The organism is Nigerium sp., from assembly GCF_039811905.1.
In the GTDB taxonomy this organism is placed as follows: Bacteria; Actinomycetota; Actinomycetes; order Propionibacteriales; family Propionibacteriaceae; genus Propioniciclava.
Genome location: NZ_JBDHZL010000016.1, coordinates 1 through 45,147 on the forward strand (window position 1 = coordinate 1; position 45,147 = coordinate 45,147).

Annotated in this window: 45 protein-coding genes and 2 tRNA genes; 16 read left to right on the forward strand and 31 right to left on the reverse strand. The window is 71.2% G+C overall.

Translation table 11 applies throughout. The annotated features are described in order from the left end of the window. Positions 1-488, forward strand: a 488-nt coding sequence (locus tag WMJ97_RS05020) for a hypothetical protein (protein WP_347347876.1), incomplete at its 5' end; no start/stop codon positions are given. A gap of 24 nt (positions 489-512) precedes the next feature. Here WMJ97_RS05020 and WMJ97_RS05025 read toward each other — a convergent pair. After that, positions 513-1,355 (reverse strand): hypothetical protein, encoded by an 843-nt coding sequence (locus WMJ97_RS05025; RefSeq protein WP_347347877.1) that lies wholly within the window; start codon positions 1,353-1,355, stop codon positions 513-515. 72 nt (positions 1,356-1,427) lie between these two features. On the opposite strand from WMJ97_RS05025, the gene WMJ97_RS05030 reads away from it, so the two are divergent. After that, positions 1,428-2,147 carry a VC0807 family protein gene (locus WMJ97_RS05030; protein ID WP_347347878.1) on the forward strand — a complete coding sequence of 240 codons (720 nt, stop codon included), beginning with the start codon at positions 1,428-1,430 and terminating at the stop codon, positions 2,145-2,147. A 141-nt stretch (positions 2,148-2,288) separates the two neighbouring features. Here WMJ97_RS05030 and WMJ97_RS05035 read toward each other — a convergent pair whose 3' ends face one another. After that, positions 2,289-2,669 carry a DUF1304 domain-containing protein gene (locus tag WMJ97_RS05035; RefSeq protein ID WP_347347879.1) on the reverse strand — a complete coding sequence of 127 codons (381 nt, stop codon included), beginning with the start codon at positions 2,667-2,669 and terminating at the stop codon, positions 2,289-2,291. Between the two features lie 233 nt (positions 2,670-2,902). Next, complete coding sequence (locus WMJ97_RS05040; RefSeq protein ID WP_347347880.1) at positions 2,903-3,388, reverse strand: RpiB/LacA/LacB family sugar-phosphate isomerase; 486 nt, start codon at positions 3,386-3,388, stop codon at positions 2,903-2,905. 112 nt (positions 3,389-3,500) lie between these two features. Here WMJ97_RS05040 and WMJ97_RS05045 point away from each other — a divergent pair, with 112 nt between their 5' ends. The 3 genes from WMJ97_RS05045 (at position 3,501) to WMJ97_RS05055 (ending at position 5,742) form a co-directional block, all read left to right on the forward strand. Beyond that, entirely contained in the window at positions 3,501-4,037 is a 537-nt protein-coding gene (locus WMJ97_RS05045; RefSeq protein ID WP_347347881.1) for an XRE family transcriptional regulator, read from the forward strand. A gap of 176 nt (positions 4,038-4,213) precedes the next feature. After that, positions 4,214-4,774 carry a hypothetical protein gene (locus WMJ97_RS05050; protein ID WP_347347882.1) on the forward strand — a complete coding sequence of 187 codons (561 nt, stop codon included), beginning with the start codon at positions 4,214-4,216 and terminating at the stop codon, positions 4,772-4,774. Positions 4,775-4,935: 161 nt separating this feature from the next. After that, positions 4,936-5,742, forward strand: a complete 807-nt coding sequence (locus tag WMJ97_RS05055; RefSeq protein WP_347347883.1) for a polysaccharide deacetylase family protein — start codon at positions 4,936-4,938, stop codon at positions 5,740-5,742. Here the strand turns inward: WMJ97_RS05055 and WMJ97_RS05060 are convergent. Both WMJ97_RS05060 and WMJ97_RS05065 read right to left on the reverse strand, forming a co-directional pair. Then, positions 5,681-6,961: a HAMP domain-containing sensor histidine kinase gene (locus WMJ97_RS05060; protein WP_347347884.1), complete on the reverse strand. Its 1,281-nt coding sequence runs from the start codon at positions 6,959-6,961 to the stop codon at positions 5,681-5,683. The two genes, WMJ97_RS05055 and WMJ97_RS05060, sit on opposite strands and share 62 nt — an antisense overlap. Before the next feature lie 8 nt (positions 6,962-6,969). Beyond that, entirely contained in the window at positions 6,970-7,653 is a 684-nt protein-coding gene (locus WMJ97_RS05065; RefSeq protein WP_347347885.1) for a response regulator transcription factor, read from the reverse strand. 109 nt (positions 7,654-7,762) lie between these two features. Here WMJ97_RS05065 and WMJ97_RS05070 point away from each other — a divergent pair, with 109 nt between their 5' ends. Further along, positions 7,763-8,539, forward strand: coding sequence for a class III extradiol ring-cleavage dioxygenase (locus WMJ97_RS05070; RefSeq protein ID WP_347347886.1), 777 nt, complete (start codon positions 7,763-7,765; stop codon positions 8,537-8,539). A 92-nt stretch (positions 8,540-8,631) separates the two neighbouring features. Beyond that, positions 8,632-9,618: a hypothetical protein gene (locus WMJ97_RS05075; RefSeq protein WP_347347887.1), complete on the forward strand. Its 987-nt coding sequence runs from the start codon at positions 8,632-8,634 to the stop codon at positions 9,616-9,618. Between the two features lie 52 nt (positions 9,619-9,670). Here WMJ97_RS05075 and WMJ97_RS05080 read toward each other — a convergent pair whose 3' ends face one another. The 3 genes from WMJ97_RS05080 to cysE form a co-directional block, all read right to left on the reverse strand. Further along, entirely contained in the window at positions 9,671-10,276 is a 606-nt protein-coding gene (locus WMJ97_RS05080; protein WP_347347888.1) for a CueP family metal-binding protein, read from the reverse strand. An 81-nt stretch (positions 10,277-10,357) separates the two neighbouring features. Then, on the reverse strand, positions 10,358-10,951 hold the full coding sequence (locus tag WMJ97_RS05085) for a hypothetical protein (RefSeq protein ID WP_347347889.1): 594 nt from the start codon (positions 10,949-10,951) through the stop codon (positions 10,358-10,360). Between the two features lie 121 nt (positions 10,952-11,072). Beyond that, on the reverse strand, positions 11,073-11,900 hold the full coding sequence (gene cysE, locus WMJ97_RS05090) for a serine O-acetyltransferase (protein WP_347347890.1): 828 nt from the start codon (positions 11,898-11,900) through the stop codon (positions 11,073-11,075). A 71-nt stretch (positions 11,901-11,971) separates the two neighbouring features. Here cysE and hisC point away from each other — a divergent pair, with 71 nt between their 5' ends. Continuing rightward, positions 11,972-13,072, forward strand: a complete 1,101-nt coding sequence (gene hisC / locus WMJ97_RS05095; protein WP_347347891.1) for a histidinol-phosphate transaminase — start codon at positions 11,972-11,974, stop codon at positions 13,070-13,072. 5 nt (positions 13,073-13,077) lie between these two features. After that, positions 13,078-13,911, forward strand: coding sequence for a shikimate 5-dehydrogenase (locus WMJ97_RS05100; protein WP_347347892.1), 834 nt, complete (start codon positions 13,078-13,080; stop codon positions 13,909-13,911). A gap of 83 nt (positions 13,912-13,994) precedes the next feature. Here WMJ97_RS05100 and WMJ97_RS05105 read toward each other — a convergent pair whose 3' ends face one another. Further along, a complete protein-coding gene (locus WMJ97_RS05105) occupies positions 13,995-15,005 on the reverse strand; it encodes a hypothetical protein (RefSeq protein WP_347347893.1) in 1,011 nt (336 codons plus the stop codon). A 299-nt stretch (positions 15,006-15,304) separates the two neighbouring features. On the opposite strand from WMJ97_RS05105, the gene WMJ97_RS05110 reads away from it, so the two are divergent. From WMJ97_RS05110 to WMJ97_RS05120, 3 genes are all read left to right on the forward strand, one after another. Next, complete coding sequence (locus tag WMJ97_RS05110) at positions 15,305-16,228, forward strand: pseudouridine synthase (RefSeq protein ID WP_347347894.1); 924 nt, start codon at positions 15,305-15,307, stop codon at positions 16,226-16,228. Between the two features lie 72 nt (positions 16,229-16,300). Continuing rightward, positions 16,301-16,777, forward strand: coding sequence for a tRNA (cytidine(34)-2'-O)-methyltransferase (locus WMJ97_RS05115; RefSeq protein WP_347347895.1), 477 nt, complete (start codon positions 16,301-16,303; stop codon positions 16,775-16,777). Positions 16,778-16,871: 94 nt separating this feature from the next. Continuing rightward, the gene (locus WMJ97_RS05120) at positions 16,872-17,783 is read left to right on the forward strand and encodes a PAC2 family protein (RefSeq protein ID WP_347347896.1); all 912 of its coding nucleotides are present in this window, start codon (positions 16,872-16,874) and stop codon (positions 17,781-17,783) included. Here WMJ97_RS05120 and WMJ97_RS05125 read toward each other — a convergent pair. Further along, positions 17,746-18,669 (reverse strand): EamA family transporter, encoded by a 924-nt coding sequence (locus tag WMJ97_RS05125; RefSeq protein WP_347347897.1) that lies wholly within the window; start codon positions 18,667-18,669, stop codon positions 17,746-17,748. The two genes, WMJ97_RS05120 and WMJ97_RS05125, sit on opposite strands and share 38 nt — an antisense overlap. Continuing rightward, positions 18,662-19,255 carry a TetR/AcrR family transcriptional regulator gene (locus WMJ97_RS05130; RefSeq protein ID WP_347347898.1) on the reverse strand — a complete coding sequence of 198 codons (594 nt, stop codon included), beginning with the start codon at positions 19,253-19,255 and terminating at the stop codon, positions 18,662-18,664. The genes WMJ97_RS05125 and WMJ97_RS05130 overlap by 8 nt, the downstream gene beginning before the upstream one ends. A gap of 230 nt (positions 19,256-19,485) precedes the next feature. Here WMJ97_RS05130 and WMJ97_RS05135 point away from each other — a divergent pair, with 230 nt between their 5' ends. Further along, entirely contained in the window at positions 19,486-23,796 is a 4,311-nt protein-coding gene (locus tag WMJ97_RS05135; RefSeq protein WP_347347899.1) for an acyl-CoA dehydratase activase-related protein, read from the forward strand. A gap of 408 nt (positions 23,797-24,204) precedes the next feature. Here the strand turns inward: WMJ97_RS05135 and WMJ97_RS05140 are convergent, their stop codons facing one another. Both WMJ97_RS05140 and WMJ97_RS05145 read right to left on the reverse strand, forming a co-directional pair. Further along, on the reverse strand, positions 24,205-25,548 hold the full coding sequence (locus WMJ97_RS05140) for an acetamidase/formamidase family protein (protein ID WP_347347900.1): 1,344 nt from the start codon (positions 25,546-25,548) through the stop codon (positions 24,205-24,207). Positions 25,549-25,732: 184 nt separating this feature from the next. Continuing rightward, positions 25,733-26,260, reverse strand: a complete 528-nt coding sequence (locus WMJ97_RS05145) for a hypothetical protein (protein ID WP_347347901.1) — start codon at positions 26,258-26,260, stop codon at positions 25,733-25,735. A 57-nt stretch (positions 26,261-26,317) separates the two neighbouring features. Between WMJ97_RS05145 and ppk2 the strand changes: the two genes are divergently transcribed. Further along, positions 26,318-27,508, forward strand: coding sequence for a polyphosphate kinase 2 (gene ppk2, locus WMJ97_RS05150; RefSeq protein WP_347347902.1), 1,191 nt, complete (start codon positions 26,318-26,320; stop codon positions 27,506-27,508). Between the two features lie 63 nt (positions 27,509-27,571). Here the strand turns inward: ppk2 and WMJ97_RS05155 are convergent, their stop codons facing one another. The 4 genes from WMJ97_RS05155 to WMJ97_RS05170 form a co-directional block, all read right to left on the reverse strand. Further along, complete coding sequence (locus WMJ97_RS05155; RefSeq protein WP_347347903.1) at positions 27,572-28,234, reverse strand: methionine ABC transporter permease; 663 nt, start codon at positions 28,232-28,234, stop codon at positions 27,572-27,574. Further along, on the reverse strand, positions 28,231-29,268 hold the full coding sequence (locus tag WMJ97_RS05160) for a methionine ABC transporter ATP-binding protein (protein ID WP_347347904.1): 1,038 nt from the start codon (positions 29,266-29,268) through the stop codon (positions 28,231-28,233). The genes WMJ97_RS05155 and WMJ97_RS05160 overlap by 4 nt, the downstream gene beginning before the upstream one ends. Positions 29,269-29,275: 7 nt before the next feature. After that, positions 29,276-30,172, reverse strand: a complete 897-nt coding sequence (locus WMJ97_RS05165; RefSeq protein ID WP_347347905.1) for a MetQ/NlpA family ABC transporter substrate-binding protein — start codon at positions 30,170-30,172, stop codon at positions 29,276-29,278. A 389-nt stretch (positions 30,173-30,561) separates the two neighbouring features. Next, positions 30,562-31,182 (reverse strand): L-threonylcarbamoyladenylate synthase, encoded by a 621-nt coding sequence (locus tag WMJ97_RS05170; protein WP_347347906.1) that lies wholly within the window; start codon positions 31,180-31,182, stop codon positions 30,562-30,564. A gap of 49 nt (positions 31,183-31,231) precedes the next feature. Here WMJ97_RS05170 and WMJ97_RS05175 point away from each other — a divergent pair, with 49 nt between their 5' ends. Continuing rightward, positions 31,232-32,362 (forward strand): aminotransferase class I/II-fold pyridoxal phosphate-dependent enzyme, encoded by a 1,131-nt coding sequence (locus WMJ97_RS05175; protein WP_347347907.1) that lies wholly within the window; start codon positions 31,232-31,234, stop codon positions 32,360-32,362. Positions 32,363-32,375: 13 nt separating this feature from the next. Here the strand turns inward: WMJ97_RS05175 and WMJ97_RS05180 are convergent, their stop codons facing one another. After that, on the reverse strand, positions 32,376-32,783 hold the full coding sequence (locus WMJ97_RS05180) for a hypothetical protein (RefSeq protein ID WP_347347908.1): 408 nt from the start codon (positions 32,781-32,783) through the stop codon (positions 32,376-32,378). Between the two features lie 144 nt (positions 32,784-32,927). Here WMJ97_RS05180 and WMJ97_RS05185 point away from each other — a divergent pair, with 144 nt between their 5' ends. Beyond that, entirely contained in the window at positions 32,928-34,124 is a 1,197-nt protein-coding gene (locus WMJ97_RS05185) for a pyrophosphate--fructose-6-phosphate 1-phosphotransferase (protein ID WP_347347909.1), read from the forward strand. 289 nt (positions 34,125-34,413) lie between these two features. Here WMJ97_RS05185 and gcvP read toward each other — a convergent pair whose 3' ends face one another. The 13 genes from gcvP to WMJ97_RS05250 form a co-directional block, all read right to left on the reverse strand. Next, positions 34,414-37,269, reverse strand: coding sequence for an aminomethyl-transferring glycine dehydrogenase (gcvP, locus tag WMJ97_RS05190; protein WP_347347910.1), 2,856 nt, complete (start codon positions 37,267-37,269; stop codon positions 34,414-34,416). A 1-nt stretch (position 37,270) separates the two neighbouring features. After that, complete coding sequence (locus tag WMJ97_RS05195) at positions 37,271-37,786, reverse strand: MerR family transcriptional regulator (RefSeq protein ID WP_347347920.1); 516 nt, start codon at positions 37,784-37,786, stop codon at positions 37,271-37,273. Between the two features lie 160 nt (positions 37,787-37,946). Then, positions 37,947-38,447, reverse strand: a complete 501-nt coding sequence (locus WMJ97_RS05200) for a bifunctional nuclease family protein (protein ID WP_347347911.1) — start codon at positions 38,445-38,447, stop codon at positions 37,947-37,949. A 6-nt stretch (positions 38,448-38,453) separates the two neighbouring features. Further along, a complete protein-coding gene (locus WMJ97_RS05205) occupies positions 38,454-39,191 on the reverse strand; it encodes a MerR family transcriptional regulator (RefSeq protein ID WP_347347912.1) in 738 nt (245 codons plus the stop codon). Further along, on the reverse strand, positions 39,192-39,677 hold the full coding sequence (locus WMJ97_RS05210; RefSeq protein WP_347347913.1) for an FHA domain-containing protein: 486 nt from the start codon (positions 39,675-39,677) through the stop codon (positions 39,192-39,194). A gap of 82 nt (positions 39,678-39,759) precedes the next feature. Beyond that, positions 39,760-40,143 carry a glycine cleavage system protein GcvH gene (gcvH, locus tag WMJ97_RS05215; RefSeq protein ID WP_347347914.1) on the reverse strand — a complete coding sequence of 128 codons (384 nt, stop codon included), beginning with the start codon at positions 40,141-40,143 and terminating at the stop codon, positions 39,760-39,762. Positions 40,144-40,286: 143 nt separating this feature from the next. Further along, positions 40,287-41,054: a DUF881 domain-containing protein gene (locus tag WMJ97_RS05220; protein WP_347347915.1), complete on the reverse strand. Its 768-nt coding sequence runs from the start codon at positions 41,052-41,054 to the stop codon at positions 40,287-40,289. Beyond that, on the reverse strand, positions 41,047-41,379 hold the full coding sequence (locus tag WMJ97_RS05225; protein ID WP_347347916.1) for a small basic family protein: 333 nt from the start codon (positions 41,377-41,379) through the stop codon (positions 41,047-41,049). The genes WMJ97_RS05220 and WMJ97_RS05225 overlap by 8 nt, the downstream gene beginning before the upstream one ends. A gap of 10 nt (positions 41,380-41,389) precedes the next feature. Next, positions 41,390-42,202 carry a DUF881 domain-containing protein gene (locus WMJ97_RS05230; protein WP_347347917.1) on the reverse strand — a complete coding sequence of 271 codons (813 nt, stop codon included), beginning with the start codon at positions 42,200-42,202 and terminating at the stop codon, positions 41,390-41,392. A gap of 9 nt (positions 42,203-42,211) precedes the next feature. Further along, positions 42,212-42,796, reverse strand: a complete 585-nt coding sequence (locus WMJ97_RS05235) for an HIT domain-containing protein (protein ID WP_347347918.1) — start codon at positions 42,794-42,796, stop codon at positions 42,212-42,214. Continuing rightward, the gene (gene thrS, locus WMJ97_RS05240; protein ID WP_347347919.1) at positions 42,793-44,826 is read right to left on the reverse strand and encodes a threonine--tRNA ligase; all 2,034 of its coding nucleotides are present in this window, start codon (positions 44,824-44,826) and stop codon (positions 42,793-42,795) included. The genes WMJ97_RS05235 and thrS overlap by 4 nt, the downstream gene beginning before the upstream one ends. A gap of 173 nt (positions 44,827-44,999) precedes the next feature. Then, positions 45,000-45,075: transfer RNA gene (locus tag WMJ97_RS05245), tRNA-Val, on the reverse strand. Between the two features lies 1 nt (position 45,076). Beyond that, positions 45,077-45,147, reverse strand: a tRNA-Cys gene (locus tag WMJ97_RS05250).

A 45,147-nucleotide genomic window follows, 5' to 3' on the forward strand; every position in this document is an offset into this window, starting at 1 on the left:
ATCTCCTCCGCGCATTCGACGCCCGCGGCGTCCCGTGGGGCGTCGTCACCGCTCTTTCCCGGCAGGACGCCTTTCTCGGTTTCGCCAGTTGGGGCGTCTTTCCCGACGTCCTGATCGCCGCCGACGACACCCGGACGCCCGAGCCCAGCCCGGTCGGCTTCCGGCTCGCGGCGCGGCACCTCGGCGTCCCGACGCGGGACGCGACGGCCGTCGTGGCGACGCGGACCGGGCATCAGGCGGCGCTGCTCGCCGGCTGCCTCCCGGTGCTCCTGACGCCGACGCGCCCCCTCGACTCCCTGCTGCGCGAGGGGCGTCCACGCCCGGTCAGCAGCCTGCTCGCGGCCCTGTTCCACGCCCGCGCGACGCGTGGGGCGTCCCTGTGGGCCCTGTTCGACGTGTTCGTCGACTCCGGGCTGGCGATCACCAGGGATGTCGCGACCGGGACGTCCGCGCCCGAGCGACGCCGCGTCCCCCGGCATGCGCGGTAGACGCGGCATGCGCGGTCGGCGCGCTCACCAGCGCTGGCCCTCCTCGGAGGGCACCTGATCCAGCAGGCCGGCGAGCTCGTGCCCGGCGAGCCACGGCTCCAGGGACCCGATGATCGTCGGCCCCAGCCGGGCCGAGATGGCGGTCACCTCGCGGGACAACCGGCCCGCGCCCAGGTCGTGCTCGATCAGCTCCGTCGGCACTCGCGGCAGGGTGAGCCACACCGGCACGGCCAGCTCGAACGCGTCGTGCAGGGCGCGCAGCGCGGCCCAACCGTCGGACGCCTCCGCTGCCTGCTCGCGGACGCGCGCGTGCGCCTCGTCGGCCGCCGCGCGGTAGGCGGGCAGCTGCCACGCGGCCTCGGCGATCCGGGCGGCGTCGGCGGGGGCGACGGCCCAGCGGCCGGTCTCGATCAGGACGTCGGGGCCGCGCAGCCCCACGAAGTCCGCGACGAAGGCGGGCTCCTCGAAGCCGAGCAGCACCCCCGGACGCGGCGCCGCGAACCCCACCTCGAACGCGGCCGCCCGCAACCGGTCGCGCTCGGTGCGCCGGCTCTCGGGAAGGTCGTAGAGCACCTGCCAGAACGAACCGTGCCAGGCCGGCGCCGGCTGCTCCCCCATCCGGATGCTGTCGAACCGCCGCAGCATCGGCCCCGCGAGCCGGTAGACGGCGACGCGCCCGGCCCGCTCGGTCGTGACCCACCCGCGGCGGCGCAGCCGCGTGAGCAACTGCCGCGCCGCCGAGCCGCCCATGCCGAGCCGCTCCAGGAGCGCGATCAGGATCGGGCCGGGCATCCCCCCCGCCGAGCACACGCCGAACGCGAAGCCCAGCGTCGCGGTCCCGCGCGGCGGCCGCATCTCACGTTCCACCCGGGCATTCTATATTCAAGACAAGTCTGTTACGTTGCGTGCCAAGCATCATCCATATCCCCGGGAGTCATCATGAGCCAATCCGAGAGCAAGCCGGCGACGGCGTCCGGCCGGCGTGGCGCGATCGTCGCCCTGCTGCCCACGCTCCTGCTGAGCGTCGCGTTCCCGCTGGTCGTGTTCAACCTCTGCAAGAGCGCGGGGATGTCCGACCTCGCGGCCTACCTGTGGGCCGCCGCAGGCCCCCTGATCGAGACTGTCGGGACGGCGATCGTCCGTCGGCACACCAACTTCGTCTCGCTGCTGATCCTCGCCCTGACGCTGGTCTCGGCCGTGGTGACGGTGGTCGGCGACACGTCGCCGGTCGTCCTCCTGCTGAAGGACTCCGTGCTCACCGGCGTGTTCGGCCTGATCTGCCTGGGCAGCCTCGTGATCGGACGCCAGCCGCTCATGTTCCACTTCACGCAGAGCTTCGGCATGGCCGGCAACCCCGCCCGGGCCGCCGAGTTCGAGCGCCAGTGGGACACCAACCCGCCCTTTCGGCGCATGTTCCGCACGATCACGGCCGGGTGGGGGGCGGGCTACCTGCTCGAGGCGGCGCTCAAGGTCGTCGTGGCGCTCACCCTGCCGTTCACCGCCGCCTTCAACATCAACCAGGTTTCCCCCCTGGTCTTCGCCGTGGTGCTCGCCGCATGGACCATCCTGTACGTCCGCCGCACCAAGGCGCGGGGCGAGGAGCGCAGGCGGGCCGCGGCCGCCGCGGCTGGTCAGGAGGCTGGCGTCCCCTCCGAGTGAGGACGCCGCCGGCCGTCACGATCGCAGCCGCCGTTGGGGCCCGCGCTCACGCTGGCGCGCTCACGCCAGCGCTCACAGCGCCGGGATCACGGGGCCGCGCTCACAGCGCCGAGATCACAGGGTCGTCGTCACAGCGCCGGTTCACAGGGCCGCTATCAGCAGCAGCACGACCGCGACGAGCGGGAACGCGCCCTGCTTCACAGCGGCTGAGCGCTTGTCGGGCGACGTCGCCGCGAGCAGCAGCGCGGCTGCCAGCATCGAACCGGTGCCGGCCGCCATGAGCGCGACGCCCACGGACGCCGCCCCCACTCCCGCCGCGACGACCCCCGCCAGCGCGATCAGCGCCAGGAACAGGTTGTAGAAGCCCTGGTTGAACGCCATCTCCTTGGTCGCCTCGGCGTCCTCGGGCGTGGTCCCGAATACGGCGCGCGCCCGCCCGGTCCAGGCGAAGGACTCCAAGTACCAGATGAACACGTGAAGGGCGGCGGCCAGGGACGCGAACACAGCGGCGGCGATCAGCATGCGTGACAGCGTGTCACGATCGGGACGCCGCGCGCGTCCGCCGCACCGGCGTCGGCGCGCCCCGCTCGCGCCAGTGCGCTCGTCCTCTGGTTCTGCTTCCGTTTCGGAAGCAAAGCCGAGGGACGCAGAGGCTCACGACCGCCGGACCCCGGGGCGTCCCTGAGCGCCCGTCCGCTCTGCTTCCGCAATGGAAGCAAGACGGGCGAGCGAAGCGGCCGATCTACGGGCGGGGGCTACTGCACCTGATCCAGCGGCACCTGATCCAGCGGTACCAGGTGCCGCCGGCTGATCTCCCGGACCTTCTCGACCCGCTTGACGTACTTCTCCGTGCCGAAGAAGTCGGTGGTCATCCACACCTTGACGATCTCGAGCGCGATCGCCGAGCCGATGATCTTGCCGCCGAGGCAGAGCACGTTCGAGTCGGTGTGCTGGCGGGCCAGGGCGGCGCAGAAGGGATCCTGGCAGACGACCGCGTCCACCCCAGCGATGCGGTTGGCGATGAGCGCCGACCCGTAGCCGACGCCGTCGACGAAGATGCCGCGATCCACCTCGCCGCGGCCCACGGCGAGCGCGGCCGGGTAGACGTGGTCGGGCAGGTCGGCGGGCTCGGTGCTCGGCGCGCCGAAATCGATGGTCTCGTGCCCCAGCTCGTGGAGCAGGGCGGCGATCTCGCCCTTGAACGTGAAGCCGGCATGGTCGCTGGCGAGTGCGATGCGCATGACCCGACCCTGCCAGACCGGACGCCTCCCGGCAGCCGAACGGCGTCCGAGGCCGGCCCCGATCGTCCAGCCGCTACCATACCGAACGGATCGTTTACTCGAGGAGACCCCCATGAGCGCGAGCGCGCTGATCGGCCGGCAGATTCGGCTCCGCCGCGAGCAGCGCGGCATGAGCCTCGCGACGCTCGCCCGCCGGGCGAAGATCGGCAAGGCCACCCTGTCGGGCATCGAGGCCGGCCGCGGCAACCCCACGATCGAAACACTGGACGCCGTCGCTGCGGCTCTCACGCTGCCGCTGGCCGACCTCCTGGTGCCAGCCGCCGACGCGGCGCCGATCGTGACGCGCGCGACGGAGTGGTCCGCGGAAGGGCCCCAGCGCGAGGTACTCCACCGGCTACCCGGCTCGTTCGGGCTGGAGTCGTGGCGGCTGCGGATGCGTGCGGGGGACGCGTTCGACGGCGTCCCCCACGCGACCGGCACGGTCGAGATGCTGTTCGTCGCCTCGGGCGAGCTCGTCGCCGGCCCCGCCGACGACCAAGTCGAGCTCGGCCCCGGCGACCACCTCGTCTTCCCGGGCGACCAGCCGCACCGCTACGCGACGACCTCCGGCGCGGACGTCCACGTCGTCATCGCCACCGCCCGGGGCTGACCCCTCGCCCCACCGCGCGGGTCCGTCGCGCGGCGCGCCGACGGCGTCCACTGTGAACACGAACGCCGTTGTGAACGGCACTTTTCCGCTGTGATGCTCCTGTGATGTTCATGCGAAGGCGTTGAGACACTGCGCGTCCACCGTAGAGCTACGACAATGATCCGGAAGGACATGACATGAACGCTCAACGGCTCCAGCGTCTGGCGATCGGCGCGGCGGCGGTCGCGTGTTCCGGCCTGCTCGTCGGGTGCGCGAGCCTCGCGGACGCCGCCCCGCACACCCAGCCCGCCCCGGCCCAAGACAACGGCGTCGCCGCCCGCGCCGGCGTGACCTACCTCGCCGAATGCCTCGACCACGAGCTCGTTCAGCGCCCCGGCACCTACACGCTGGCCTGCGCCGACGGCAACGAGCGCCTCGAGAAGCTCTCGTGGTCTGGCTGGGGCGAGGACAAGGCGACCGCGACCGGCGAGCTCGTCACCGCGACGTGCGAGCCGTCCTGCGCGGCGGGCAAGACGCTCCGCTACGCCGTCCGCGTGGAGGCGAGCGCGCTCGCCGAGGGTGAGGCCGCCGCGACCTACCGCACGCTCACCGTCTCCTCCGTCGGCAAGCCGCCGGCCGGCTACGCCGAGACCGAGACCTACCAGTTGCCCGGCATCACCCCCGGCGGTCCCGGCACGATGGCCGACGCACCCGCGGACTCGCCGTCCGCAACGCCGTCCGCAACCCCGTCCCGCTGAGCCGCGTCCGCGGGCGCTTGCGCCCGCGGCGTCCGCTCTGATCGGCGAAAGCAACCCCAAACCCCTACCCACGCGACCCGGCGCGCCCAGGACGCGCCGCGCTGACTCGCGCCCACGTTCGCCCGTGATCGCTCGAGCGCGCCCAGAACCAGGAGCTCATCGTGTTCACCCCGCTGTCTTCACCCACCCTCAGGAGCAACCGTCCCGGCAGCCGCCGGACCCATCTCGCCCGCGTCGTCGCGTGGGCGACCGCCACCGTCGTCACCGTCGCCGGCGGGGCGGCCGCCGCGGCCGTCGCAACCCAGAGCGCCGGCCCCGGCGGACCGGACGCCCCCGCCGCGGGGGCGGGGGCGTCCACCACCCCGCAGCGCGTGGACTGCGCGGTCGCGAAATGCGTCGCGCTCACCTTCGACGACGGCCCCGGCCCCTACACCGGTCGCCTCCTCTCCGACCTCAAGGCCGCGAACGCGAAGGCGACGTTCTTCGTGCTCGGGAAGCAGGCGCAGGGCAACCCGGGGATGATCCGGCGGCTCCACGAAGCCGGGATGGTCGTCGGCAGCCACGGCTGGGACCACAAGGCGTTCAGCAAGCTCACCGCCGCGCAGCAGCGCGCTCAGCTCGACCGGACGGCCCGCGCCATCCAGGACGCCGGCGCGCCCCGGCCGACGCTGTTCCGGCCGCCGTACGGCGCGGCCAACAGCGCGACGAAGAAGCTGGGCGTCCCGCTGATCCTGTGGAACGTCGACACGCTGGACTGGAAGAGCCGCAACTCGGCCAAGGCGACCACGGCCGCGCTGAAGCAGTCCCGCCGGGGTTCGATCATTCTGATGCACGACATCCACCCGACGTCCGTCGCGGCGGTGCCCGGCCTGATCCGGCTGCTGCGCGCCCGCGGCTACACGCTGGTCACGGTGCCGGAGCTGCTGGGCCCGACGAAGCCGGGCGGTCGATACTTCGGTCGTCACTGACCGAAGCGGAGGGGGGTCCCGGTGCGGGGCGCAGCGTGAGGGCCGCCTGCGCCCCGCCATCGGGACCGTTGCGCAACGCGAGCTCGCCGCCCATCGCCTCCGCCTGACGGCTCGCGATCACGAGGCCGAGCCCGCTGCCGCCCCCGCCGCGCGACTGGAACCGGCGCGGGCCGCCGGCCAGGAGGGCGTCCGGGTAGCCCGGCCCCTCGTCGGTGACCGTGACGCTCGTGCCGGCAACCCTGACCTCGCACGCCCCGCCGCCGTGCTTGCGGGCGTTCGCGACGAGGTTCGTCAGGACGCGGTCCAGCCGGGCCGGCTCCAGGCCGACGGCGGCGGAGGTGTCCACGACGAGCGTGGGCGCGAGGTCGGGCGGCAGCGTCCTCAGGGAGCGGCGCACCTCGCCCGCGAGGTCGGCGGTCTCGAGGGCGACCACGTCGGCCCCCGATTCGAGCCGGGCCACCTCCAGCAGTTGCTCCACGAGCAGCCGCAAACGCCGCACCTGCCCACGGACCAGCGCGGACGCCTCGTCGTCGTCCGGCAGCAGCTCGGCCGCGCTGACCAGGGCGGTCACCGGCGTCCGCAACTCGTGGGCGACGTCGGCGCTGAACTCGCGCTCGCGGTCGAGCCGCTGCGTCAGCGCGGACGCCATCCCGTCGACCGCCGACGTCAACACGGCCACCTCGTCGCGGCCCGGCTGCGACGCCTCGCGCTCCCGGTCCCCGTCCGCGATCGCCTGCGCGGCCTCCGCCCCGCGACGCAGCCGCTGCGACAGCCCGGACGCGATCAGCCAGCTCAGCACGCTCGTCGCGCCCACCCCGCCGACGCCCGCCAGCACCAGCACGTTCACGAGCTGCTGGTGCTGCGCCAGGTAGTCGGCCGCGCTGAGCTGGACGACCAGCGTCCGGCCGTCGTCGGTGCGGCGTCCGACCCACATGGTCGCCCCGTCGAAGTAGCTCGCATCCCGCTCGGCGGCCACCGCGTCGCGCAGCTGCTCCGGGACGCCCGCCATCTGCGTGGTCGCGCCCGCGCGGAGGCGTCCGTAGACGTTGTAGTAGACCTCGGACGCCTCCAGCCGCTCGTAGGCCTGCGCGCGCAGGCGCTCGCGGCCGTCCAGCGCGGAGTGCTGCGCGACCGCGGCGGCCACGCCGCCGATCGCGAGGGCGGACAGGGCGGCCATCGAGACCGCGATCCGCAGCCGCAGCGAGTGCCACCACGGCACGCGCGTCCTCACTGGCGGACCCACTTGTAGCCCGACCCGCGCACCGTCTCGATGTGCGCGGCGCCGATCTTGGCCCGCAGCCGCTGGATGTTCACGTCCACCACCCGCGGCTCGCCCCAGTCGGCGCTCCCCCACACGTGCGCCAGCAACTGCTCACGCCCGAGCACCTGGCCGGCGTGGTCGAGCAGCACCTCGAGCAGCCGGAACTCCGTCGCGCTCAACTGCACCGGCTCCCCCGCCCTGGTGAGCGTCATGCCCGCCCGGTCGATGACGAGGTCCCCCGACCGCTCCTGCCGCGGCCCGCCCGCCGGACGCCTCCGCAGCAGCGCCCGCAACCGGGCCGCCAGCACGTCGGAGTCGAACGGCTTCACCACGTAGTCGTCCGCACCCGCGTCCAGGCCGCTGACCTGGTCGTAGGGCAGATCACGCGCGGTCAGCATGAGCACCGGCAGGTCGCCGTACCGCTCGGACGCCCGCAGCCGCCGCACCAGCGACAGCCCGTCCATGCGCGGCATCACGATGTCGACGACCGCGGCGTCCACCGGCTCGGCGGCCTGCGCCGCTAGGACGTCGAGCGCCTCCAGCCCGTCGGCGGCCGTCACCACGTCGAACCCCTGCCTCTTGAGCACGAGCCGGGTCGTCACCCGGACGTCGTCGTCGTCCTCCACCACCAGGATCCGCGCATCGCCCACCCCCTCACCCTAGGCCCCTGGGCCGCTCCAGCCCGGATGGCCGGGCCCGCCGCCCCCGCGGAGCCCTCCCCCCGAGGAATAAAGTTCAAGCTTCAACCATTGAGGACCCATGACTACCACGCGCATGCCCGCCTTGTACCTCGGCCACGGCGCCCCGCCGCTGCTCGACGACCCGGTCTGGTCCGGCCAGCTCGCCGCCCTGGCCGGCACGATCGAGCGCCCGCGGGCGATTTTGATCGTCTCGGCCCACTGGGAGGCCGCCCCGCTCACCCTCAGCGCCTCGCGCGCCCCGCTCGTCTACGACTTCTGGGGCTTCGAGCAGCGCTTCTACGAGATGACCTACGACACCCCGGACGCCACCGCCCTCGCCCACAGCGTCGCGCGCCTCATGCCGCCCGGCCACCCGATTCACCAGCACACCTCCCGCGGACTCGACCACGGCGCGTGGGTGCCGCTGCGCATCATGTACCCGGACGCCGACATCCCGGTCCTCCAGCTCTCCCTCCCGACGCAGGATCCGGAGACGCTGCTCGAGATCGGACGCCGGCTGCGTCCGCTGCGCGACGACGGCGTCCTGATCATCGGTTCGGGGTTCCTGACGCACGGCCTGCCGTTCCTCACCGACCCCCGCCTGGACGCCCCCGCGCCCACCTGGTCCGCCGAATTCGACGCCTGGGCCGCCGAGGCCCTCGCCCGCGGCGACGTCGACGAGCTGGCCAACTTCGCCACCCGCGCCCCCGGCATGCCGTACGCCCACCCGACCGTCGAGCACTACGCGCCGCTCTTCGTGACGCTCGGCGCCGCCACGGACGCCAGCGTCCCGGGCGACCAGGTCATCGACGGCTTCTGGATGGGCCTGTCCAAGCGGTCGCTGCAGGTCGCCTGAGTCCTCTCCCCCGTTCCCCTGGCCTGAGGGGCGTGCCCGCGGCAGGATGGTGGGGCCGATCCGAAGAGAGCCGACCCGAGGGAGGGGCACGGGTGAAGACGAGGGAACGCCTGACCGAGGCCTACGAGGAGGCGGACGTCATCGAGTTCGACGACGACGCGCGCTTCGTGTTCGTCAGCGACAGCCATCGCGGCGACGGCAGCAAGGCCGACGAGTTCGCCCGCAACAAGGCGGTGTTCGTCACCGCCCTGCGTCACTACGACGACGAGCGGTTCACGCTCATCGAGAACGGCGACAACGACGACCTGTGGGAGTTCAACCCGCGGCACATCCTCAAGGCCAACAAGGCCACGTTCGACCTGCTGCGGACCTTCCACCTCGACGGCCGCTACCTGCGGCTCTTCGGTAACCACGACATCCAGATGCGCAAGCCGGGCTACGTGTCCCAGCACTTCGACCGGCGGGTCAACCCGGTGACGCGCGCCTGGGAGCCCCTGCTGCCGGGCCTGCAGGTGCACGCCGCGCTCGTGCTGCGGCACCGCGACACCGGGCAGGAGCTGTTCGTCGTCCACGGGCACCAGGGCGACCTGCCGAACGACCAGAACTGGTGGATGACCATGTGGAGCTACCGCCTGTTCTGGAAGCGGCTGCACGCCCTCGGGTTCCGGTCGCCGTCCAGCCCCATCGCGAACAGCTTCAAGCGGCACAAGGTCGAGCGGAACTACGTGAAGTGGATCCGCAACCACCGCGTCGCGCTCATCTGCGGGCACACGCACCGCGAGCGCTTCCCGCTCGGCAACGACCTCCCGTACTTCAACTCGGGAGCGTGCATCTTCCCCGATTCGATGACGGCGCTCGAGATCGAAAAAGGCGCGATCTCCCTGGTCACGTGGCGGGTGGAGGCCGACGTCAACGGCTACCTCCACGTCGTCCGGAGGGTGCTGCTCGGGCCCGAGCCGCTGGCGACGTTCGACATCCGGCACGTCCCCGACAGCCAGTTGGCCGACAGCTCGACCGGACGCCGCATCGCTGACGTCGACGAGGCGACCGACGACGCCCCGGCGCCCGCGCAGCCGTAGCGGGCGGCGTCCGGGCGGCCGGGGCGTTCAGGACGCCGTCAGCGGGCGTCCGTCACCTCAGGGGCAGCGTCGTCACGCAGCTGGCGCCGTCGGCGCCCGTGGAGAAGGGGGACGCCGCCTTCTTGCCGTCGTAGGTGACCTCGATCGTGCCCTGCTTGTCGCGGGGCAGCCAGAACCCGACGAAGCCGTTCGGGTAGGTCGTCGCGTCGGCGTCCACGAGCCGCTCGCCCGTGGAATCGGTGATCGTCACGTGCACCTTCTTGCCCACGAGTTCGCCCTGGCACGACTGGGTGCTGTGGTTGAAGCAGTCGTGCGTCCGGTTCTCATAGGGCGCCAGCGCCAGGTAGAACTGGCCCTCCGGCAACGCCATCGTCTGTTCGCCGGCGTCGTCGGAGAGCACGAACTCGAACCCGCGCACCGACCCGCCCGGCCCGGACGCCCGGTCGTCGTTGGTCTGGTCCAGGCGCTCGATGATCGCCTTCGTGTCCAGGCCGGACAGCCCGTGACGCGATGCCACATCGCCGGACGCCGTCGCGGAGGCGGCCGCCGCCGCGGGCGTCCCGGTCGCTCCGGCAGGAGCGGGGGCGGCCGAGCAGCCGGCGAGAAGCAGCGGGACGGCCGCGGCAGCGGCCAGGCGGGACAGGCGGAAGGGGGCCATGATCGTCCTCTCGTCTTCGGGCGGGACCGTCAGTCTTCCCCACCCACATGAAGGTTCGATCAAGGACCGGCCAAGGCGGCCTCAGCGGACGGCCTTCACCGCCTTCTTGTACGTGCTGAGCAGCGCGGCGCACCGGCTCTTCGGCACGAGCTTCATGCCGGACAGCCGCGCCGACCCGGTCTGGCACCGGACGACCGATTCCGCGAGCCGCTCGTGCGGGTCGGACCGCCAGACGTTCAGGTTGCGCCCGTCCCAGTTCGCGGCGGGGCTCGGCACCGACCAGAACGAGCCGTTCGTGCGGTACCCGAGGAACGAATAGAGCTGCTTGCGGTAGGCCTTCGTGGTGCGCCAGTCGACGTGGTGCACCAGTTCGTGCAGCGTCGTCTGCGCGACCTCCGTGCGCGTCGCGCGCGGGTCGGCCGACACCGTCAACGTGTTCGCGCCCAGCTTGCTCTCGCCCGACGTGGCGAAGTCGCGCGTCAGGACGCAGCGGCGCTTCACCTTCAATCGACCGTAGTCAACGCCGTAGAGCGTGCGCGCGTTCACCGTCGCGCACACCCAGCTCGACGACTTCGCGGCAGCCGACGCGCTGGGGGTCGCGGCCGTCGTGGCGGGCAGAAGGGTGAGGGCCAAGGTCAGCGCCGCAGCGGACGCCACAGACCGTGGGGGGACCATCTGAGAACTCCCATCTCGTGTTCGGCCCACACCTTTTCACGGCAGGTTGAGAGCGGCCCGAGTGTGGACACCGCGTCGCTGAGAAACGCCGAAAAAACCGCCCAGCGGACGCCGCCCGCGCTCAGGCGCGGCGGCGTTCGAGTTCGTCCTCCTCGTCGTCCTCGTCGCTGAACTGCTGGTCCATCTCGAGCGCGGGCATCGCGTACTGCGGCACGCTCACGGGCCTGGCGGGGACGCCCGCGACGGTCACGTGCGGCGGGACGTCGCGCAGCACCACGCTGCCCGCCCCGATCTTCGCGCCCTCGCCCACCCGGATGTTGCCGAGCACCTTCGCGCCCGCCCCGATCATCACGCCCTTGCCGATCTTCGGGTGCCGGTCGCCGCCGACCTTGCCCGTGCCGCCGAGCGTCACCTCGTGCAGCATCGAGAAGTTGTCCTCGACGACGGCCGTCTCGCCGATGACGACGCTCGTCGCGTGGTCGAACAGCAGGCCCTTGCCCAGCCGCGCGCCGGGGTGGATGTCGACGGCGAACACCTCCGAGATGCGGCTCTGCAGGTACAGGGCGAGCGGCTTGCGGTCGCGCACCCAGTAGTCGTGGGCGGCCCGGTGCGCCTGGATGGCGTGGAACCCCTTGAAGTACAGCAGCGGCGAGCTGTAGCCGCGGGACGCCGGATCGCGCGTGACCACGGCTTCGAGGTCTGCGCGGATCGCGTCCTGCACGGCTTCGTTGTTGCAGAACACCGAGTTGAGCATCTCGCGCAGGGTCAGCGCGGACAGCACCGGGTTCTCGAGCTTGCTGGCGAGGAGGAAGCTGAGCGAATCCTCCAGCGTCGGGCGGCCCAGGACGACGGTGTTCAAGAAGCCGGCGAGCGCGGGCTCGCGCTCGGCGTCCTCGGCGGCTTCGGCGCGGATCTGTTCCCAGATCGGATCGTCGAGACGGGTTGTCATGCGGGCAAGGTACCAAGTCCCTTCCGCGAACCCCAGCCGGCTCAGCGCGTGGGCCGTGAGAGATTAGGGGTATGTCTGCCCCGTTCTCCGAGCCGTCCCCCGTCCGTCTTCGTCCTGTCCTGGGCTCGCTGCCCGCTTACGTGGCGGGGAGGCCGGCCCCCCAGATCCCGGGATTGACCACCTTCAAGATCAGCTCGAACGAGAACCCGTACCCGCCGCTGCCCTCGGTGCTCGGCGTCATCGCCGAGGCCGCCGCCGAGATCAACCGCTACCCCGACATGACGAACACCGAAGTCAGGGCCGCCATCGCGGCCTTCGTCGGCCGCGAGGCCGACCAGGTCGTCGTCGGGCCGGGCTCGACCGGCGTCCTCGCGCAGATCATGGGCGCCGCCTGCGACGCCGGCGACGAGATCGTCTTCGCGTGGCGCTCGTTCGAGGCGTACCCGATCCTCGCCCAGCTCGCCGGTGCGACGCCGGTGACCGTGCCGCTGACGGCGTCCGGGGAGCACGATCTGGACGCCATGGCCGCGGCGGTCACCGGCCGCACGCGCCTCGTCCTGCTGTGCACGCCCAACAATCCGACGGGCACGTCGCTCGGCGAGGCGGCCGTCCGGGCGTTCCTGAGGCGGCTCCCCTCCGACGTCGCCGTCGTCATGGACGAGGCCTACGGCGAGTTCTCCCGCGACGCGGGCCACGCCGACGGCCTCGCGCTGCAGGAGGAGTTCCCGCAGGTCATCGCGCTGCGCACGTTCTCGAAGGCGTTCGGCCTCGCCGGGCTGCGCGTCGGCTACGGCGTGGCCCACCCGGCGATCGCGGAGGCGCTCGCGAAGACGGCGATCCCGTTCGGGGTGAACCGGCTCGCGCAGGCGGCCGCGATCCATTCGCTCGGTGTCGTCGACGAACTCAACGAGCGCGTGGACGCCCTCGTCGCCGAGCGCGAGCGCGTCACCGCCGCCCTCGCGGAGCAGGGCTGGGACCTGCCGGACACGCAGGCGAACTTCCTGTACTTCCCGCTCGGGGAGGCGTCCGCGGCGTTCGACGACGCGTGCCACGAGGCCGGGCTGGTCGTCCGGCGGTTCGGGGCCGAAGGCGTCCGGGTGTCGATCGGGGAGACGGAGGCGAACGACCGGCTGCTCGCGCTCGCGCGCGAGTTCCGCGCGACCGTAGGCTGACCCGCATGACCCGCACCATCGCCGAGGGCCTGACGAAGGACACGCGCCTGTGCTTGTCCTTGTCGGGGCGCCCCGGGAACACCGGCACCCGGTTCCACAACTACCTCTACGACGCCCTCGGGCTCGACTTCGTCTACAAGGCGTTCACCACGACCGACATCAAGGCGGCCGTGGCCGGCGTCCGGGGGCTGCAGATCCGGGGCGCCGCGATCTCGATGCCGTGGAAGGAGGAGGTGATCCCGCTGGTCGACGAGTTGGACCCGTCGGCCGAGGTCATCGAGTCGGTGAACACCATCGTGAACACCGACGGCTACCTGAAGGCGTACAACACCGACTATCTCGCGATCGTGTCGCTGCTGCGCAGCCACGACGTCGATCAGGCGCTGCCGACCGTCGTGCTGGGCGCCGGCGGCATGGCGAAGGCGACCGTGGCGGCCGTCCGCGACGAGGGCTTCACCGACGTCCAGGTGGTCTCGCGCAACCCGAAGACCGGGCCCGCCCTCGCCGAGAAGTACGGATACACGTGGGCGCAGCAGGTCGGCGACGACGCGCCCCGGCTGATCATCAACTGCACGCCCGTCGGCATGGAGGGCGGCCCGGAGGCCGACGCCCTCCCGGTGGCCGACGAGGTCGTGGCCGGGGCGAGCGTCGTGTTCGACGTCGTGCCCCGGCCGGTGTGGACGCCGCTGCTCCTACGCGCCCGCGACCTCGGCAAGGAGACGATCTCGGGCGCCGAGGTCATGAGCCTGCAGGCGCTGGAGCAGTTCGTGCTCTACACCGGGGTTCGTCCGGACGCCGCGCTGGTCGCCGAGGCCACCGCGTTCTCGCGGCAGGCCTGACCCGCAGCGGACTCACCGACGAGATCCACGTCAAGGCCCCCGGGAACCGAGGTTCCCGGGGGCCTGTGACCGTGAGACGAAGGTCACATCGCGAGCGACTGGACGGCGAACAGGAGGGTCGTCAGCGAGAAGATCGCGAGGGCCGGCGGGTCGATGTGGGTGTCGCCGCGGGCGTTCATGAGGCGCGACAACAACTCGCCGACGAGGCCCGAGATCGCGCCGAACACCGCGCCGAAGAGCACCGCGATGACCATCTGCGTCGGGGTGGCCGCCCCGATGGAGCCGCCGCCCTGCAACTGGATGCGCATCATGATGACCGCCGCCAGCGCGGCGATGATCGTCATGTGGTGCGTGACCGGCGTCTTCAGCCCGCAACTCAGGAAGATCAGCGTCAGCGCGGAGACCGCCCAGCCGATCAGGAAGGCGCGGCCCTGGATCTCGGCGTTGTTGGGGAACGTCACGATCAGCCACACCGCGGCGAACGCGAAGACCAGGCCCGAGAAGAAGCCGTGACCGGCCGAGAGCGACCACTTCTCCTGGTGCTCGACCCAGTGGCTGCCGTCGTCGAGCACGAGCGGGCGGCCGTTCGGGAACGGCCCGAAGACCTTGCGGCTCTTGACGCCGAACAGCACACGAGCGAGAACGTGGGACAGCACGACGGTGAAGGCGACCGTGTCGGTCCAGCCGATGACGGTTCCGTCGTTCGTCGCGAAGCTCGGGATGAGGTGCAGGACGCGCTCGAACAGGTAGCCGCCCATGCCGAAAACGCCGGCGACGATGAGAACGTCCATCTTCGCGATGCCGGCCAGCGGCAGATCGACCATGCGGCCTGACTCGATGTAGCCCTTCTTCGCGGCGTAGGCGGTGCCGGCGGCGCCGCCGGCCCAGGCGATGTGCGGGCCGAAGACCGGGCCGAACGCGACGGTGGCGATGAACTGGCCCGCGGCCGCGTTGTCGGCGCCGGTCGCGATCAGGCCGCCGAGCCCGAAGAGGTAGGCGAAGCCGGTGAAGATGAAGGCCGTCTGCGGGCCGATCGCCGCGCCGAACGCCCCGCTGCCGAAAGCAACGATGAGCCACAGGATGTTGATATCCACGTTGATTGCCTCTCTGTCACCGCGTCGTCGCCGTCGCCCACGCGGGTTGTTCGGTTGCTGCCGGCGATCATCCATGACCGTCGGGGTGAGCCTTGTGCCCGGCTGGTCGGCACGCTACTACTCGCGCGCATCGGGCGAGAAGGGATGGTGGCGCACGTTTTCTCACCCCGACCACGAGGCCGGGCCCGACGTTCCTCGCGTTGCATTCACCCTTGTCAGCCCGGCCGCGGGACCCGGGCTCTCCGGACGCCTCGGCCCAGGCCTTAACCTGTCGTCGAGCCCGACCGAAAGGACGTGCGATGCCCCGCTCCCCCCTGCCGCCGCGGCACGGCCTGGACGCCGCGTGGCTCCGCACGCCCGACAACACCCCGGGATCGCGGCATCCGTGGGCGACCCTGCGGGAGTACCTCGCCGAACGGCTCCCTCCGGACGCCCGCGTGGCCGAGCGACTGGCGTCCGGGGAGTTCGTGGACGACCGCGGGCGTCCGTTCGCGGCGGACGCCCCCTATCGGCCGCACACGCTGGTGTTCTTCCACCGAAGCGTCCGGCCCGAGCCGGGGCCGCGCCCGCCTCTGCCGGTGCTCTGGCGCGACGAGCAGATCGTCGCGATCGACAAGCCGTCGGGCGTCGCGACGACGCCGCGGGGCTCGTTCGTCGCCCGGTCGGCGCTGGTGCGGCTGCGCGTCGAGCTCGACCTGCCGGAGCTCACCGCGGCGCACCGTCTCGACCGCGGGACGGCGGGCGTCCTGCTGTTCACCACGCGCCGCGAGTGTCGCGGGCAGTATCAGGCGCTGTTCGCGACCGGGGCGGCGGCGAAGACCTACGAGGCCCTGGCGCCCGCCCTGCCCGGACCGTGGCCGCGGGTCGTGGCGAGCCATCTGACGAAGCCAGCCGGGTCGCTGCAGGTCGTGGAGGTGCCCGGCGCCGATCCCAACGCCGAGACGCTGGTCGACCTGGTCGAGCGGCGCGGCGCCCTCGCGCGCTACCGCCTGACGCCCCGCACCGGCCGGACGCACCAGCTCCGCGTCCAGCTCTCCGGGCTGGGCGCGCCGATCGTCGGCGACCCGCTGTACCCCACCCCGCGGCTGGCCGAGCCAGAGGACGCCCTCGGCGGGCCCCTGCGGCTGGTCGCCCGCGAGCTCGCGTTCACCGACCCCGTCGACGGCACCCCGCGGCGGTTCGTCAGCGCGGCCGAGCTGCGCTGGCCGAGCGGGGCCGCGTGAGGTCACGGCGTCCGAAGGGCACTCGGGGCGTCCGAGGAGGGGCCTCGCGGGCGGGGTGAGAGACTGGCGGGCGTGTCGTGCCCCGTCCGCCTCCTGTTCAACCGCCCCTGCATCCCGAACAACACCGGGTCCACGATGCGGCTCTCGGCGATCACCGGCGCCGAGCTGCACCTCGCCGGGCCGCTCGGCTTCTCCATGGACGACGCCCGCCTCAAGCGCGCCGGGCTCGACTACCGCGACCGCGCGCTGACCACCGTGCACGCCGGCCTCGAGGACGCCTACGCCGCCCTCTTGCCCGCCCGGGTCTTCGCGTTCACCGCGCACGCCCGCGTCCGGTACACCGACATCGCCTACGCCCCCGGCGACGTGTTGCTGTTCGGCTCCGAGCCGTCCGGGCTGGACGCCGACGTGCTCGATGACCCGCGCGTGACCGAGCGGGTCGTCGTCCCGATGCTGCCGGACCGCCGCTCGCTCAACCTGGCCAGCACCGCCGCCCTCGCCCTGTACGAGGCGTGGCGGCAGTTGGGCTTCGGCGGCGCGGCGCAGTGACTCCTCCGGCAACCCCGCGACGGCCAGGGCGTCGGGAATGTCCGCCCCCACCCCGGCGTTGAGGAAGGCGTCAGCAACCGATCGAGGAGTCACCATGCTTGATCCCGTCAGCCTGTTCATCTACGAGGATCACGTCGACCAGCGCACCGTCCGTGCGAACACGCTCGTCGTGACCCTCGGCAGCTTCATGGACGCCGGCCACAGCCAGGCGATCGTCGACCGGCATCTCCTCGACTCGCTGAGCGGCCACCAGCTCGGCCACTTCGACATGGACCAGGTGCTCGACTACGCGGGCCACCGCCCGGTCGTCACGTTCGACCGCGATCACCTGAAGGACTATGAGCCGCCGCAGATCACGCTGCATCAGCTGACCGACGCGGCCGGCAACGACTTCCTGCTGCTGCAGGGCCCCGAGCCGTCGCTGCAGTGGGAGCGCATGGCCGCGTCCGTCGCCCACCTCATCGAGCAGTTCGACGTCCAGCAGACGGTCCTGCTGCAGGGTATCCCGGCGCCCGCCCCGCACACGCGGCCGACCGTCATCACCCAGTACGCCAGCGACCCCACGCTGCTGGAGGAAGAGCCGGTGTTCGGCTCGTTCCAGATGAGCGCGACGTTCGGTTCGGCGCTGACCGTGCGGCTCGACGAGGCCGGCCACGACGTGCGCGGGCTCGTCGCCCACGTGCCGCACTACCTTGCCGAAGGCGATTACGCCCCGGCGGCGATCGCGCTGCTCGGCGAGCTGAGCAAGACGGCGTCGCTCGACATCCCGACCTCCGCGCTGGAGGTCGCCGCGGCGGCCACGCTCGCCGGCGTGACCGAGCAGGTCGAGGCGTCCGACGAAGTGGGCGAGGTCGTCCGGCAGCTCGAGCAGAACTACGACGCGTTCGTGGAGGGCCGCCGCCGCATCACCGCCGAGGCGGAGAATCTGCCGTCCGCCGACGAGATCGGCGCCGAGTTCGAGGACTTCCTCAAGGGGCTCGGCGGGCCGGACGCCTCCGCGAACTGAGCAACCCCACCGCGGCCAGGCCCACCAGCACGAGCAGCAGCCCGGCCGCCGAGACCGGCGTCATCGGCTCACGGAGCACGAGCACCGCGAGCAGGGACGCCGTCATCGGCTCCGCCAGCGCCAGCGTGCTCGCCACGGCGGCCGGCACGGTGGCGAGCCCCCGCTGGTAGAGCAGGTAGGCCAGCGCGGTCGCGCCGACGCCGAGCCAGGCGAGGATCGCGAGGGAGCGCGGCGTCCACACCCACGAGAGGTCCGCGGTCGCCAGCGGCACGAGCATGCCGAGCAGCCCGACGCCGAACACCGCGGCGGCCCCCGTCAGCGGGTCGACGCCCGTCGTCATGAGCACGCGGCCGCACACCGAGTACACGGCGAACGAGACCCCGGCGCCGACGGCCGACGCGACCCCGAGCGGGTCGACGCGCACCGCGGCGCCGGCGCCGGCCACCAGCAGGGCGCAGCCGGCCAGCGCGATCAGCGTGCCGGCCGCCCAGGCGAGGGTGAGGCGATCCCGCAGGACCACCCACCCCACGAGGCCCGCGACCAGGGGCGCCGTCGCGAGCATGATGAGCGTGCCGGTCGCGACGCCCGTGCGCGCGACGCCGTTGAAGAACGTGAGCTGGTAGGCCACGATGCCCGCGCCGCCACCCACCAGCCAGGGCAGCCGGCGCCTCGTGAACACCCCGACGAGCGCGCCGCGGTTCGCCATCGCCGCCCCGGCGAGCAGCGCGACCGCGCCGATCAGCAGGCGAGTGGCCCCGACGCCGACCGGCGTCGTGCCGGGCCCGAGCAGGGCCTGCGAGGTGCCGGTCGTGCCCCACAGCATGGCCCCGCCGACCACGCTCAGCGCCCCGAGCCAGGGCCTCCCGCCCGCCCGGGGATCAGCCACGCCCGGCGCCGTCCAGCAACGCGGCGGCCTCGTCGAGGTAGGCGTCCCGATCGAGGTGCGGCAGCATCGTGCGCGCCGCGAGCATGCCCATGACCTGGCCCATCGTGACCAACGCGAGGGTCTCGGCGCGCGCGGAGGCGTCCGGCTCGCCCTGGGCTTCGAGCCAGCGCGCGAGCCGACGCTTGATCTCCTCGCGGACGCCGGTCAACTGCTCCGACAGCAGCGACTTGAGCTGCGGGTCGTTCGCCGACCCCGCCCAGAGCTGCACGATGAGGGCCGACTCGACCTCGCCGGTGAACACGGCCTCGGCGATGGCGCGCAGGAGCGCACCGGGCGACATGGAGTCGCCCCACGGCTGCCGCACGATCGCCTGCAGCGGCTCCGACACCGTGTCGACAGCCACGGCCAGGACGATCTCGTTCTTGTTCGCGAAGTGGTGGTAGATGGTGCCCGCGGACGAATCGGACGCCGCGATGATCTCCGCGATGGACGTCGCGTGGACGCCCCGGGTGCGGATGAGCTCAGCGGCCGCGGCCACGATGCTCGCCCGTTTGCTGCCGCGCGCTGTCGCCATCATCCCTCCCATCGCGGCCACGCTACCGCACGGGCCTTGGTCCGCCTCGCGGGTACCGCCCCCCGGCCCGGGCGGGCCGCGACGCGGGCGTCCCGGGGAGGCGTCCGGGAGCCCGGCGACCCGTGACGCTGTGCTCATATGTCGGACACTCCTGCCCAGTGGCCGCGACCAACGGGGCTTTCGTCGGGTTTCCGGCTATCGTGGCCCGTACTAGAACGATCATTCGGTTTGGGAGCGACATCGTGGCAGCACTCGCCTTGGGGCTCGACATCGGTTCGACGACGGTCAAGGCGGTGGTCCTCGACGGCGAGGAGATCGTCCACGCCGACTACCGACGACACCACGCGGACGTCCGCGGCGAGGTGCGACGGCTCATCGACTCGCTCACCGAGCACGTCGGGGACTCCCCCATGACCGTGGGCATCACCGGCTCGGGCGGCCTTCAGGTCGCGCAGATGATGGGCGCGTCCTTCGTCCAAGAGGTGATCGCGGCCACCGAGGCCATCGAGCGTCGCCATCCCGAGGCCGACGTCGTCATCGAGCTCGGCGGCGAGGACGCGAAGATCACGTACCTCAAGCCGACCCCCGAGCAGCGCATGAACGGCACGTGCGCGGGCGGCACCGGCGCGTTCATCGATCAGATGGCGACGCTGCTGCACACGGACGCCTCCGGCCTCAACGAGCTCGCGTCCCACTACACCCACCTCTACCCGATCGCCTCGCGCTGCGGCGTGTTCGCGAAGTCCGACCTGCAGCCCCTGCTGAACCAGGGCGCGGCCCACACCGACCTCGCGGCGTCCGTGTTCCAGGCGGTCGCGACCCAGACGATCGCGGGTCTCGCCTGTGGGCGTCCGATCCGAGGCAACCTGATGTTCCTCGGCGGCCCGCTGCACTTCCTGCCCGAGCTGCGCTCGGCGTACGAGCGCGCGCTGGCCGGGCAGGTGGACTCCTTCACGACCCCCGACGACGCCCAGCTCTACGTCGCGCTGGGCTCGGCGATGCTGGCGTCCGGGACGCCGAAGCGGCCCTCCGAGCTGGTCGCGGGGCTGACCAACCCGACGACGGTGATCCCGCTGGCCTCCCCCACCATGCGTCCGCTGTTCGCGGACGACGCCGAGCGCCAGGCGTTCACCGAGCGGCACGCGCGGGCCACCATCCCGCAGCGCAGCCTCGAGGACGCCCACGGCGACTGCTTCCTCGGCATCGACGCCGGCTCGACGACGATCAAGGCCGTCGTCCTGAACGACGCCGACGAGATCGTGTTCTCCCACTACGCCAAGAATGCCGGCGACCCGGTGAGCGCGGCCGTCGAGATCGTCGCGCGCATCCGGCGCGAGCTGCCCCCGGACGCCCACCTCGGCCGCGCCTGCGTCACGGGCTACGGCGAGGCGCTCATCCAGGCCGCGCTCCGCGTCGACGACGGCGAGATCGAGACGATGGCCCACTACCGCGCCGCCGAGCACATCGCGCCCGGGGTCACGAGCGTCATCGACATCGGCGGGCAGGATATGAAGTACCTGCGCATCCGCAACGGGGCCGTCGACTCCATCTCGGTCAACGAGGCGTGCAGCTCGGGCTGCGGCTCGTTCCTGCAGACGTTCGCCGAGACGATGGGCACCGACGTCCAGCACTTCGCCGCCGCGGCGCTGGAGGCGTCCCGGCCGGTCGATCTGGGGTCCCGCTGCACCGTCTTCATGAACAGCTCGGTGAAGCAGGCGCAGAAGGAGGGCGCGAACGTCGGCGAGATCTCCGCCGGGCTCTCCTACTCGGTCGTGCGCAATGCGCTGTACAAGGTCATCAAGCTCAAGGACGCCGACGCGCTCGGCGAGCGCGTCGTGGTGCAGGGCGGGACGTTCCTGAACGACGCCGTCCTGCGCGCCTTCGAGCTGCTGACCGGGCGCGAGGTCGTGCGTCCGGACGTCGCGGGCCTCATGGGTGCGTTCGGCGCCGCCCTCACCGCCCACCGCCACTTCAAGCCGGGCGAGCGCACGTCGCTGCTGGGCCTCGACGAGCTCGCCGGCTTCCATCTGGAGACCGAGCGCCGCACCTGCCAGCTCTGTCAGAACCACTGCGGGCTCACGGTGTCGCACTTCCCGGACGGGACGCAGCACGTCTCCGGCAACCGGTGCGAGCGGGGGGCGTCCACCGAGGCGAAGCCGCGGAAGTCGTCGATCCCGAACCTGTACGACTACAAGTACAAGCGGATCTTCGGGTACCGGCGGCTGACGGACGCCAAGGCCTTCCGCGGGGAGATCGGCATCCCGCGCGTGCTCAACATGTACGAGAACTACCCGCTGTGGTTCACGATCCTCACCCACCTGGGCTTCAAGGTCGTGCTGTCGGGGCGTTCGAGCCACGAGTTGTTCGAGTCGGGCATGGAGTCGATCCCGTCCGAGAACGTCTGCTACCCGGCCAAACTGGCCCACGGCCACGTGGAATGGCTGCTCGACAAGGGCGTCCGGACGATCTTCTACCCGTGCGTAAGCTACGAGCAGCAGAACTTCGAGGCGCAGGACAACCACTTCAACTGCCCCGTCGTCGCGTTCTACCCGCAGTTGCTGGCCAACAACATGGACCGCCTGCGCGAGCCGGGCGTGAAGTACCTCGACCCGTTCGTGAACCTCGCGAACCCCGACAAGCTGGCCGAGCGGCTGACCGAGATCTTCGAGGCGTGGGACGTGAGCCTCGACGAGGCCCGGGAGGCCGTCCGGCTGGGGTATGAGGAGGACGCCCGCGCGAAGGCCGACGTGGCGGCCGAGGGCGTCCGGGCGCTGGAGTACATGGCGGAGCATCACGCGAAGGGCATCGTGCTCGCGGGGCGTCCGTATCACGTCGATCCCGAGATCAACCACGGCATCCCGGACATGATCAACCAGCTCGGCATGGTCGTCCTCAGCGAGGACGCCGTGGCCCAGGTGCCGCGGCTGGAGCGTCCGCTGCGTGTCCGGGATCAGTGGTCTTATCACAGCCGCCTCTACGAGGCGGCCGGCGTGGTGCGCGGCGAGCCGGAGCTGCAGTTGGTGCAGCTCAACTCGTTCGGCTGCGGGCTGGACGCGGTGACGACCGACCAGGTGCAGGAGATCTTGGAGGCCGGCGACGACGTGTACACGGTGCTGAAGATCGACGAGGTGTCGAACCTGGGCGCGGCAACGATCCGGCTGCGGTCGCTGAAGGCGGCGACGGCCGAGCGGCGGGCGTCCGCGGTGGTGGCGACGTACGACGAGGAGGCGAAGGGCGAGACCTTCCCGGCGTTCACGAAGCAGGCGCGCAAGGAGCACACGATCTACGCGCCGCAGATGGCGCCGATCCACTTCAGGCTCGTCGTGCCGGTGATGCGGCGGATGGGCTACAACGTCGAGCTGCTGGAGCATGCCTCCGCCGAGGACGTCGAGGTCGGCCTGAAGTACGTCAACAACGACGTCTGCTACCCGGCCATCATGGTGATCGGACAGCTCATCAACGCGTTCGTGTCGGGCAAGGCCGACCCGCAGGCCAGCTCGGTCGTCATCACGCAGACCGGCGGCATGTGCCGGGCGACGAACTATGCGGGCATGCTGCGCAAGGGCCTGAAGGACGCCGGCTACCCCCAGGTGCCCGTGCTCGCGGTGAGCGCGCAGGGGCTCGAGGAGAGCCCCGGGTTCAAGCTGACGCCGGGGTTCGTGCATCGGATCATCCAGGCGATCGTCGTCGGGGACGTCCTGCAGAACGTGCTCCTGCGCACCCGCCCCTACGAGGCGGTGCCGGGGGCGGCGAACGCGCTGTACGAGAAGTGGGACGCCGTCGCCCGCGAGTTCTTCAACACGGGCAACTGGTCGTCGACGCTCAACCGACGCGTCGGGTACGGGTGGCTCATCGACCACATCGTGGCCGAGTTCGACCGGCTGCCGCTCGCGCCGGGGGCCCGCAAGCCGCGCGTGGGGCTCGTCGGGGAGATCCTGGTGAAGTTCCAGCCGGACGCGAACAACGACGCCGTCCGGGTGATCGAGTCGGAGGGGTGCGAGGCGGTCCTGCCGGGGCTGCTGCAGTTCTTCATGATGAACATGCACGCGGCCCAGTGGCGCCTGGACAACCTGGGCATCGGGTCGAAGAACGGCGTCCGGCTGCAGCAGGGCATCGTGTGGCTGATCGAGCAGTACCTGCGTCCGGCGAAGCGGGCGCTGGGTCGGTCGGGCGGCAAGTTCGCCGTCCCGCACGACCTGGGCGCGATGGCCCAGCGGGCCGAGTCGATCGTCTCGCTCGGGACGACCGCCGGCGAGGGCTGGTTGCTGACCGCCGAGATGATCGAGCTCATCGAGACCGGGACGCCGAACATCATCTGCGCCCAACCGTTCGCCTGCCTGCCGAACCACGTCGTCGGCAAGGGCATGTTCCGCGAGTTGCGCCGGCTGTACCCCGAGGCGAACGTGACGTCCATCGACTACGACCCGGGGGCGTCCGAGGTGAACCAGCTGAACCGGATCAAGCTGATGGTCGCCACCGCACACAAGACCGCGGAGAAGGCGTCCGAAGGCGGAGATCGCGACACCGACTGGACCCTCACGCCGGTGGGGTGAGGGGACGACCGCGTTCGGTGACCCTGGTCGAGTCCGGGGATTCGGGCAACCTCGGACGTCCGACGATCACACCCCGACGTGATCGGCCCTGTTGTTTGCTCACACCTCGTGGGCAAACCCTAGAGGTACCAGCGCGACGTGGGTCGAGGGCCCCAGGGCCCGAGGGGGCTCTCGCCGCAGGGCATGGCCCCGAAACGCCTGCAGCGTTTCGTAAGACCTGCAGTGTGTGCGAAACGCCTGCAGTAAACCGCGAAACGCCTGCAGCGTTTCCACAACGCCTGCCTCCGGCCGGAACGCTGCCTTACGTAAGGCAGCGTTCCGGCTTAAGGCCGGCGTTTCGAGAACACCTGCAGCGTTGCGGAAACACCTGCAGCGTTTCGCGAAAGACCTGCAGCGTTTCGCCCACCCCTACCGGAAGTCCGCCTTCCGCACCACCCCGTGGACGCCGGTGGTGCGATCGACCACCTGCGACACCACAAAGTTGGCCGCCGCGGACAGGTACGCGTACGCCACGGCCCGGTCGATGCCCTGGTCGTGCTGGAGGAAGTCCAGCGCGTTCACCACGGCCCGCCGCATGGCGACGTTGAGGTCCGACGACTGGCCGTCCACCGAGCCGTCCGGGTCGGAGAGCCCGATCGGGATCCACGCGTCCTTCGTCTCCCCGAACGGGTACCGATACGCGACCGAGGGGGCGTCCCCGGAGCCCGGCTTGCAGACGGTCAGCCGGAACGTCCCGCGCAGCGACCCCTCCATCGCCGTCAGCGACACCTCGCCGTCGCCCATCGCCATGTGCGGGTCCCCGACGTAGAACAGCGCTCCCGGCGCCTTCACGGGCAGGTAGAAGGTCGATCCCTTCCCCAGCAGCCGGATGTCGATGTTCCCACCGCCCAACGTCGGCGGGATCGAGTTCGCGCTCGGGTCCGTCAGCCCGGACGCCCCCGAGAACGCGACGCCCATCATCCCGAAGAACGGGTTGAGCGGGAACCGCACGTCGCGGCGTCCGCTCGTCATCACCCCCGTGTCGCCCTCCACCCGCGTGAACACCGACACGTTGCCGTACTTCGTCGGCTCACCGGACGCCCGCCCATCCGTCGCCACCGGCGGCATCACCTCGGCGAGCGTGATGCCGGCCGGCGCGCCCCCGGACGCCGTCCGCGCGAGCGCCCCCTTGCCGTGCCGCGACGACACGACGCCGTACGGCACCCGCGCCCGCAGGTCGACGGTCTCGATCTTCAGCACGTCGCCCGGCTCGGCACCCGCCACGGCGACCGGCCCGGTCACCACGTGCGGACCGTCGACGTCGAAGTTCCGCTTAGTCCGGTCATAGGACGCCGCGATCTCCGTCGCGTCCGCCAACACCCGCGCCCGCGGGACGCCGTGCCCGGCGAAGTACGCGACCGGATCGCGGCCCTGGTCCTCCAGGATGCCCTCGTGGGAGACGGCGTCGATCGTGATCGTCCGGCCCGACCGAACCGTGGCCACCGGCGAGGCGTGCACCGTCGGCACGTACCCCCACAGCACCTCATCGGGACGCGACGGCAGGTACGTGTCACCCGCGATCGGTCCGCGGCCCGGCTGCAAGATCTCCCCCGGACGCCCCCGGCGCGACCCGGTCGGCACCGGGGTCGGCGCGGCGTAGGCGGTGGCGGGCACCGCCGCGCCCGCGGTCACGGCCGCGACGGCGGCCATGAAGCTGCGGCGTCCCAGAGCGGTCTCCAGGGCGGCGGCGGTGCGTCGTTCGTCGATGGTCATGGACGCTCCCAACGTGAAGAGGGACGAGCGCCCGACCCGATGCCGAATCGCTCGCGCGAGGTCTTCACGCTAGCCAGCGCGTGTATCGGCCACGTTTCGGCGCGTTGCCGTCCCGGTTACGCGCCCCCGGTGGACGCGCCCACCGCCGCCCGCCACGCGAGACCGGAGAACCGCGTGGCAGCCCTCACACCTTCAGCGCCTCGGTGCGCAGCTCGCGCGCCTCGTCGGCGGACGCCGTCCGCAGGGGCGCGTCGGCGAGCGCGAGGTCGCGGCCGACGATCACCACGCGGTCCTCGCCCAGGTCGAGGTAGGCAGCCCACCGGTCGGGCGCCGCCTCGTACACGGACGCCTCCCGCGCCTGGCCGTCCAGCACCACGGTCGCCGGCACCCAGTCACGCCCCTGCAGACCGCGCCCCTGCTCGTCGGCCGCCCGGTTCAGCGGGTCGCCGGCGAGCTGCGGGTCGGCGTCCAGGGCGAGCATCAGCGCCACCTGCCGGGCGGCCCACGACCGGATGCGGTCGCTCGGCAGCTCGTCGTGCACGAGCACGTGCAGGTACGGCTCGGGCGTCGGCTTGCCACGGCCGAAGAGGCCGCGGCCCCGCGGGACGTCGACGAAACACTCGACGCCGATCGGGTCGATGGACATGCCCTGGGGACGCCCCGTCCAGCGCGACAAGGCCACGGATGCTTCGAAGGCAGGAAGGTAGATCACGGTGGACAGTTTGCCCGAACGCTTCCGTGACGGGCGTCGCGGTGGGCAAGATGAGCCATGGCAAAGAAGGCAAAGCTCGACAAGAAGCTGTACGAGGCGGAGATGACCCGCCTGCAGACCGAACTCGTGGAGATGCAGGAGTGGGTCAAGGCCACCGGCGCCCGGCTCGTGGTCATCTTCGAGGGCCGTGACGCCGCGGGCAAGGGCGGCGCGATCAAGCGCATCACCGAATACCTGAACCCCCGGGTCGCGCGCATCGTCGCGTTGCCGGCGCCCACCGAGCGGCAGAAGTCGCAGTGGTACTTCCAGCGCTACATCGAGCACCTGCCGGCGGCCGGCGAGATCCGGCTCTTCGACCGGTCGTGGTACAACCGCGGCGGCGTCGAGAAGGTCATGGGCTACTGCACGCCCGAGGAGCACGTCCGCTGGCTGCGCCAGGTGCCGACGTTCGAACGCATGCTCATCGACGACGGCATCATGCTGCGCAAGTACTGGTTCTCGGTGTCCGATCACGAGCAGGAGAAGCGCTTCCGCTCGCGCATGACGGACCCGATGCGCCGCTGGAAGCTCTCCCCCACCGACCTCGAATCCCTCACCCGCTGGGAGGATTACAGCCGCGCCAAAGACGAGATGTTCGTCCACACCGACGTCCCCGGCAACCGCTGGAACGTCGTCGAGGCCGAGGACAAGAAGCGGGCCCGTATCAACATGATCGCCCACCTGCTCGATTCGGTCCCCTACGAGCACGTCTCCCGGCCGCCCATCGAGTTCCCCGAGCGTCCGGAGAGCACCGGCTACCGGCGCACCGCGCGCAGCCTCCAGAACGAGGTGCCCGACCACGCGTCCGAGCTGGTCAAGAACGGCATCGGCCACAAGTACGTCGACCCCGAGGACGAGGACGAGCCCAAGAAGAAGAAAAAGAAGAAGAAGGACAAGCAGCACGCGGACGCCGAGGCGCACGATCCGCAGGCCGCCGAGGCGGCTGCCCCGGCCCCCGCCAGCGGGCCCGAATCGGCGACCGGCGAGACCGCCGCCGACCAGGAGCAGCCCCCACAGGACGCCCCCGGTGCCGACACAACCGCCGCCGAGGCACCCGTCAGCGAGGCACCCGCGGCCGAGGCGTCCAAGCCGGCGACGCGGCGTCGCACGACGGCGTCCACCACGCGGAGCCGCACGTCCACGCGCCGCCCGCGGGCGGCGTCCACCAAAGCCGACGAGCCCCAGCCGGACGCCGACCAGCCGTCCTGACGCCCGCGTGGCCGGCGGCGGGGCCGCCGGCCACGCCGGTGAGTGAGAAGAGCGGGACGCCGCTCAGCGATGCAAGGCGCGCGCGGCCAGGCGATTGCCCAGGAACTGCGCGGCCTGCACCATGACCACGATGACGGCCACGGTGATCCAGGTGATGGCCCAGTCGAAGCGCTGGTAGCCGTAGCTGAGCGCGAACGCGCCCAGGCCGCCGCCGGCGACGATGCCCGCCAACGCGGACATGTCCATGACGGCGACGAACAGGAACGTGTACGCCAGGATCAGCGGGGCCAGCGCCTCGGGGATCACGACGGTCCGGATGATCGTCCAGGTGGACGCCCCCATCGCCCGCGCCGCCTCGACGACGCCTGGATCCAGGCCGACCAGCGCCTGCTCCACGAGCCGCGAGGACGCGAACGACACCATCAGCGCGGCGGGGAACAGGAACGCGTTCGTCCCGATGCTGGTCCCGACGACGGCGAGCGTCACCGGGCCCATCGCCGCGATGAAGATGATGAACGGGATCGGCCGGAAGAAGTTGATGACGAGGTTCAGGATCGTGGACAGCACCTTGTTCGGGTGCAGCCCGCCGGGGCGCGTGATGAACAGCGTGATGCCCAGCAGGAGCCCGACGATGCCGCCGATGCCCATGGCGACGGCGACGATGTAGAGCGTCGTCCCGATCGCCTCGACGAACACCCCGCCGCTGGTCGCGAAGTCGAACTTCATGACGCCTCCTCCACGTGATGCTCCTCGATGGTCGACCCCCGGCCGAGTTCGGCGAGCGCGGCGTCGACGTCGGCGTCCGCGCCGGTGAGCGCGTACGTGAGCGACCCGTACGGACGCTCACCGACCTCGACGATGCCGCCGTAGATGATCTGGGCCGCCACGTTGTGCTTCGCGAAAACGTTCCAGCGATCGGACGCCTCCGGGTCGTCGGAGACGCCGACGGTCACGATGCGCCCCGGATGCGACCGGGCGAGCCGCACGAGCGCCTCCTCGCTCGGCCGGTCGCGCATGGCGCTGCGGACGAACCGCCGCGTCACCGCCTCGCGCGGGTTCGCGAAGATGTCGTAGACGTCGCCGATCTCGACGGCCCGGCCGTTCTCCATGATCGCGACGCGGTCGCACAGGTACCGGACGACGTCCATCTCGTGCGTGATGAGCACGATCGTGATGCCGAGCTCCCGGTTGGCCTCCCGCATGAGGTCGAGCACCTCGCGGGTGGTCTGCGGGTCGAGGGCCGACGTCGACTCGTCGGCCAGCAGGATCTTCGGGTTCGTCGCGAGCGCCCGCGCGATGCCGACGCGCTGCTTCTGCCCGCCCGACAACTGGGCCGGGTACGCGGACGCCTTGTCGCCCAGCCCCACGAAGTCCAGCAACTCGGCCACCCGCCGGGACCGCTCGGCGGCGTCCACCTTCGCCAGGCGCAGCGGGTAGGCGACGTTTTCGGCGATCGTCTTGGACAGGAAGAGGTTGAACTGCTGGAACACCATCCCGATCTCGGGGCGGACGGTCCGCAGTTGCCGCTCGCTCATCGCCGACACCTCGGCGCCGTCGACGACGACCTTCCCCGACGTCGTCGGCTCGAGGCCGTTGATCAGGCGCACCAGGGTCGACTTGCCGGCCCCCGAGAACCCGATCACGCCGAAGATCTCCCCCCGGGCGATCTCGAAGCTCACATCGTCGACCGCGTGCACGGCCGTCGGGCCGTCCCCGAAGACCTTGCGCACGCGGTCGAACGTGATGAGTGGTTCACTCACGAGAACCTCAGCCGAGCTGCGCCGTGACGTCGGCGAGGATCTTCTGCAGCTCCTCCGGCGTCTTCTCCACGAAGACGGCCGAGTTCCCCGAATCCTTCGACAGCGCGTCGCGGAACTCCTTCTCACTGAAGAGCTTGGCGACCTTCTGGAGGTCGGCGTTCTGCGCGTCGGCCTTCCGGACGACGAACACGTTGATGTACGGCTGCGCCGCCTCCGAGGCCGCGTCGTCGGCGAACAGCGCGGTCTTCGGGTCGAGCCCGGCGTCCGCCACGAAGTCGTTGTTCACGACCGCGCCCGCGATCGACGGCAGCGCCGTGACCGTCTGCTGCGCGTCCATCGGCGCGACCGTCACCTTGGACGCCGCCGTGTCGATGTTCTCCTCGCCGGCGATGACGCCCGTGCCCGCCTTGAGCGTGACCAGCTTCGCCTCGGCCAGCACGTGCAGCGCGCGCGACTTGTTCGTCTCGTCGTTCGGCACGGCGATCTGCGCGCCGGCCGGGATGTCCTCGATCTTGGTGTACTTCTTCGAGTACAGGGCCAGCGGGTAGATCGCCGTCGCCGCGAGCGGGACGAGGTCGGCCTTGTTGTCCTTGTTGTACTGCGCAAGGTAGAGGATGTGCTGGAACTGGTTCGCCGTCAGCGACCCGTTCGACACGGCCGGGTTCTCCGTCGTGTAGTCGGTGAAGTTCTGCAGCTGCACGTTGAGGCCCTGCGCGTCGGCCAGCTTCTTGAAGACGGTCCACTGGTCCTGCGAGGCGCCGACGACGCCGATCGTGATCGGCTTGCCGGACTCGGCGGTGCTCGCGCCGCCCGGCGACGCCGCCGTGCCCGACGAGCAGGCGGTCACGCTGAGCGCCAGCACCAATGCGATGATGAGGGCCTTCAGGCCCTTGAGAGATGTCATGCGGATGATCCTTCTCGGGTTGGATGGTCGCTCCGCGGGCGTGGGCCGGATCTGACCGGGATGCGCCACGGCCACGGGCATGGTGAGGAAGCAGCGGGGAGAACCCCCGGGCTTCACGAGAGCGGGGCCGTCAGCAACAACGACACTGACGGGAGGAGACCTGCATCATGTCGATGTGAAGGCGCGACCAGCCGAGCACGAACTCGAAGTCGGACGCCCTCACGATGTACTCCTCGCCTCCATGCCCACGACGACGGCGGGCCTCGGTCGGTCGAATCGTATCCCACCCGCACCGGTCGTCGTCGGGTTCGGCCCGACGTGCGAGACGGACGCCTCCGCCGCCGCCCCTCGGGACGCCCACGCGGCTAGCCGGAACGCCGCCGGCCCGGCTACTCGAACGGCGCGGTGTCCCCCGCGCCCCGCCGCAGGATCTCGACGTCGCCCTCGGAGAAGTCGATGACCGTCGTCGGGCCGAGCCCGCAGTCCCCGGAGTCGAGGACGGCGTCCACCTGGTGGTCGAGCTCCTCCTTCACCGTCCAGCCGTCGATCAGCGGATCGTCCTCGCCGGGCAGGATCAGCGAGCTGGAGACCATCGGCGACCCGAGTTCGTCGAGCAGCGCCAGCGCCGTGACGTGGTCGGGCACCCGGACGCCCACGGTGCGCTTCTTCGGCATCAGCATGGCCCGCGGCGTCTCGCGGGTGGCCTTCAGGATGAACGTGTACGGCCCCGGGGTCACGGCCTTGATCGCCCGGAAGACGTCGTTGTCCATCTGCACGTACTCGCCGAGCTGCGCGAACTCGCTGCACACCAGCGTGAACTGGTGCTTCTCGCCCAGCCCGCGGATGCGCCGGATGCGCTCCAGGCCCTCCTTGTGGCCCATCGTGCAGCCGAGGGCGAAGGCCGAATCGGTCGGGTAGGCGATCACGCCCCGGTCGTTCAGGATCTCGACGACCTGCGACAAGGAGCGATGCTGCGGATTGGCCGGATGGACGTCGAAGTAGCGTGCCATCCCGTCAGCATACGGACCGCCCCCGAAAACGGGTGGCAGAATGCGCCGCATGGCCATCCTCTCCCTTCCCGAGTCCGTCCTTCGCCGCCGCACGTCCATGAAGTGGCGCCGCTACGGCCCCGACGTGCTGCCGCTGTGGGTCGCGGAGATGGACGTGACCCTCCCCGCCGCGATCACCAACGCGATCGTGGACGCCGTCGAGGCCGGCGACACCGGCTACCCCGAGGGCACGCAGTACCAGGAGGCCTTCGCCGAGATGGCCCGCGCCCGGTGGGGCTGGTCGCCGGACCCCCTCGCGGAGATGGCCCGCGTCGGCGACGTGATGAACGCGATGCTGGCGCTGCTGCAGGGGCTCACCGACGAGGGCGATCACATCGTGCTCAACCCCCCGGTCTACGCGCCGTTCTGGCAGGTCATCGCCGGCTACCGCCGGCACATCACCGAGGTTCCGCTGGTCGACGGGCGGCTCGACCTCGACGGCCTGCGCGCCGCGTTCGCCGGCCCGGACCGCCCGAGTGCCTACGTCCTTTGTTCGCCGCACAACCCGACCGGCACGGTCCACACGCGCGAGGAGCTGGCCGCCGTCGCGAGCCTGTGCGCCGAGTTCGGCGTCGCGCTGATCGCCGACGAAATCCACGGCGTCCTCGTGGATCCTGGCACCGAGTTCGTCCCGCTGCTGTCGGTGCCGGAGACGTCCGGGGCGTTCGTCGCGACGTCGGCCGGCAAGGGCTGGAATCTGGCCGGCTTCAAGGGCGGGCTGATCGTCCGGGGCACGGACGCCGCCGAGGGCCTGGAGAAGCTGCCGCCGCTGGCGCGCCAGTCGACTGGGCAGATCGCGAAAATCGCCCACACCGCCGCCCTCACGCACGCCCAGGGCTGGGTGGACGACCTCATGGCCGAGGTGGCCGCCAACAAGGACCTGCTCGCGCGGCTGCTCGCCGAACGGCTGCCCGAGGTCGTGTACCAGCGCGCGCCCGGCACGTACCTGGCGTGGCTCGACTGCACCGCCCTCGGGCTCGACAAGCCGGCCGCACACTTCCGGACGGAGGGGAAGGTCGCGCTCAACAACGGCGCCGACTTCGGCGCCGACTACGGGCAATTCGTCCGGATGAACCTGGCCGCCTCGCCCGAGATCATCACCGAGGCCGTCGACCGGATGGCGCGCTCGGTGGGCCGCTGACGCCCCTGCCGCCTCAGGAGCCCTCGCCCGGCCCCAGCAGGACGGCCTCGGCCTCGCCCTCGGCGCCCAGGCTCGACACGCCGATGACGCTCAGGAACACGGTGTCGACCCGCGCCTGCGTCCGGACGCGGATCGCCCCGCCGGCCACCGCGGCGTCCCCGGTGACGCCGCTGCCCGCGATCACCTCGCGGGCGGCGGCGAGCATCAGCGCAGAATCCGGACGCCTACCGCCCGCCCGCGCGGCCGCCCCCGCGTCGGACGCCGCCCGCGCCGCCTGGGCGGCCACCTGCTCGCAGCGCCGGGCCGCCGTCGACTGGGCGCCGCCGTCCACCACGAGCCCGGCCATGAGGATGAGCGCCGCCACCACCGTCGCGACGAACACCGTCAGCGACGTGCCGCGCTCGTCGCGGCGTCCGTTCATGTCGTTCTCCCCCCGGCCGGTCCGCGGCCAGTGTCGCACGAGGCGTCCGGGCGGCATGATTTTCTGTCGAAGGGTGCATGTGCGGGCCGGGGCTCAATAGGCTGGGCAGGTCCGCTTGTTTTCCAAACCCGAGAGGTTCTCGACATGGTTCAGAAGGTCGCCCTGCTGACGGCCGGCGGTTTCGCGCCGTGCCTGTCCACCGCGGTGGGCGCACTCATCGCCAAGTACACCGAGCTGTCCCCCGACACCGAGATCATCGCCTACAAGAGCGGCTACCAGGGGCTGCTGCAGGGCGATTTCTTCGAGGTCACCCCCGAGGTGCGCGCCAACGCGGGCGTCCTGGAGAAGTTCGGCGGCTCGCCGATCGGCAACTCCCGCGTGAAGCTCACCAACGCCGAAGACCTCGTCAAGCGCGGCCTCGTCAAGGAGGGCGACGACCCGCTGAAGGTCGCGGCCGACCGGCTCGTGGCCGACGGCGTCGACGTGCTGCACACCATCGGCGGCGACGACACGAACACGACGGCCGCCGATCTCGCCGCCTACCTGGCCGAGAACGACTACGGCCTCACCGTCGTGGGCCTGCCGAAGACGATCGACAACGACGTCATCCCGATCCGCCAGTCGCTGGGCGCCGACACGGCCGCCGAGCAGGGCTCGAAGTTCGCCCAGAACGTGCTCGCCGAGCACAACGCGAACAGCCGCACGCTCATCGTGCACGAGGTCATGGGCCGCAACTGCGGCTGGCTGACCGCGGCGACGGCCCGCAAGTACCACGAGTGGGTCAAGGAGCAGACCTGGGTGCCCGAGATCGGCCTCGATTCGCGGGCGTGGGACGTGCATGCGGTCCTGATCCCCGAGGAGGAGATCGACCTCGCCAAGGAGGCCGAGCGCCTCTCCGCGGTCATGGACGAGTTGTCCTGCGTGAACATGTTCATCTCCGAGGGCGCGGGCGTCGAGGCGATCGTCGCCGAGATGGAGGCGGCCGGCGAAGAGGTCCCGCGGGACGCCTTCGGCCACATCCGCCTCGACAAGGTGAACCCGGGCGCGTGGTTCGGCCACCAGTTCGCCGAGAAGCTCCACGCGGGCAAGACGCTGATCCAGAAGTCCGGCTACTTCTCGCGCGCCGCGGCGTCCAACGAGTTCGACCTCGACCTCATCCACACCATGGCCGACCTGGCCGTCGAGTCCGCCCTCAAGGGCGAGCCCGGCGTCATCGGCCACGACGAGGAGGACGGCGACACCCTCAAGGCGATCGCCTTCGACCGCATCAAGGGCGGCAAGCCGTTCGACACCTCGCAGGAGTGGTACCAGGAGCTCAAGAAGGAGATCGGCCAGGCCTGATCGCCTAGGTTCTGCTCCACGAGGCCATCGCCCGTCATGGGCGGTGGCCTCGTGGCAGATCAGTGCGGCGTTTCGGTCGCGATAGCGACGACAACGCAACACTGACCTGCAACAAGACCCCGGTCGCATGTCGGGAACGTGGCCTCGCGCATGCAGCGCCTGGTGCGAGTGCCTCGCCGGCGGCGTCGCTCACCTCGCTGGGGCGGCTCATCACCGCGGTCTGGGCCGTCCTCCTCGTACCCCTCGCGTTGACGCCGCCCCGAGCCGGTCGAGAGCGGCCGCGCTCACATCACTCCTCGTAGCTCTCGATCGGCGGGCAACTGCACACCAGATGCCGGTCGCCGAACGCACCGTCGATGCGCGCGGACGCCGGCCAGTACTTGTCCTGCGCGCCGGCCCCGACCGAGCCCAGCGTCCGACCGGCCGGGAAGGCCGCGACCGACCGCGGGTACGGATGCGTCCACTCGTCGGCGGTCACCCGCGCCAGGGTGTGCGGCGCGTGGCGCAGCGGGTTGTCGTCGGCGGGCCACTCCCCTGCGGCCACCCGCTCGATCTCGCCGGCGATGGACGCCATCGCGTCGGCGAACCGGTCCAACTCGGCCAGCGACTCGGACTCGGTCGGCTCGACCATGAGCGTCCCCGCGACGGGGAAACTCATCGTCGGCGCGTGGAACCCGTAGTCGATAAGGCGTTTCGCGACGTCGTCGACCGTCACGTGCGTGCGCTTCGTCATCGGACGCAGGTCGACGATGCACTCGTGCGCGACCAGCCCGTGCGCGCCGTGGTACAGGATCGGGAAATGCTCGGCCAGCCGCTTGGCCAGGTAGTTCGCGCTCAGCACGGCGGTGGCGGACGCCTCGGTGAGCCCCTCGCCGCCCATCATCGCGATGAACGCGTACGTGATCGGCAGGACGCCCGCCGACCCGAACGGGGCGGCCGCCACCGGGCCGTACGACGTCGCTGGGCCGGCCTCGGCGACCAGCGGATGGTTCGGCAGGTAGGGCGCCAGGTGCTCCCGGACGCCGACCGGGCCCACGCCCGGCCCCCCGCCCCCATGCGGGATCGCGAACGTCTTGTGCAGGTTCAGGTGGCTCACGTCGGCGCCGAACCGCCCGGGACGCGCCCACCCCATCATCGCGTTCAGGTTCGCGCCGTCGACGTACACCTGACCGCCGGCCTCGTGCACCAGGTCGCACACCTCGCGCAGGTCGGCCTCGAAGATGCCGTGCGTCGACGGGTAGGTGACCATGATGACCGCCAGCTCGTCGCGATGCTTCTCGACCTTCGCGCGGAGGTCGTCCAGATCGATCGACCCGTCGCCGTCGACGGTCTTCACCACGACCACCTTCATGCCGGCCATGGCCGCGGACGCCGCGTTCGTCCCGTGCGCCGACGCCGGGATCAGGCACACCGTCCGCCCCTCGTCGCCCCGGGCGCGGTGGTAGCTGCGGACGGCCATCAGCCCCGCGTACTCCCCCTGCGACCCCGCGTTCGGCTGCAGGCTCACCCGCGCGTAGCCGGTGATCGCGACCAGGGCGTCCTCGAGGGCCGTGACGAGTTCGAGCGCGCCCTGGGCGTCCTCGATCGGCACGAACGGGTGCAGGTCGGCGAAGCCGGGGTAGCTGATCGGCTCCATCGCGGACGCCGGGTTGAGCTTCAGCGTGCACGAGCCGAGCGGGATCATGCCGCGGTCGAGCGCGAAGTCCCGGTCGACCAGGGTGCGCAGGTAGCGCATCATCTCGGTCTCGCTGTGGTGGTTCGCGAACACCGGATGCGTCAGGTACGCCGACGTCCGCTCGGGCTGGCCGAGGCTGCCCCAACCGTCGTCCGTGGTCCAGGAGCCGCCGAACGCCTCGACGACGGCCGCCAGATCGGACGCCGCCGCGTCCTCCCCCACGCTGACGCCGACCGCGTCGGCGCTCAGCCGCCGCAGGTGGACGCCGGCGGCGCGGGCGGCCGCCACGACGGCGTCCGCGCGGCCGGGGACGTCCACGGTCAGCGTGTCGAAGAAGTGCTCGTGCCGGGGCACGAGCCCGGCCGCCACCAGGTTCGCGGCGAGACGCCGCGTCGCGTCGTGCACGTCGGTCGCGATGCCCGCGAGCCCGGCGGGCCCGTGGTAGACCGCGTACATGGACGCCGCGACGGCCAGCAGCACCTGTGCGGTGCAGATGTTCGAGGTCGCCTTCTCGCGGCGGATGTGCTGCTCGCGGGTCTGCAGGGCCAGCCGGAACGCCTCCGTGCCGTCGGCGTCCTTCGAGACGCCGACCAGCCGACCCGGCACCTGCCGCTCCAGCCCCTGCCGGACGGCGATGTAGCCGGCATGCGGGCCCCCGTACCACAGCGGGACGCCGAAGCGCTGGGTGCTGCCCACCGCCACGTCCGCCCCCCACTCGCCGGGCGGCGTCAGCAGCGTGAGCGCCAGCAGGTCGGCCGCAGCGATGCACAGCGCGTTGTTCTCGTGGGCCTTGGCCGCGATCGTGCGCAGCTCGTCGAGCGGACGCAGCGCCCCGTCGGCCCCCGGCGTCTGGACGACCACCGCGAACGCCTCGTGCCGCTGCAGCGCCTCGACGAGGTCGTCGGCGACGACGACCTCGATGCCCGAGGCGAGCATCCGCGTGGCGACGACCGCGGCCGACTGCGGGAACAGCTGGGCGTCCACGACGACGACCGAACCCTTCCGCACGGCCCGCCGGGCCAGCTGGATCGCCTCGGCGACCGCGGTCGCCTCGTCCAGCAGCGACGATCCGGCGGTCGGCAGGCCGGTCAGGTCGGAGACCATCGTCTGGAAGTTCAGCAGTGCCTCCAGTCGACCCTGGCTGATCTCGGGCTGATACGGGGTGTAGGCCGTGTACCAGCCCGGGTTCTCCAGCATGTTCCGGCGGATCACCGCGGGCGTCAGCGTGCCGTAGTAGCCGAGCCCGATCATCGCCCGGCCCGGGTTGTTCGCCGCTGCCATCCGGGCGAGCGCGGCCTGGGCGTCCCGCTCGCTCACCGCGGCGGGGAGCGTCAACGGCTCGTCGGAGCGGAGGGACGCCGGCACCGCCGCGTCCATGAGACCCTCCAGGGTCTCGTACCCCAGCGCGGAGAGCATGCGGTCGCGGTCACCCCCGGTGACCCCGAGGTGACGTGAGAGGAAGGGCTCCATGTCAGGACACGTTACGCTGCCGACGCCGGAGGGACAGTTCGTCCAACGCCGGCTCGTCGACCTCGGCACGCTCGGTCGGCAACTCGGACAAGCTGCCCTCCAGGTCGTGCCACACGCGGCCCAGGGCGATCGCGAAGATGCCCTGGCCACCGTGCACGAGGTCGATGATCTCTTCGTTCGAGACCGCCTCGTACACCGAAACCCCGTCGCTCATGAGCGTGACCTGCGACAGATCCTGGACGCCGCGGGCCCGCAGGTGGTTGATCGCCGTGCGGATCTGCTGCAGCGAGATGCCCGCGTCCAGCAGCCGCTTCACGACCTTCAGCATAAGGATGTCGCGGAAGCTGTAGAGGCGCTGCGTGCCCGAGCCGCCCGCCGACCGGATCTCCGGAACGACGAGGCCGGTGCGCGCCCAGTAGTCGAGTTGGCGGTAGGTGATGCCGGCGGCCGAGCAGGCGATCGGGCCGCGGAACCCCATGTCTTCCGGCAGCGGCGAGAAGTCGCCCTCGAACAGCATGTCCTGCGTGGAGACGGGCTCGGGGCGCTGCGCCTGCGGTTTCTGGTTCACCTTCGCCTCACTTCGCTGCGTGTTCGACTAGCCCTCTGACGGTAACCCCGCTCGAAAAACCGGGTCAACGACACGCCGACCCTCCCACGCCCGGGTCGCAACCCTGAAGTCAGCCCTCAGGGTTCTTCGGCCCCTCGGTGAAGTCGTCGGGATTGATCGTATCGAGGAACTCCCGGAACTGCTCCACCTGGTCGTCGGCCTCTTCGGCCACCTCCGCCGCCCCGTCGGCCCGGACGCCGGCGGCGTCCAAGAGATGATCGGCCGCGTAGATCGGCGCGCCGCAGCGCAGCGCCAGCGCGACACCGTCGGAGACCCGGCAGGTGACGGCCGTGCCGTTGACGAGCAGGTGGGCGTCGTAGACGCCGTCCTCCTCGTCGATGATCGCCACCGACTGCACGACGGCGTCCAGCGTCGCCAGGGCGTCGATCATGAGGTCGTGCGTCGCGGGGTGCCGCGGGTCGTCGCCCTCGAGCCCCGCGAGGATCGTCGCCGCGGACGCCGCGCTGATCCAGATCGCGAGCTGCCGCGGGCCGGCGGCCTCTTTGAGCACGAGCACCGGGGTGTCGCCGAGCGCCGAGACGCGGATCTCGCTGAACAGAACCTGGATCATGGCCGCCTACTGGGTGATCGCCTGACGAAGGATGGCCGCATGGGCGTGCAGCACCAACTGCATCACGTCCTGGCCCGCCTTGCGCGCGTTCTGGCCCCGCCGCGCCGTGTGGGCGATGGCCGGCTCGATCAACCCGGCCTCGCGCTCGGCCGCCTGCTTGATCGCGCGCAGGTGCCGGGCGTCCATGCCGAACGCAGCGAGCTTGCGCGCGACGACGGCCACCGTCAGCGCGTCGCGCCCGTAGTAGACGGTGCCGCGCCGCGGAACCACGAGCGCGTGGCGCTCCAGCTCGGTGAGCGCCCCGTCGCTGAGCCCCGACAGGCGCAGCAACTCGCGCCGGGTGATGCGGATGGGGTGCCGGGCGGCCCGCTGGCCCGCCACCGGCAGGGACGCCTCCACCACCTGGGCGGCGACCTCCGCCTCCGCCACGACCGCGGACGCCGCTGGCGCAGCTTCGGCTTGCGGCTGGGGGGTTTCGGCCTTCGGGGGCTCCAGCCCCTGATCCATCAGCTCCAGGTGCTCGCGAATGACTTTCAGCGGCAGGTAATGGTTCTTCTGGACGTCGAGAATGTAGCGGAGACGTTCGATGTCGGAATCGGCGTAGCGGCGGTAGCCCGAGGGTGCCCGCTCAGGCGAAACGAGACCCTCGCTCTCCAGAAACCGGATCTTCGAGATCGAAACATCCGGAAACTGCTCAGCGAGGATCTTGAGGACCTGCCCAATGCTGCGGCGATCCCCCGCCATTTAGTCCTGCCCAGTCGAATCCACGAGATAGACCATACGGAACTTGCCGATCTGCACCTCATCGCCACGGCGGAGAGCCACCTCATTGTCGATGAGGGCGCGATTCACATAGGTGCCGTTCAGGCTGTTCTGATCGGCGATCCACGTGTGGCCGCCGCGGTTGGTCAGCTTGGCGTGGTGCCGCGAGACCGTGACGTCGTCGAGGAAGATGTCCGACTGGGGGTGACGGCCGGCCGTGATCACCTCGCGATCGAGGATGAACTTCGTGCCCTGGTTCGGCCCCCGGACGACCGTGAGCAGGCCGGTCCCCCGCGGAACGTCCTTCAGCGCGGCGAGTTGCGAGTCGGTGAGCTCCACCGCCTCCTCGTTGCCGAGGGCCGGGATGACGCGCGTCGTGTCGCCGGTCTGGGGCTTGAGCGCCGCCCCGCAGTTGGAGCAGAAGTTCACGGTGTCAGGCAGCTGCTGACCACATTCGGGACACGTCACCGTGCACCACCTTTCTCGACGCCCGGGGCGCCCTTCTTATCCGTTGAAAGGATCCAGGCTAAGCCCGGCCCTCTCACGCCGCCTAATTGGATTCAGTCAGTTCCGCGTACGCGTCGGCGTCCAGCAGGTCGTCGAGTTGGTCGGACTCGGTCATCTCGATCTCGAATAGCCAGCCATCGCCGTAGGGATCACTGTTGATCGTCTCGGGGGCCGTGCTGAGCTGCTCGTTGACGAGCGTGACGACGCCCGAGACCGGCGAGTATACGTCGGACACGCTCTTGGTGGATTCCACTTCGGCGCACGCATCGCCCTCGGCGACCTCTTCGCCGACCTGCGGCAAAGAGACGTACACGACGTCGCCCAAGGCGTCCGCGGCGAAGTCGGTGATGCCGACACGGACGCTGGTTCCGTTGCCCGCGCGGACCCACTCGTGCTTGTCGGTGTAGTGCAGGTCTTCTGGCAGCACGTCGAACTCCTTCCGCTACCCACGATCAGCATGGCTCGCGCGGACCGGCGTGAGCAGCGGCTCCGCGTGTCGCGCACGCGCGGTCAGCCTATCGGTTTCTTGTGTCCGCGCGCCTCCCCGACAGGGGTGGGAGCGAACCCAGGTCACGCCGGACGGCTGAACTGACGCGGCCGCGGCGTCCGGACGGAGTCGACGACGACGTCGTCCACCGACTGCACGTCGACCCGGCCGCCGACCCGGCTCGCCTCCACCTGGCTCGCGAGGCCGCCGCGGAAGCGAACCGCCTCCGACAAGGTGGCGGAGTTTCCGATCGCCTCGATCACGAGCGGCCGGCCGACCGGCTGGTCGTCCACGCGCAGGTCGGACGCCGAGCCCCCCACCCAGGTGTCCCCCGCCACCCGGACGTGGTCGTCGATCTCGATCACCTCGGCGCCCGCGTCGCGCAGCTCGTTGATCGCGTTGAGCAGAATTTCGGGCGTCACTTTCGCCTGCGGGTCGTCGACGGTGATGCGGACGCCCGGCCCGCTCGCGGCGACCGTCCCGGCCATGATCTCGAGCGCGTCGAGGCGCTTCTCGGCCTCGCGCCGCGCCACCTCCTCGCTGTCGGCGCCCGTCTGAAGCTGCCGTTTGGCCTCCTCCAACCCGGACGCCTCGGCCTCCAGCCGACGCGACTGCGCGGTGAGGTCGTCCAGCATCGCGACCAGGTCGGCCCGGCGGAGGCTCGCGTAAGGGTCGCCGCGGGTATGCGACTGGACCTGCAGCGTGACGAGCAGCGCGCACACCATCAGCACCGCCCCCACCACCGCCTGCGATCGGCTCGGCCGCAGGAAGTCGCGCAGCGCGCGGCCCAGCGAGGGGGCGGGGGAGGCGTCCGGACGGTCGTCGGTCTCGGGGCTGTTGCGATCAGGCACGGAACAACCTCCGGCGGATCGCGGCCGCGTTCGTGAAGATGCGGATCCCGAGCACCACGACGACGGCCGTGGACAGTTGCGTGCCCACGCCGAGCAGGTCGCCGGCCCAGACGATCAGGGCTGCGATGAGCACGTTCGAGACGAAGGAGACGACGAACACCTTGTCGGAGAACGTCCGGTCCAGATAGGCCCGGAACCCGCCGAACAGGGCGTCCAGCGCCGCCACAATCGCGATGGGCAGGTAGGGCTGCAACTGGGGCGGCAGCGTGGGCTGCAGCAGCAGCCCGAGCAGCACGCCCAGCAGCAGGCCGATGATCGCGTACATGCGTCTCCTCTCAGCGCTCCCGCGTCGCCACCCGGACGCCGAGCCCCTCGTCGGCGGGCAGGCGCAGGTCCGCGGACCGGGCGACGTCCAGCCGCATCCCGTACTGCTCGCGCAGCGACCGCCACCAGCCGCCGCCCGAGGACGCCGCGAAGCCGTCCGCGAGCCGGCGTCCGTCGCCGATGGCCTCGATGACGTACGGCCTGGTCAGCGACCGGTAGTCGACGGTGATGGCCTGCCCCGCCCCGCGGATCGCGGTGCGGGACGTCAGGCGGTGCCCGTTCACGGCGATCGCCTCGGCGCCCGCCTGCCACAGCCCGTTCACCGCGGCCAGGAGGTCGGCGTCCACCACCTGGCTGCCCGTGCGGCCGACGTCCGGACCGTCGTCGAGCGTCAGCACGACGCCCGGCCCGCGCACGGCGACCGTGCCGTCCGCCACGGCCAGCGCCTCCAGGCGGTCGCGGGTCGCGGCGTCGAGGCCCGCGGCGCGCGCCTCCAGGTCGGCGCGTTCGCTCCGCAGGACGCCGACCCGCTCGCGCTGGGCGCCGAGGTTGCCCTCGGCCGCGCGGATGCGGTCGATGAGTTGGCCGCGCTCGGTGGATTCCGCCGGCGCGGCCCGCGTCGTCAAGGTGGCGCCGATCGCGAACAACAGCCCGATGACCAGGGCGGACGCCGCCAGCGCGGCCCGTCGGCGCGGAGGGCGTCCGCGCGCGGCCACCGTGGCGTAGTCGGGGTCGACCGCCTCGGCGACGATCGTGTTCAGCAGATCCATCGAGGCGTCCGGACGCGGCGGCGCCTGGGGCGCGCCTGCCGGTCGACTCGTCACGGCGTCAGCCTAGGCGTCCTCGCCTGTCTGGCGAGCCCACTCGGCCGCCATGAGGTCACGGGTGTCGGACAGCAGTTGCGGGAGGGCCTTCGTCCGGCCGATCACGGGCAGGAAGTTCGCGTCGCCGTTCCAGCGCGGCACGACGTGCTGATGAAGGTGCGCCGCGATGCCCGCGCCGGCGATGACGCCCTGGTTCATGCCGATGTTGAACCCGGCCGGGTGGGAGACCTCGTGGATGACCCGCATCGCGGTCTGCGTCAGGGCGCCGAACTCCTCGCGCTCCTCGGCGGTGAGTTCGGTGTAGAACGAGATGTGCCGGTAGGGGCACACGAGCAGGTGACCCGGGTTGTACGGGTACAGGTTGAGCACGACGAAGTTCAGGCTCCCGCGGTGCACGATGAGCCCGTCGGCGTCCTCGCGGCCGGGGGCGCGGCAGAACGGGCACTGCGACTCGGAGGCGTCCGACGGCTTGTTCTCCCCGCCGATGTAGACCATCCGATGGGGCGTCCAGAGCCGCTGGAAGGCGTCCGGGACGCCGGCCAGCGACTGGTCGAACTCGGCGGCCCGGCCGTCCGCCTCGTCGCGCGTGGTCATTCGGCCGTGGGGCTGTCGTTGCGGCGGCTGGCCACCCAGGCGGCGATCATGTCGACCGCCTCCTGCACGGGCACCCCGTTGCGCTGCGAGCCGTCGCGATAGCGGAACGACACGGCGTTGGCCGCGACGTCGTCACCACCCGCGATGAGCGTGAACGGCACCTTCTGCGTGGCCGCGTTGCGGATCTTCTTGCCGAAGCGGTCGTCGGAGTGATCGACCTCGACCCGGATGTCGCGGGCGCGCAGCAGCGCGGCGACCTCGTCGAGGTAGGGGCCGAAGTCCTCGGCCACGGGCACGGCGACCACCTGCACCGGGCTCAGCCAGGCCGGGAACGCCCCGGCGTAGTGCTCGATCAGGACGCCCATGAACCGCTCGATCGACCCGAACTTCGCCGAGTGGATCATCACGGGCTGCTGGCGGCTGCCGTCGGACGCCGTGTACTCCAGCCCGAACCGCTCCGGCTGGTTGAAGTCGTACTGGATCGTCGACATCTGCCAGGTGCGGCCGATGGCGTCCTTGGCCTGGATCGAGATCTTCGGCCCGTAGTAGGCCGCGCCGCCCGGGTCGGCGACCACGGGCAGGCCCGACTCGTCGGCGATGCCCTGCAGGATCGCGGTCGCGGCGTCCCACTGCTCATCGGAGCCGATGAACTTGTCCTTCTTCTTGCCGTCGGTGTCGCGGGTCGAGACCTCGAGCGCGACGTCGGTCATGCCGAAGTCCGTCAGCAGGCTCAGCACGAATCGCAGCAGGTGACGCACCTCGTCAGGGGCCTGTTCGGGGGTGACGTAGCTGTGCGAGTCGTCCTGCGTGATCGACCGGACGCGGGTCAGCCCCTGCACGACGCCCGACTTCTCGTCGCGGTAGACCGTGCCGAACTCGAAGAAGCGCAGCGGCAACTCGCGGTACGAGCGGCCCCGCGAGCTGAAGATGAGGTTGTGCATCGGGCAGTTCATCGCCTTGAGGCGGTAGGCCTGGCCCTTCTTGACGACGTTGCCCTGCTCGTCGCGCACCTCGTCCTCCAGCAGGGGCGGGAACATGCCCTCCGCGTAGTAGGGCAGGTGGCCCGACGTGTAGAAGAGGTCTTCCTTCGCGATGTGCGGGGTGCCGACGTAGAGGAAGCCCTCCTCGATGTGACGCCGGCGGACGTAGTCCTCCATCTCCCGCTTGATCACGCCGCCCTTCGGGTGGAAGAGCGGGAGGCCCGATCCGATCATGTCGTGGAAGCTGAACAGGTCGAGCTCGGTGCCGAGCCGCCGGTGATCGCGCTTGGCGGCCTCCTCGAGGCGGTGGCGGTAGGCGACCAGATCGTCCTTGGACGCCCACGCCGTGCCGTACAGACGCTGCAGTTGGGCGTTGCGCTGGTCACCGCGCCAGTAGGCCGCGGACGTCCGGGTAAGACCGAAGCCGTTGCCCAGGTAGCCCGTGTGGGGCACGTGCGGGCCGCGGCACAGGTCCTTCCAGGCGACGGAGCCGTCGCGGCGGACGTTGTCGTAGATCGTCAACTCCCCCGAGCCGACCTCGACGGACGCCCCCTCGGTGTCGCCCGAGTTGCCCTTCAGGCCGATGAGTTCGAGCTTGAACGGCTCGGCGGCCAACTCGTCGCGGGCGGCGTCCTCGCTGACCACGCGACGGACGAAGCGCTGCCGCTCCTTCACGATCTTCGCCATGCTCTTCTCGAGAACCTTGAGATCCTCGGGCGTCAGCGGCTCGGTCTGGAAGTCGTAGTAGAAGCCGTCGGTGACGGGCGGGCCGATGCCGAGCTTGGCGTCCGCGCGCAGCAACTGCAGCGCCTGGGCGGCCACGTGGGCGGCGGAGTGCCGCACGATGTAGAGCCCGTCGGGGTCGGAGATGAAGACCGGCTCGACGGCGTCGCCGGCCGCGAGCTCGCGGGCCAGGTCGCGAACCTCGCCGTTGACGCGCATGGCGACGACCGTGCGGTCGCCGCCGAAGACGTCCAAGCCCGTCGTGCCGTCCTCGACCACCGTCTCGTCGCGCGAATCGGGGCGCACCAGGGTGACTGAGATCGACAAGGGAGTGTTCCTTTCCAACGACGGACCCGCCCATTCTGCCCCATCCCGCGGACGGCGTCCGGACCGCGACCCCGCGAGCGCGCTCAGCGGACCGGCCGGGGCGTCATCGCCGACCCGAGGACGCCCGCGTCCAGGCACGAATAAGGCCCGGCTCTTGCGAACCGGGCCTGTGTTGGTGGGCGGTACCAGACTTGAACTGATGACCTCTTCCGTGTCAGGGAAGCGCGCTACCAACTGCGCCAACCGCCCGAGGTGGAGACGGGATTTGAACCCGTGTACACGGATTTGCAGTCCGTTGCCTCGCCTCTCGGCCACTCCACC

Coding starts and splice junctions, on each gene's coding strand:
- WMJ97_RS05235 (WP_347347918.1), bottom strand. CDS start 42,796: ATGACCACGCGCGACGAGGCGGACGGCCGGGCCGCCGAGTTCGACCAG.
- WMJ97_RS05140 (WP_347347900.1), bottom strand. CDS start 25,548: ATGACCATCGACGAACGACGCACCGCCGCCGCCCTGGAGACCGCTCTG.
- WMJ97_RS05070 (WP_347347886.1), top strand. CDS start 7,763: ATGACTACCACGCGCATGCCCGCCTTGTACCTCGGCCACGGCGCCCCG.
- WMJ97_RS05200 (WP_347347911.1), bottom strand. CDS start 38,447: ATGATCCAGGTTCTGTTCAGCGAGATCCGCGTCTCGGCGCTCGGCGAC.
- WMJ97_RS05040 (WP_347347880.1), bottom strand. CDS start 3,388: ATGCGCATCGCACTCGCCAGCGACCATGCCGGCTTCACGTTCAAGGGC.
- WMJ97_RS05050 (WP_347347882.1), top strand. CDS start 4,214: ATGAACGCTCAACGGCTCCAGCGTCTGGCGATCGGCGCGGCGGCGGTC.
- WMJ97_RS05180 (WP_347347908.1), bottom strand. CDS start 32,783: ATGAACGGACGCCGCGACGAGCGCGGCACGTCGCTGACGGTGTTCGTC.
- hisC (WP_347347891.1), top strand. CDS start 11,972: ATGTCTGCCCCGTTCTCCGAGCCGTCCCCCGTCCGTCTTCGTCCTGTC.
- WMJ97_RS05165 (WP_347347905.1), bottom strand. CDS start 30,172: ATGACATCTCTCAAGGGCCTGAAGGCCCTCATCATCGCATTGGTGCTG.
- WMJ97_RS05085 (WP_347347889.1), bottom strand. CDS start 10,951: ATGGTCCCCCCACGGTCTGTGGCGTCCGCTGCGGCGCTGACCTTGGCC.
- WMJ97_RS05195 (WP_347347920.1), bottom strand. CDS start 37,786: ATGCTGTTCGAGGGCGACTTCTCGCCGCTGCCGGAAGACATGGGGTTC.
- WMJ97_RS05080 (WP_347347888.1), bottom strand. CDS start 10,276: ATGGCCCCCTTCCGCCTGTCCCGCCTGGCCGCTGCCGCGGCCGTCCCG.
- cysE (WP_347347890.1), bottom strand. CDS start 11,900: ATGACAACCCGTCTCGACGATCCGATCTGGGAACAGATCCGCGCCGAA.
- WMJ97_RS05175 (WP_347347907.1), top strand. CDS start 31,232: ATGGCCATCCTCTCCCTTCCCGAGTCCGTCCTTCGCCGCCGCACGTCC.
- WMJ97_RS05035 (WP_347347879.1), bottom strand. CDS start 2,669: ATGCTGATCGCCGCCGCTGTGTTCGCGTCCCTGGCCGCCGCCCTTCAC.
- WMJ97_RS05130 (WP_347347898.1), bottom strand. CDS start 19,255: ATGGGAGGGATGATGGCGACAGCGCGCGGCAGCAAACGGGCGAGCATC.
- WMJ97_RS05110 (WP_347347894.1), top strand. CDS start 15,305: ATGCCCCGCTCCCCCCTGCCGCCGCGGCACGGCCTGGACGCCGCGTGG.
- WMJ97_RS05120 (WP_347347896.1), top strand. CDS start 16,872: ATGCTTGATCCCGTCAGCCTGTTCATCTACGAGGATCACGTCGACCAG.
- WMJ97_RS05185 (WP_347347909.1), top strand. CDS start 32,928: ATGGTTCAGAAGGTCGCCCTGCTGACGGCCGGCGGTTTCGCGCCGTGC.
- ppk2 (WP_347347902.1), top strand. CDS start 26,318: ATGGCAAAGAAGGCAAAGCTCGACAAGAAGCTGTACGAGGCGGAGATG.
- WMJ97_RS05205 (WP_347347912.1), bottom strand. CDS start 39,191: ATGGCGGGGGATCGCCGCAGCATTGGGCAGGTCCTCAAGATCCTCGCT.
- WMJ97_RS05225 (WP_347347916.1), bottom strand. CDS start 41,379: ATGTACGCGATCATCGGCCTGCTGCTGGGCGTGCTGCTCGGGCTGCTG.
- WMJ97_RS05100 (WP_347347892.1), top strand. CDS start 13,078: ATGACCCGCACCATCGCCGAGGGCCTGACGAAGGACACGCGCCTGTGC.
- WMJ97_RS05045 (WP_347347881.1), top strand. CDS start 3,501: ATGAGCGCGAGCGCGCTGATCGGCCGGCAGATTCGGCTCCGCCGCGAG.
- WMJ97_RS05155 (WP_347347903.1), bottom strand. CDS start 28,234: ATGAAGTTCGACTTCGCGACCAGCGGCGGGGTGTTCGTCGAGGCGATC.
- WMJ97_RS05030 (WP_347347878.1), top strand. CDS start 1,428: ATGAGCCAATCCGAGAGCAAGCCGGCGACGGCGTCCGGCCGGCGTGGC.
- gcvP (WP_347347910.1), bottom strand. CDS start 37,269: ATGGAGCCCTTCCTCTCACGTCACCTCGGGGTCACCGGGGGTGACCGC.
- WMJ97_RS05170 (WP_347347906.1), bottom strand. CDS start 31,182: ATGGCACGCTACTTCGACGTCCATCCGGCCAATCCGCAGCATCGCTCC.